The sequence below is a fragment of the Nakamurella sp. GG22 genome, from assembly GCF_052976845.2.
Map to the genome: position 1 here is coordinate 57672 of NZ_JBRIIO020000025.1, position 41156 is coordinate 98827.

The following is a 41156-nucleotide window of genomic DNA, read 5'->3' on the forward strand; positions in this document are numbered from 1 at the left end:
CCGCAGGTCGCGTACCGCGAGACCATCCGCGGCAAGGTCGAGAAGTACAGCTACGTGCACAAGAAGCAGACCGGTGGATCCGGGCAGTACGCGAAGATCCTCATCACGGTCGAGCCCTTGGACATGGAGCACTCGGAAGGTGCCACCTACGAGTTCGTCAACGCCGTCACCGGTGGCCGTATCCCGAAGGAGTACATCCCTTCGGTGGACGCCGGTGCGCAGGACGCGCTGCAGTACGGCATCCTCGCCGGCTACCCGGTTCTCGGCGTCAAGCTGACCCTGGTCGACGGTGCCTACCACGAGGTCGACTCGTCCGAAATGGCGTTCAAGATCGCGGGCTCCATCGCGATGAAGGAAGCCGCCCGGATGGCCAAGCCCGTGCTGCTCGAGCCGCTGATGAGCGTCGAGGTCGTCACGCCCGAGGACAACATGGGTGACGTCATCGGCGACCTGAACTCGCGTCGTGGACAGATCCAGTCCATGTCCGAGCGCAGCGGCGCCCGCGTCGTGACGGCCCTCGTGCCGCTGTCGGAGATGTTCGGCTACGTCGGCGACCTCCGGTCGCGGACCCAGGGCCGGGCGTCGTACTCGATGGTGTTCGACCGTTACGCCGAGGTGCCGACAAACGTGGCGAAGGAGATCATCGCCAAGCAGAACGGCGAATGATCTCCCGGCCTCGGCCGATCACGCACAACTGAATCACCGAGAGGTACGGATTGGCCGCGGGGAGCGGCCGTCCGTACCCTCCACAGTCGAGATGGTGGGGCAACACGCCTCACCGTCACGGGTCCGGGCTCGACATCGATCCCGGTCCAGATCCATCCACCAACGCCCTGACGACCGCAATCAGTACCGGAAGTCGCATGGCGCATCAGAAGAGTCCTGAGGAGGACAGCAGTGGCGAAGGCGAAGTTCGACCGGAGCAAACCGCACGTCAACATCGGCACCATCGGTCACGTCGACCATGGCAAGACGACCCTGACGGCGGCCATCACCAAGGTGCTGCACGACAAGTACCCGACCCTGAACGAGGTCTCCGCCTTCGATCAGATCGACAAGGCTCCTGAGGAGCGTCAGCGCGGCATCACCATCAACATCGCGCACGTCGAGTACCAGACCGAGAAGCGGCACTACGCGCACGTCGATGCGCCCGGTCACGCGGACTACATCAAGAACATGATCACCGGCGCGGCCCAGATGGACGGTGCGATCCTGGTCGTGGCCGCCACCGACGGCCCGATGCCGCAGACCAAGGAGCACGTGCTCCTGGCCCGCCAGGTCGGCGTGCCCTACATCCTGGTCGCCCTGAATAAGGCCGACATGGTCGACGACGAGGAGATCCTGGAGCTCGTGGAGCTCGAGGTTCGCGAGCTGCTCGCCGGCCAGGAGTTCGACGAGGACGCCCCGGTCATCCGGACGTCCGGTCTGAAGGCTCTCGAGGGTGACCCGAAGTGGGTCGAGACCGTCGTCGAGCTGATGAACGCTGTCGACGAATCCATCCCGGAGCCCGTCCGCGACACCGAGAAGCCGTTCCTGATGCCCATCGAGGACGTCTTCACGATCACCGGTCGTGGCACCGTCGTCACCGGCAAGGTGGAGCGCGGCAAGGTCAACGTCAACGAGACCGTGGAAATCGTCGGCATCAAGCCGAAGTCCTTCCAGACCACCGTCACCGGTGTCGAGATGTTCCGCAAGCTGCTCGACAGCGGCCAGGCCGGCGACAACGTCGGGCTGCTGCTGCGCGGCACCAAGCGCGAGGAGGTGGAGCGCGGCCAGGTCGTCGTCAAGCCGGGTTCGATCACCCCGCACACCGAGTTCGAGGCTCAGGTCTACATCCTGGGCAAGGACGAGGGTGGCCGGCACACGCCGTTCTTCAACAACTACCGCCCGCAGTTCTTCTTCCGTACCACCGACGTGACCGGTGTGGTGAACCTCCCCGAGGGCACCGAGATGGTCATGCCCGGTGACACCACGGAGATGACGGTCTCGCTGATCCAGCCGATCGCCATCGAAGAGGGCCTCCGCTTCGCGATCCGTGAGGGTGGCCGCACCGTCGGCGCCGGCTCGGTCACGAAGATCATCAAGTAGTCCTTTGCTCGGCGGGCCTCGGCTCGCTGATCGGCTGAAGGCCCCGCACGCGACTCCGGTCGTGGGCGGGGCCTTCTGCTGTCTGTGGGTTTCCGTTGTGGGCGATGCTCCGGCCGTGTACCTGTTGCTCCTGCTGCAGTGTGGGCAAGGCGTGGGATTGCGGAGTCAGGCCGGGGCCTTCCGGGGGCGCGGCGTCAGTTGTCCACCCCCACCCATCGATCCACAATTGCGGGATTCCCCCGACGCGACGTCCCGGCGAACGGCGATAGTGCCGCCATGACAGCTGACGGCATGCAACGTCCCCTGGTGGTTCTGCGCGCAAAGGCATTGGCCGACGGTTACACCGACGGCGAGATTCGGCGCCTGATCGCCCGCGGCAGGTGGACGAAGGCAGTGCGGGGCGCCTACTTCGTTGCTGGAGGCAACACGGAGGGCATGGGCGTACCAATGACGGCGGTGCAGCGCCACCTCGTCGCCATGCACGCTGTGCGCTCTCGATTCGCCGGCGACCAGATCTTCAGCCATGTCTCCGCGGCCGTGATCCACCAGCTGCCGGTACCGGTGACTGCGGCCGGCGCCGTGCATGTCACCAGGAACCCGCCGGCAAGAGCTCACCGTGGACCGCTGATCCACGCGCATGCCGCCGCTCTTGCCGAGGGTGACATGGTCGAGCGCAATGGCTGGCGGGTCACGTCGGTTGATCGCACGGTCGCGGACCTGACTCGGGTACTGCCGTTCGAAGACGGTGTGGTGGTCGCAGACGCAGCGCTCCACCGACAGCTCACCACGAAGGCCCAGCTGGCCGAGCAACTCAAGGTGGCGGGGCGAATGCCCGGCGGGCTGGCGGCGTCACGGGCGATCGGATTCGCCGACGGGCTGAGTGAGAGCGTCGGAGAGTCGCGGAGTCGGGTGATGATTCATCGAGCCGGTTTGCCTGAACCGGAGCTCCAGGTCGAGGTCAGGGCAGCTGACGGCAGATTCCTCGCCCGCGGCGACTTCGGCTATCGCCAGCACCGGGTGCTCGGCGAGTTCGACGGAAAGGTCGAGTACGGACCAGCTATCGCCGGCTCGGACCCGGCGGAGGCCCTGTTCCGCGAAGAGCTCCGAGAGGATGCCGTCCGCGACGCCGGTTGGGCCGTGGTGCGCTGGGTGTGGGCCGACCTCGACCATCCGGCGGCAGTGATCGAGCGCCTGCAGCGAGCGCTCCGGCGTCAGCAGCCATGAACCGCGGGTCGCGGGCGCCTGAAGCTCCGGTGCGGCAGCCGGCGCGCCGAGCTTCCCAGGAGTGCGATGCTCGGGTAACTGACGGGATGCTCGTGTTGCAGCAGGAGTGAGGCGTGGGTTTGGCGAGTGAGGCCCCCGGTCTCTGCAGAAAACGAGTCCGGAGGCAGTCCAGAGCCGGCCCGAGGCGGGTGCGCGGGCGGTCACAGGGGGCGGATTTGAAGTCACCCTCCCCGATGAGGCATACTTCTCGGGTTGCCCTTTGACGGGGTCGTGCTTTCGCGCGGCCCTGGCGAGGTCGGCGGGAAGCGGCGCGGAGATCGGAAACGATCATCGAACCGGTTCTCACCTGGGAATATCGGCAGTACTTGAACGAACTGCAGTCTCGCGCCCAACCGGGTGCGGCCGATCCACCAGCATTCGTGAGGAAATCGAAGCGGATGTGTGCGAGTGCGGGCGACACGCCCGACCGCGTGGACCGGTGAACCCAGACAGATGAACAGCGACGGCGGACCACGTCCGCCCGACAGTGAGCGCGTGCGCCTGCTGCCGAGCAGGACAGGTGCGGCCGGACGGCCGTGAGCAGGACCGCGGGGAAACCCGAGCAGGACCGGCAGGGAGACCCGCCAGCAGGAGCGGCGGGGCAACCCGCAGCCCAGGACAGCAAGCGGGAGAACCGCGACGAAGTGCGCTACGGGACCCCCGGAGCGTGCGACAAGGCGAAAGCCGCGGGAAACCGCGACAAGTGAGAAGGACGGCAAGCGTGGCGGGACAGAAGATCCGCATCCGGCTCAAGGCCTACGACCATGAGGCGATCGACGCGTCAGCGCGCAAGATCGTCGAGACGGTGACCCGTACGGGTGCCCGCGTGGTCGGCCCGGTGCCGCTGCCCACTGAGAAGAACGTGTATTGCGTCATCCGCTCGCCGCACAAGTACAAGGATTCGCGCGAGCACTTCGAGATGCGGACGCACAAGCGGTTGATCGACATCCTCGACCCGACCCCCAAGACCGTCGACGCGCTCATGCGCATCGACCTGCCGGCGTCCGTGGACGTCAACATCCAGTAAGGGCTTTCACCACCGAGCTCTGACGATCACGTCCACAGCCCGCAGGGGCCAGTCGATACCGCCCGCGAGGGCGAAATTCTTCCGCACAGGAGATGGGTACTTCCAACATGGCAAACACGATCAAGGGAATCCTGGGCCACAAGCTCGGGATGACCCAGGTCTTCGACGAGGCCAACCGGGTCGTTCCGGTCACCGTCGTCGCTGCCGGCCCGGTCGTCGTCACCGCCGTCCGCACGCCTGAGACCGATGGCTACAGCGCGGTGCAGTTCGCGTTCGGCGCGATCGATCCCCGCAAGGTGACCAAGCCGGTGGCCGGTCAGTTCGTCAAGGCGGGCGTCACGCCGCGCCGGCACATCGCCGAGCTGCGCACCGAGGACGTCAGCGGCTACACCGTCGGCCAGGAGCTCACGGCTTCCGAGGTCTTCGACGCGGGCAACCTCGTCGACGTCACCGGAACGTCGAAGGGCAAGGGCTACGCGGGCGTGATGAAGCGTCACGGCTTCAAGGGTCTCGGCGCCGGTCACGGCGTGCAGCGCAAGCACCGTTCGCCCGGTTCCATCGGCGGCTGCTCGACCCCTGGACGGGTGTTCAAGGGCATGCGGATGGCCGGCCGGATGGGCAACGACAAGGTCACCACGCAGAACCTGACCGTTCACGCCGTGGACGCCGACAAGGGTCTCGTGCTGATCCTCGGCGCCATCCCCGGCCCGAAGAACGGCGTGGTGTTCATCAAGTCCGCCGTCAAGAACCACAGCAAGGTTGGTGCCTGATGACCACGGTCCAGATCACCACCCCCGCGGGGGCAGCCGAGGGCAGCGTCGAACTGCCGGCCGACATCTTCGACGTCACCGCCAACGTGCCGTTGATGCACCAGGTCGTCGTCGCGCAGCTCGCCGCGGCGCGCCAGGGCACGCACAAGGCGAAGAACCGCGGTGAGGTGTCCGGCGGCGGCAAGAAGCCGTACCGCCAGAAGGGCACCGGCCGGGCTCGTCAGGGCTCGACCCGCGCGCCGCAGTTCAACGGCGGCGGCACCGTGCACGGCCCCGTACCGCACGGCTACGCCCAGCGGACCCCGAAGAAGATGAAGGCAGCCGCACTCCGTGGCGCCCTGTCGGACCGGGCCCGCAGCGGCAACGTGCACGTGCTCTCCACGCTCGCGATCGACGGCACGCCGTCCACCAAGACGGCGCTCACCGCCCTGCGCGCGGTGTCATCGGCGAAGAACATCCTCGTGGTGCTCAGCGCCGACGACGTGCTGGGCTGGAAGAGCCTGCGCAACGTCCCCGAGGTGCACCTGATCGCCTCCGGCCAGCTCAACACCTACGACGTGCTGGTCAGCGACGACGTGGTCTTCACCCGACAGGCGCTGGACGAGTTCGTCAGCGTCGCCGGCAAGGGTCAGACCGCGCTCGCCGTCGATGCGCCGGCAGGTCGGCACGCTACGCCGGACGCGACAGAGCAGGACAGCGAGATCTCGCTGTCGAAGAAGTCGCCCGTGCAGGACGAGGACGACACCACCGCTGCTGAAGCTGTTGCGACAGAGGAGGACTCGGCATGATCGCCGATCCGCGGGACATCATCGTGCGACCGATCGTGTCCGAGAAGAGCTACGGCCTGCTGGAGTCGGGGAGCTACACCTTCGAGGTGCACCCAGATGCCAACAAGACGCAGGTCAAGATCGCCATCGAGAAGATTTTCGACGGCGTCAAGGTCATCTCGGTGAACACGCTCAACCGGCAGGGCAAGCGCAAGCGCACCCGGGCGGGTTACGGCCAGCGCAAAGCCACCAAGCGCGCCATCGTCACGCTGTCCAAGGACAGCAAGCCGATCGACGTCTTCTCCGGCGCCTGAGCGGGGTTAGGGAAAAACCATGGGTATCCGTAAATACAAGCCGACGACCCCCGGTCGTCGCGGCTCCTCGGTGGCTGATTTCGCCGAGGTCACCCGCGACACCCCGGAGAAGTCGCTCGTCCGTCCGCTGCACTCCAAGGGCGGCCGCAACGTGCACGGGCGGGTCACCGCTCGGCACCAGGGCGGCGGTCACAAGCGTGCCTACCGGGTGATCGATTTCAAGCGGTCCGAGAAGGACGGCGTGCCGGCCGTTGTCGCGCACATCGAGTACGACCCGAACCGCACCGCGCGGATCGCGCTGCTGCACTTCGCGGACGGCGACAAGCGCTACATCATCGCGCCGAACCGGCTCTCGCAAGGTGACACCATCGAGACCGGCGCCAGCGCCGACATCAAGCCCGGCAACAACCTGCCGTTGCGCAACATCCCGGTCGGCACCGTCGTGCACGCCATCGAGCTGCGGCCCGGCGGCGGCGCGAAGATCGCCCGCTCCGCCGGATCCAAGGTCCAGCTGGTGGCCAAGGACGGCCCTTACGCGCAGCTGCGTATGCCGTCCGGCGAGATCCGGAACGTCGACGTGCGCTGCCGCGCCACCGTCGGCGAGGTGGGCAACGCCGAGCAGGCCAACATCAACTGGGGCAAGGCCGGCCGGATGCGCTGGAAGGGCAAGCGCCCGTCCGTCCGCGGTGTCGCCATGAACCCGGTCGATCACCCGCACGGTGGCGGCGAGGGCAAGACCTCCGGCGGCCGTCATCCGGTCAACCCGGGTGGCAAGCCCGAGGGCCGCACCCGCCGGCCGAACAAGGCCAGCGACGACCTGATCGTCCGTCGTCGCCGCAAGGGTGGCAAGAAGCGATGAGCCTCATGAAGAACACCGGAACGACCACCAGAGCAGGAAGGTAGGAAAGAGATGCCCCGCAGTCTCAAGAAGGGCCCGTTCATTGACGACCACCTGCTCAAGAAGGTGGACGCGGCGAACGACAAGAGTTCCAAGGCCGTGATCAAGACCTGGTCACGACGCTCGACGATCATCCCCGACATGCTCGGGCACACGATCGCCGTGCACGACGGCCGCAAGCACGTCCCGGTGTTCGTCACCGAGTCGATGGTCGGCCACAAGCTCGGCGAGTTCGCTCCGACGCGGACCTTCAAGGGCCACATCAAAGACGACCGTCGCGCGCGGCGTGGCTGAGAAGGGACGTCTACTCCATGAGTGCCAAGAAGCAGGTGGCTGAAGAGCTGCCGCGCTCCCGGGCGACGGTGCGTTATGCGCGCCTCACCCCGATGAAGGCGCGTCGCGTCGTCAACCTGATCCGTGGTCGCAACGTCGCCGACGCCGCCTCGATCCTGCAGTTCTCCCCGCAGGCCGCGAGCGAGCCGGTTGCCAAGTTGCTGGCCTCGGCTGTCGCCAACGCCGAGAACAACCAGAGTCTGGATCCGTCGACGCTCGTCGTCGACACGATCTACGTGGACGAGGGCCCCACCCTCAAGCGGTTCCAGCCGCGCGCACAGGGCCGGGCCTTCCGGATCCGCAAGCGGACGTGCCACATCACCATCGAGTTGGTCTCCGTCGATGCGAATCAGTCCAACCAGGGGCAGCGCGGCGCCAGCCGCAACGTCACTGCCACGAGTGCGAAGGGAAGGACCCGCTAGTGGGTCAGAAGATCAACCCCCATGGGTTCCGTCTCGGCATCTCCACCGACTGGAGCACCCGCTGGTACGCCGACAAGGCCTATGCGGAGTACGTGAACGAGGACGTGCAGATCCGCAAGCTGATGTCCAAGGGTCTGGACCGCGCGGGCATCTCCAAGGTCGAGATCGAGCGCACCCGCGACCGGGTCCGGGTGGACATCCACACGGCTCGTCCGGGCATCGTCATCGGCCGCCGCGGCGCCGAGGCCGACCGCATCCGCGGCCAGCTGGAGAAGCTCACCGGCAAGCAGGTCCAGCTGAACATCCTCGAGGTGCGCAACCCCGAGTCCGATGCCCAGCTGGTCGCCCAGGGTGTGGCCGAGCAGCTGTCCAACCGGGTCAGCTTCCGTCGCGCGATGCGCAAGTCCATGCAGTCGGCACAGCGTTCGCCGGCCGTCAAGGGCATCCGTATCCAGTGCTCCGGACGTCTGGGCGGCGCCGAGATGAGCCGCTCCGAGTTCTACCGCGAGGGCCGGGTGCCGCTGCACACGCTCCGCGCGGACATCGACTACGGCTTCTTCGAGGCCAAGACGACCTTCGGCCGGATCGGCGTGAAGGTCTGGATCTACAAGGGCGACAAGGTCGGCACCCTGGCCGAGCAGCGGGTGGCCGAGGCCGCCGCCGCTCAGCGTGGCGCCCGTGGCGACAGCCGCGGACGTGACGACAGGGCAGAGCGTCCGGCTCGCCGTCGCTCCGGTTCGTCGGGCACCACTCCGACGTCCACCGACGCAGGCCGTGCGGCCGTCGAGGACAACCCCGAGGCAACCGCTACGGCCCCAGAAACGACAGGGGTCTGATCGACGTGTTGATTCCCCGCAGGGTCAAGCACCGCAAGCAGCACCGGCCCAACCGGGTCGGCATGGCCAGTGGCGGAACCCAGGTCACCTTCGGTGATTTCGGCATCCAGGCGCTGGAGCCGGCCTACGTGACGAACCGGCAGATCGAGTCGGCCCGTATCGCCATCAACCGGCACATCCGGCGTGGCGGCAAGGTCTGGATCAACATCTACCCGGACCGCCCGTTGACCAAGAAGCCCGCCGAGACCCGGATGGGTTCCGGCAAGGGCTCGCCCGAGTGGTGGGTGGCCAACGTCAAGCCCGGTCGGATCCTGTTCGAGATGAGCTACCCGACCGAGGCCATTGCCCGCGAGGCACTGCGCCGCGCGATCCACAAACTGCCGATGAAGTGCCGCATCGTGACCCGGGAGGGTGGTGAATCCTGATGGCCAGCATCGAGACCGCAGCCAACCAGCTGCGCGAACTGGGCACGGACGAGCTCGTCCTGCGTCTGCGTGAGTCGAAGGAGGAGCTGTTCAACCTCCGCTTCCAGATGGCCACCGGCCAGATGGACAACAACCGCCGGCTCCGTACGGTCCGGCACGACATCGCCCGGATCTACACCGTCATGCGCGAGCGTGAGCTCGGGCTGTCGACCGGTCCCGACGAATTGGCGAATGAAGGAGGTGCCGCGTGAGCGAGCAGCCAGAAGTGACAACGACTGAAGAAAACACGGCATCCGCTTCAACTGCCGGCCCAGCGCCGGCCGTCAAGGCCCGTGGCGACCGCAAGACCCGTGAGGGCATGGTCGTCAGCGACAAGATGGAGAAGACCATCGTCGTCGAGCTCGAGGACCGGGTGAAGCACCCGCGCTACTCGAAGGTCATCCGCCGGACCACCAAGGTCAAGGCGCACGACGAGAACGGCACCGCCGGCGTCGGCGACCGGGTCCTGCTCGCAGAGACCCGTCCGCTGTCGGCCACCAAGCGGTGGCGGCTGGTGTCCGTGCTCGAGCGGGCCCAGTAACGCTGCTCCGCAACGCTGCTCCGCAACGCTGCTCCGCAACGCTGCTCCGCAACGCTGCTCCGCAACGCTGCTCCGCAGGGGCAACGGAACGGGGCTCCTTGCAGGGCAACGGAAATACCGGTGCCGGCCGCCCTCACGGGTGGTTGGTACGAGTCAAGACAGAGATAGCAATTCGCTGCTCCGCAGGGGCAATGGAAGAAATAGACAGAGTGCTTGCAGGCGGAGAACCCTCCGGCGAGCGCACATCGCAAAGGTTGGGACTGACGTGATTCAGCAGGAGTCCAGGCTCCGGGTCGCCGACAACACGGGCGCCAAGGAGATCTTGTGCATCCGTGTCCTCGGCGGCTCCTCCCGTCGGTACGCAGGCATCGGCGACATCATCGTGGCGACCGTCAAGGACGCGATTCCCGGTGCCGGTGTGAAGAAGGGCGACGTCGTCAAGGCCGTCATCGTGCGCACCGTGAAGGAGAAGCGTCGGGCTGATGGTTCGTACATCAAGTTCGACGAGAACGCAGCCGTGCTGCTCAAGGGCGACGGCGATCCGCGTGGCACCCGCATCTTCGGGCCGGTCGGCCGCGAGCTGCGCGACAAGAAGTACATGAAGATCATTTCGTTGGCGCCGGAGGTGCTGTGATGGGGCTGAAGGTGAAAAAGGGCGACACCGTCCTGGTCATCGCCGGTAAGGACAAGGGCGCGCGCGGGAAGGTCATCATGGCCTACCCGGAGCGCAATCGGGTCCTGGTCGAGGGTGTCAACCGGATCAAGAAGCACACGAAGGTCTCGACGACCCAGCGTGGTGCCAAGTCCGGCGGCATCGTCACCCAGGAAGCGCCGATCCACATCTCGAACGTGCAGGTCGTGGACGGCGACAACAAGCCGACCCGCGTCGGCAAGCGAGTCAACGAGGAAGGCCGCAACGTTCGCGTCGCGCGCCGCACCGGTAAGGACCTGTGATGACTGTCGTCATTGAGAACCCGTCGACGGAGACCACCAAGCCGCGCCTGAAGGTGCGGTACGAAGACGAGGTCCGCGCTGCCCTGCAGCAGGAGTTCGGCTTCGGCAACGTCATGCAGATCCCCGGCGTCGTCAAGGTCGTCGTCAACATGGGCGTCGGCGAGGCGGCCCGTGACGCGAAGCTGATCGAGGGTGCTGTCCGCGACCTGGCCACCATCACCGGCCAGAAGCCCGTCATCCGCAAGGCCACCAAGTCGATCGCGCAGTTCAAGCTGCGCGAGGGCATGCCGATCGGCGCGAAGGTCACCCTGCGCAACGATCGCATGTGGGAGTTCCTCGACCGGCTGCTGACCATCGCGCTGCCCCGTATCCGCGACTTCCGCGGTCTGTCGGCCAAGCAGTTCGACGGCAACGGCAACTACACCTTCGGTCTCAACGAGCAGTCGATGTTCCACGAGATCGACATCGACCGGATCGACCGGCCGCGCGGCATGGACATCACGGTCGTGACGACGGCCAAGACTGACGACGAGGGACGCGCGCTGCTCAAGCAGCTCGGCTTCCCCTTCAAGGAGAACTGAGATGGCGAAGACAGCGTTGGTCATGAAGGCCAAGCGCAAGCCGAAGTTCGGCGTTCGCGGCTACACCCGGTGTAACCGTTGCGGGCGTCCGCGCTCGGTGTACAAGAAGTTCGGCCTGTGCCGAATCTGCCTGCGCGAGATGGCGCACGCCGGCGAGCTGCCCGGCGTCACCAAGTCCTCCTGGTAGTCGCTGGCTGCCGCCACCCTGGCTCCGCCAGTAAGTAGGGACGCCTTCGGCGGCTCGAAAACGCTGGCTGGCGCCAGTAGCCCAACGGACGCCCTGCGGGCGGGTCGAAACGCATTGAACGCAGTTGGCTTCGCCCGACAAACGCTCCGCGTTCGTCGGACTGCCTTCGGCAGTGGCTCGAGAACTGAAAACAGATTTCCATCAAGAGGCGCTCCACAAGAGCTCCCAACATCGTCACAGGCGTTGGCCCTGCGCAGCAGCGTTGGCGAACCAGGCGAGAGAGGCACGACCAGACCATGACCATGACCGATCCGATCGCGGACTTCCTGACCAGGATCCGCAACGCCAACTCGGCGTACCACGACGAGGTCGTGATGCCCTTCTCCAAGCTCAAGGGCAGCATCTCCGACATCCTCGTCAAGGAGGGCTACATCGCCTCCTGGACCACCGCTGACGCCCCCGTGGGCAAGTCGCTGGTCGTCAAGCTGAAGTACGGCCCCAACCGCGAGCGTTCCATCGCCGGGGTCCGCCGGGTGTCCAAGCCCGGACTTCGGGTCTACGCGCGTTCCACCGAGCTCCCCAAGGTGCTCGGCGGGCTGGGCGTCGCCATCATCTCGACCTCGACCGGTCTGCTGACCGATCGTCAGGCCGCCAAGAAGAAGGTGGGCGGGGAAGTTCTCGCCTACGTCTGGTAGGGGAGGAGCAGACATGTCACGAATCGGACGACTGCCGATTCCCGTTCCGGCGGGTGTCGACGTCAACATCGATGGTTCCAAGGTCACCGTCAAGGGACCGAAGGGTTCGCTCTCGCACGAGGTCGTCGAGCCGATCACGGTCGCCAGGGAAGACGGCGAGCTGGTGGTCACCCGTCCCGATGACGAGCGCGACTCGCGTTCGCGGCACGGGCTGACCCGCACGTTGGTCAACAACATGGTCGTCGGCGTCACCCAGGGCTACACCAAGTCCATGGAGATCGTCGGCGTCGGATACCGCGTCGCCGCCAAGGGTTCGGACCTCGAGTTCGCCCTGGGCTTCTCGCACCCGGTGCCGGTGAAGGCCCCTCCCGGGATCACCTTCGTCGTCGAGTCGCCGATCCGCTTCCGGGTCGAGGGCATCGACAAGCAGCAGGTCGGCGAGGTCGCCGCGAACATCCGCAAGCTCCGCAAGCCTGACCCGTACAAGGGCAAGGGCGTGCGGTACGCCGGCGAGGTCGTCAGGCGCAAGGTCGGAAAGACAGGTAAGTGATGGCAACCTCCGTTTCTCACGCGCGGCGCACTGCTCGCGCCCGGCGGCACTTCCGGCTGCGGAAGAAGGTCACCGGGACGGCGACCCGTCCGCGCCTGGTGGTCACCCGGTCCGCCCGGCACATCGCGGTCCAGCTGGTCGACGACACCGTCGGTCGCACGCTGGCCTCCGCTTCGACGCTGGAGGCCGACCTTCGGGCCGCCGACGGCGACAAGAGCGCGAAGGCGCGCACGGTCGGCGAGCTCGTCGGCCGCCGCGCCACCGAACTGGGCGTGACGACCGTCGTTTTCGACCGTGGCGGGGATTCCTACCACGGCCGGGTCGCGGCCCTCGCCGATGGCGCCCGCAGCGCCGGGCTGGAGTTCTGATGAGTTCTGTTGACAGCATTTACCTGAGCATGATCGAGAGGGATATCTGATGCCCGGACCCCAACGCGGCGGCTTCGGCGGCGGCGACAGAGCGGGCGGAGCAGGCGACCGCGCTGGTGGATCAGGCGATCGCCGTGACCGTCGCGGCGGCCGTGACGGAAACCGTCGGGACGCCCCCGTAGAGCGGAACCCGCTGCTCGAGCGCATCGTCGTGACGAACCGCGTCGCGAAGGTCGTCAAGGGTGGACGCCGGTTCTCCTTCACCGCCCTGGTCGTCGTCGGTGACGGTGACGGCTCGGTCGGCGTCGGCTACGGCAAGGCCAAGGAGATTCCCGCGGCCATCGCCAAGGGCGTCGAGGAAGCCAAGAAGTACATGTTCAAGGTGCCCCGCATCGCCTCCACCATCCCGCACCCCGTGCAGGGTGAGGCGGCGGCCGGTGTAGTGCTGCTGCGTCCGGCATCACCTGGTACCGGCGTCATCGCAGGTGGCCCGGTGCGTGCCGTGCTGGAGTGCGCCGGCATCCACGACGTGCTGTCCAAGTCGCTCGGCTCGGACAACCCGATCAACATCGTGCACGCCACCATCCAGGCGCTGAAGAACCTGCAGCGCCCGGAAGAGGTTGCGGCCCGCCGTGGCCTGCCGATCGAGGACGTCGCTCCCGCCGCCATGCTGCGGGCGCGGGCCGGTCAGGGGGTCTGAGATGGCTCTCAAGGTGACCCAGGTCAAATCCACCATCGGCAACAAGCGTCCGGCACGGGAGTCGGTGCGTTCGCTCGGTCTGAAGCGGATCCACCACACCGTGGTCGTGCCGGACAACGCGACGAACCGTGGCTACATCAACCGTGCAACGCACCTGCTGTCGGTCGAAGAAGTCGCTGATGTCGCAGTCGCGGAGAGGAATTCCGAACAGTGACTATCAAAGTTCACCACCTCCGCCCGGCACCGGGCGCGAAGACGGCCAAGACCCGGGTGGGTCGCGGCGAGGCGTCCAAGGGCAAGACCGCCGGGCGCGGTACCAAGGGCACCGGCGCGCGGAAGAACGTGCGGGCCGGGTTCGAGGGCGGCCAGCTGCCGCTGCACATGCGGCTGCCGAAGCTCAAGGGCTTCAAGAACCGGTTCCGCGTCGAGTTCCAGGTCGTGAACATCGGCCAGCTGGCCGAGCTGTTCCCGGCCGGCGGGTCGGTCGGAGTCGACGAACTGGTTGCCGCCGGTGCGGTCCGCAAGGGCCAGCTGGTCAAGGTCCTCGGTGACGGGGACCTGGGCGACGTCAGCCTGCAGGTGACCGCGAACGCCTTCTCCGGGTCCGCCAAGGAGAAGCTCGCCGCCGCCGGCGGGAGCGCCACCACCGTCTGAGACGTGCACGCCGAACACAAGTCGCCGCCCGGTGCGCCCTGAGGGGTCGTACCGGGCGGTTCGGCTTTTCCGGCGGGCGTTCTGCCCGATGACGAATGCCTGTCGGGCGGGGCGCGTACGTTACAGTCGAAGGCTGCGGCCGGCGCCTCGCCGGCACTGCGATGGTGCCCGCAGAACTACACCGGGCGCCTCGGGTGCCGATCGGGACCGTCACCGCACCGCACGTTCGAACCGGATCCCGTCGAAGCCTGGCGGACCGTGTCGGCGCGGGGGAGTTCCCACGTTCAGTACGACCGTCAGGACACGGCCCAGGCCGTGCTCGGAAGACGGAAGGCCGGTCGTCGACCGGGTTTCCGCCACCGGCCCGTCCTCACCGGGGCCGGTGTAGCCAGGAGGATCATTGCTCGCCGCTTTCGCCACGGCGCTGAAGACGCCCGATCTGCGCAAGAAGATCCTCTTCACGCTCGCCATGGTCGCCATCTACCGGCTGGGTGCCACCGTGCCCTCGCCGGGTGTTTCCTACGGCGCCATCCAGGTCTGTATCGACGAGGCCGGTTCCGGCAACGACCTGTTCACCGTGCTGAACCTGTTCTCCGGTGGCGCGTTGCTGCGGCTCAGCGTCTTCGCGCTCGGCATCATGCCGTACATCACCGCGTCGATCATCGTGCAGCTGCTCACCGTGGTGATCCCGCGGTTCGAGCAGCTCAAGAAACAGGGCCAGTCCGGTCAGGCCAAACTCACCCAGTACACCCGTTACCTGACCATCGGTCTCGGTGTCCTGCAGTCGACGGCGTTCCTGGCGCTGGCCATCAACGGCCAGATGTTCCCGGGCTGCTCGACCAACGACCAGATCATCCCGGACCAGAGCGCGTTCGCGCTGATCGTGCTGGTGCTGACGATGACCGCCGGCACCGCCGCGATCATGTGGATGGGCGAGCTGATCACCGATCGCGGCATCGGCAACGGCATGTCGATCCTGATCTTCACCTCGATCGCCGCCCGGATCCCCGCCGAGGGCAAGAACATCCTGGACAACCAGGGCCCGGTCGTCTTCGGCGTCATCGTGGTGATCGCGCTGGGCATCATCGGCGCCGTGGTCTTCGTGGAGCAGGGACAGCGCCGGCTGCCGGTGCAGTACGCCAAGCGGATGATCGGCCGGAAGATGTACGGCGGCACGTCGACGTACCTGCCGTTGAAGGTCAACCAGGCGGGCGTCATCCCGGTCATCTTCGCGACCTCGCTGCTGTACCTGCCGCTGCTGCTGGTGCAGCTGGTGAGCCCGACGACGGTCAACGCCGACGGCAGCCAGGAGATCAGCGGCTGGGTCCAGTTCATCCAGCTCTATGTGGTCAGCCAGTCCAGCTGGGTGCACATCCTGCTGTACTTCGCGTTGATCATCTTCTTCACGTACTTCTATGTCGGCATCACCTTCAACCCGACCGAACGGGCTGACGAGCTGAAGAAGTACGGCGGGTTCATCCCCGGCATCCGGCCGGGTCGGCCCACCGCGGAGTACCTGCAGTACGTGCTCTCCCGGATCACCCTGCCGGGCTCGCTCTACCTCGGCATCGTGGCGATCCTGCCCAACCTGTTCCTCGAACTCACGGGTGAGGGCAACAACCAGAACTTCCCCTTCGGTGGTACCGCTGTGCTCATCATGGTCGGCGTGGGGTTGGATACGGTCAAACAGATCGAAACCCAACTGATGCAGCGCAACTACGAAGGGTTCCTCCGCTGATGAGAATTCTGATCGTGGGACCGCAGGGAGCCGGCAAGGGCACCCAGGCGGATCTGCTCGCCAAGAACCTGAACATCCCGCACATCTCGACCGGCGACATCTTCCGGGCGAACGTGACCGCGGGCACCGAGCTCGGCGTGCTGGCGAAGAAGTACATGGACGCCGGCGAGCTCGTGCCCGACGAGGTCACCAGTGCGATGGTGGCGGCCAGGCTGGCCGAGCCCGACGCCGATCCCGGTTTCCTGCTCGACGGTTTTCCGCGGACGGTTCCGCAGGCGAAGTGGCTCGGCGAGCTGCTGCACACCAACGATCACGACCTGGACGCCGTGCTGCTCATCGACGCCCCCGACGACGTGTTGCTCGAACGCATGCTGGCCCGCGGCCGGGCGGACGACACCGCCGACGCGATCAATCGTCGACTCGCGCTGTACCACTCCGAGACCACCCCGCTGCTCGAGCACTACGCCGACCTGCTGGTCGCCGTCGACGGCGTGGGCACGGTCGAAGAGGTGCAGCAGCGCGCTCTGACCGCACTCGAGCGCTGAGGCTGTTCCGCCAGCGATGAGCGACCGGGGAATCCAGCTGAAGACCAGAGGCGAGCTGCAGGCGATGCGCGCCTCCGGTCGGGTGCTCGCCACCGCCATCGCGGCCGGCCGGGCGGTCGTGGCGCCGGGCGCCACCACGCTGGACGTCAACGACGCGGTCGCTGCGGTCATCGCCGAAGCGGGCGCGACCAGCAATTTCCTGCATTACGGTGCCCACGGCTCCGACCCCGGTTTCCCGGCGACCATCTGCGCATCGGTGAACGAGGAAGTGGTGCACGGCATCCCGCGCGCCGACCGGGTACTCCGTGAGGGTGACCTGCTCTCCATCGACGCCGGCTGCATCCTCGACGGGTGGCATTCCGACTCGGCGATCTCCGTGCACGTCGGGTCCGCACCCTCGATGGAGGAGGTCGACCTGATCGCCGCGTGCGACCTCGCGATGTGGGCCGGCATCGCCGCCGCACATGCCGGCGGCCGGCTGGGCGACGTCTCCTCGGCGATCGAGGAGTCGGTGGCCACGTCCGCCCGCAACGACGGCCGGCGGTACGGGTCGGTGGCCGGCTACGGCGGGCACGGGATCGGCACTGCCATGCACATGGCCCCGTTCGTGCCCAACCAGGGCAAGCGCGGCAAGGGTCCACGGCTGGTCGGCGGCACCGCGCTGGCGATCGAGCCGATGATCACCCTCGGCAAGCCTGCGACCAGGGAACTGGCCGACGGCTGGACCGTCGTGACCAAGGACGGCGCACGGGCCGCGCACACCGAACACTCCATCGCGATCAGCGACGAGGGCATCTCCGTGTTGACGGCGGCCGATGCCGGCGCGGCCGGGCTCGCCCCGTTCGGCGTCACTCCGATCTCGCTGGACTGAGCTCTTGCTCGCCGCCGCCGCTCGGCGCGCCCCTGCCTTCCTGCTGATCACCACGCTGCTCTGCGCGCTGACGCTGTCATTGGGGTACGCGAACAAGGCACGCTGCGTCGGCCCGTCGTTCGACCAGTTCGGCCGCAGCACCCCGGACTACCAGACCAGGGTCGCCCGCGACGTCTGTTACTCCGACATCCAATTCCTCTGGATCGGCCGGGACATCGACCGGCACGTCTTCCCGTACGTCTCCGGCGGGTACAACGCTGTGCAGAAGTCGCTGTACGGAGGATCCCTCGAGTACCCGGTGCTGACCGGGATGGCGATCTGGCTGGCGGCGGTGCCGTCATCCACGGACGGCGACTTCCTGCTCTGGTCCGCGGTGCTGCTGGCCGCGGCCGGGCTGCTGGCGGCGGCCCTGCTGGCCTGGCTCGCCGGGGCCCGGTCCTGGTGGTACGCCCTCGCGCCGCCGCTGGTGCTGTACGCCTTCCACAACTGGGATCTGCTGGCGGTGGCCGCCACGGTGGTCGCGTTCTTCGTGCTGCTGCGGGCGAGCCGGCCGCTGCGGGACGGCGCCGCTCCAGAACCGATCCCACCGCCCGGCAGGTTCGCACCGCCGGGCAGGATCTCCCGGCCCGGCCCGCTCATCGCGGCGGCCGTCGCGCTGGGCATCGGCGCCGGTTTCAAGCTGTACCCGATGATGTTCGCGCTGCCGATCGCGCTCTGGCTGGGTGCGGGCGGCTGGAAACCGTCCTTCCGCAACCCCCGGCCGGTTCTCGCCCGCTGGCTGACGGCGGCCGCCTTCGCGGCAGGGACGGCGCTGGTGTTCGTGCTGGTCAACGTGCCGTTCGCGCTGGCCGGTCCGCGGGGCTGGTGGGCGTCGTTCCAGTTCCAGTGGAGCCGGCCGATCGACGTCACCACCAACACCATCTGGTTCTGGGGCGCGCGGCCGTACAGCGACTCCGACAACGAGGCCGTGCAGCACACCCTTGCGATGATCGCGACCGGGACCACGCTGGCCGCCTTGCTGCTCGCCTGTGTCCTGGCGTTCCTGCGGTACGACCGGCGTCGCGGTTACCCGTGGTTGCAGGCCTGCGCCGCGATGGTCTGCGGCTACCTGCTGTTCAACAAGGTGCACTCGCCGCAGTTCACCCTCTGGCTGCTGCCGTTCTTCGTGCTGCTGCGGATCCGGCCAGGCTGGATCTTGGCCTACTTCGTCGCCGACGCCGCCGTCGGGATCGGTTTCTTCCGCTGGCAGTACCTGATCGGCCGCGGAGCGCCGAGCTCCGCCTACGACGCCCTGTCCCCGCAGCTCGTTCTGATCGGCGTCTGGGGCCGGGCCGCACTGCTCGTCGCGCTGTTCATCGTGTTCCTCCGGTCTGACGTCGTCAGCCTGCCGCCGCGATGGCGGCGACAGGCTGACGGGACCGGGGTCGGATCCGAGGTCGGGTCGGGGATCGGATCAGATGTCGACCTTCGCCCGGCCGCGGATCTTGTTCGCCGCCACCCAGATGGCCCCGAGCACCAGCAACCCGTACAGCGACAGCGCCAGGGTGGAATCGAACAGCGTGCCGACGTCGCCCTCGCTGACCGCGAGCGCGCGCCGCAGGCTGGTCTCGGCGAGCGGCCCGAGGATCACCGCGATGAGCACCGGCGCCAGCGGCAGCCCGTACCGGCGCAGGACGAAGCCGAGCAGCCCGATCAACACCAGCATGATCAGATCGACGAGCGATGAGCTGCCGGCGTAGACGCCCAGCACCGCGAACACGGTGATCCCGGCGTAGAGGTAGGGCTTGGGGATCATCAGCAGCTTCGCCCAGATCGGGGCGAACGGCAGGTTGATGATCAGTAGCACGAACATCCCGACGAAGAGGCTCGCGATCAGTGCCCAGACCAGGTCCGAGTTGCGGGTGAACAGCAGCGGTCCGGGCTGCATGCCGTACTGCTGGAACGCGGCCAGCATGATCGCGGCGGTGGCCGACGTCGGCAGCCCCAGCGCCAGCAGCGACCCCATCGCCGACCCGGCGGTCGCGTTGGCGGCGGACTCCGGCGCGGCGAGGCCGCGGATCGCGCCCTTGCCGAACTGCGGGTCCTTGCGCCGGCGATCCAGTTTCCGCTCCAGCCCGAACGCCAGGAACGTGGGGATCTCCGCGCCGCCGGCCGGGATCGCGCCGAACGGCACGCCGAACGCGGACCCCCGCAACCAGGCCGGCAGGGCCTCGCGGAACTCGCGGCGGTTCAGGTAGGGACGCTTGTTCATCACCATGGCGGTGGCCGACGGGTCCTTGTGGATGCGAGAGGCGACGTGCAACACCTCGCCGAGGGCGAGCAGGCCGACCGTGATGACGATGATGTCGATGCCGTCGAACAGCGCGGGAACACCGAAGGTGTAGCGGGAGGCGCCGCTGATACCGTCGACGCCGACCAGTGCCAGCGCCAGTCCGATGGCCAACGCCGCAACGCCTTTCACGGCCGAGTCGGAGACCACCGCCGAGGTGGCGACGAACGCGACGACGGCGAGGGCGAAGTACTCGGTCGGGCCGAACACCGTCGCCAGTTCGGCCAGCACCGGCGCGAAGAAGACCACCAGGATGGTCGCCAGCAGGCCGCCGGTGAACGCGCCGATGGCGGCGGTGGCCAGTGCCTGCGGTCCGCGGCCGCGTTTGGCCATCCGGTGTCCCTCGAACGTCGAGGCGATCGCCGTCGAGTTACCGGGTGTGTTCATCAGGATGGCGGTCGTGGAGTCGCCGAACAGCCCGCCGTAGTAGATGCCGGCGAACATGATGAACGCGCCCACCGGGTCGAGGCTGAACGTCACCGGCAGCAGCAGTGCCACCGCCATCGCCGAGCCGAGGCCGGGCAGCACGCCGACGGCGGTGCCGAGCATGCACCCGACGAACACCCACAGCAGGTTGATCGGGGTGAGGACCTCACCGAAGCCCTGCATGAGGTTGCTGATCTGGTCCATCTCAGAGCACCCCTTCCAGGAATCCGGCCGGCAGGTTCAGGCCCAGCGCGGCGCCGAAGATCAGTTGGATCAGCGAGGACATCACCAGGGCGATGGACAGGTCGAACACCGGACGGCGTGAGCCCAGGGCGTAGCTGACGCCCCAGAACAGCACGGCGGCGGCGATGATCCAGCCGGCCGGAACCAGCAGCACGATGCACGCCACCAGGGACGCCAGCACCGTGCCCAGCGCCCGCCAGTCGCTGAAGGCCTTGGCCGGCCATGGCTCGCGACCCGGCGGGACGTCCGGCGGGATCTCGTCGACCTGGTCGCCGTCGGCGTCCAGCGCCGGGCCGTCGGCCGGCAGGAACTCCGTCGAGGCATCGACGTCGTCGTACCCGCTGCCATCGCCGTGCTCGGCCGGACGTCCGTGATCCCGCAGTTCGCGAACCGCCCTGGCATGACCACGCAGGATCTGGATGGTCGACAGCAGCGCCATCACCAGCAGCAGGCCGATCACGATCATCGGGAAGAACGTCGGCCCCGGAACCTGCACGCTGGGCGGCAGTTTCATGTTCACGGTGCCGATGATCAGGAAGATCGCGATGGCGACCAGGATGCCGGGGACGACGAGCTCGGACAGTCCTGCCCGTGAGCCGACAGCGGCGGTGCTGTCGTGGGTCGCCGCCCGATCGGCCGTACTGCCGGGTTTCTCTGAGGTGCTCATCAGGCTCCGATCCCCAATTGGTCTGCGATCTCCTGGATCCGGGTGGTCTCGGTGGCCAGGAACGCCTCGAACTCGTCACCGGCCAGGAAGGTGTCCTGCCAGCGGTTGCGGGCGATGGTGTCCTGCCAGGCCGCGCCGTCCACCATCTCGGCGACGATGTCGATGAGCGCCTGCCGCTGCTGGTCACTCAGGCCGGGCGGCGCGACGAGTCCGCGCCAGTTGGTGAGTTCGACGTCCACGCCCTGCTCACCGAGGCTGGGCACGTCGATGCCCTCGACCCGCTCCTTGGTGCCCATGGCCAGTGCCCGGACGTTGCCCGCCTCGATCTGGTCGGCGAACTCGTTGTAGCCGGAGATGCTGGCGTCGACCGTGTTGGCGAGCAGTGCATTCAGCGCCTCGCCGCCGCCGGAGAACGCCAGGTAGTTGATCTGCCGCGGGTCGATGCCTGCGTCGACGGCGACCAGGCCGGCCAGCAGGTGGTCCGTGCCGCCCTTCGATCCGCCACCGACCACCGTGCCGCCCGGGTCCGCCTTCCACGCTGCGAGGAATTCCTCGAGGTTCTGGTACGGCGAATCGCCGGGAACGACGATGACCTCGAAATCCTCGGCCAGCCGGGCGATCGGGGTGACGTCGGTGAGCGTCGCGTCACTGTCGTTGGCGATGACGCCGCCGACCATCACCGTTCCGGTCACCATCAAAGTGCCGGCCTGACCGTCCATGTCGGTCAGCTGGCCGAGCCCGATCGTGCCCGCCGCGCCCGGGATGTTGACCACCTGGACGTTGTTGACGATGCCGTCAGACTTCAGCGCCTGCTGGGCTTCCCGGGCGACCAGGTCCCAGCCCCCGCCGGGAGCGGCCGGGGCGATGACCCCGAGCCGGCTGCGGGCCGAGTCGCCGGTTCCGGTGTCGACCGCCGACCAGATGCCGGCACCGACGATCAGCACGACCACCACCGTCCAGACCGCGGTGACCCACGGCTTGCGCTGCTTGGTCCGGGCCTGCGGCGGCGGGCCGGATCTCGTGTCGGGAGATGCCGTCATTGGCTTTCCTTCTGCGTGGAGAGGAGGTCGGGTCGAGAGGAGGTCGAGGTGGTGTGCGGTCAGGGACGCGCGCGCACGGCCAGCACCGGGACGGAGGCGTTGAGCAGCACGTTCTGGGCGGTCGACCCGAAGAACAACTTCCCGACCGGCGACCGCCGGCGCAGCCCGATGACGATCATCTCGGCATCGAGTTCGGTTGCCAGGTCTACGATCTCGCCTGCCAGGTCCTCGCTGCGCACCGCCGCCCTGATGGAGACGGGCGGGTTCTCGACACCACCGTCCGAGACGTCCGGAACGGTGTGCACCTCCGCATCGCCGGTGTGGGCGGGGGCGGTCAGCACGATCAGGTCCGTGCCGCGCAACCGCGCTTCGTCGACAGCGCGGCGGACGGCCGCCTCACCTTCGGGGGTCTGCTGGTAGGCCGCGAGAATCGTCATCGGTACTCCTTCGTTTCCGGTGGGCGGGACGTTATCCGCGTCACCCGACAGCGCCGCCGTTTCCCGCGGTTCCTGTCACTTGTTGACGTTGTCCCGAGTTGTGCGCGTTGTGCTCACGGCATCCGCGGATCTAGGGTCAGCCGATGAGGCGACGGCGCCTGCGGTTCACCGGTCAGCTGCTGGTCCTCCAGCTGGCCGTGGTGGCGGCCGTCGTGCTGGTCGGATTCGGCCTGTTCGCGACCATGCTGGACCGCGGACTGCGGACTGGGTACGGCGATCGGGCGCTGGCCATTGCCCGGTCGATGGCCGCCGATGACGAGGTCCGTGCCCTGGTCGCGGGGTACTCGGCCGATCACCGGGCCGGTCCGAACAGCGCCGTCGAGCTGGAACGCGGGCCGATCCAGCGCGATGCCGAGGCCGTCCGGGAACTCACCGGCGCGTTGTTCGTCGTCGTCACCGACGACCGGGGGATCCGGTTGGCCCACCCGCAGCCGGCCGAACTGGGCCGGCCGGTGTCCACCGATCCCTCCGTCGCGCTGGCCGGCCGGGAGGAGATCGTGGAGCAGCGCGGCACTCTCGGCGAGTCCGCGCGGGCGAAGGTGCCGGTCCTCGCGCCGGGCGGTACTGACGTGGTCGGCGCGGTGAGCGTCGGCATCGGCACCGACGAGATTTCCGCCGCGTTGTGGTCGGACCTGCGGGTGGCCGCGCTGTACGCCGCCGCCGCACTCGGCCTCGGCGTGTTCGCGTCGATCCTGCTCAGCCGCCGGCTGCGCCGGTTGACCCTCGGGGTGGAGCCGGAGGAACTGGCGGCGATGGCCTCCGAACACGAGGCGGTGCTCGGCAGCATCAGCGAGGCGGTGGTCGGCGTCGACCCGCACGGCCGGATCGGGGTGGCGAACGGCGAGGCCCGCCGGCTGTTCGGCGACCGGGTGCGACCGGGTGAGATGGCCGATGCCGTCGGGCTTCCGAACGGCGTGCTGACCGTCATCCGGGAGATGTCCGAGCGTCCGCCCGCGGACCGGGTGCCCACCGACCCGTTCCTGGTGCTCGCCGGTGAGCGGGTGCTGATCTGCAGCGTCGGCGGCGTCACCAGGGACGGCCGTGATCTCGGCGTGGTGCTCTCGGCGCGCGACCGGACCGATGTCGAGGCGCTCACCCGGCAGCTGGACGCGGTGCAGACGATGGGCTCGGCGCTCCGGGCGCAGCGTCATGAGTTCGCGAACCGGCTGCATGTCGTGCACGGCCTGCTCGATCACGGCCATCTGCAGGAGGCCACCGAGTATGTCCGGTCGGTGCTGGGCGCGGGTCCGCTCGGCACCCTGCTGGAGGGATTGGAGACGGTCCGGGATCCGACCCTGCAGGCGTTCCTGGCGGCAAAGGCCGCGCACGCCCGGGAGCGTTCGGTGACGCTGCGACTGGGCCCGGAGACCTGGCTGGACCGGTCGGTGACCGACCCGGTGGCGGTGACCACCGTGGTCGGCAACCTGCTCGACAACGCGGTGGACGCGGCGGCTGAGGGCACCGCCCGCAGCGAGCGGTGGGTCGAGATCGAGTTGCTGGCCGACGCCGGGACGCTGTTCGTTACGGTCGCCGACAGCGGCGACGGGGTGCCGAAAGCGTTGCGGGAGAGTCTGTTCCAGGAGAACGTCAGCAGCCACCCGGCCGGCGAGAGCGGCGGCCGCGGACTGGGACTGGCCCTCGTGCGGCAGATCGCCAGGGTGGTGCGGGGCGACGTCTGGCTCGCCGACCCGGGCGGAGGTCAGGCCGGTGCGGTGTTCGTCGCCCGGTTGCCCGGCGCGGTGACCGGGGGGCGGGCAAATGTGGCTCCGGCGGGGGACCCGGCCGAGGTGCGGGCGGCCGGTGCCGTGCTCCCGGCGGCGCGGCCATGACCCTGCAGGTGCTCGTCGTCGACGACGACTTCCGGGTGGCCCGGCTGCATGCAGCGACGGTGGACCGGGTGGCCGGCTTCCGGGTCGCGCACGTGTCGTCCAACCTCGCCGATGCGATGCGCCGGCTGACCACCGCCGGCAGCACGATCGACCTGGCGGTGCTCGACCTGTATCTGCCCGACGGTTCGGGCCTGGAACTGATGCGCAGGGTCGACTGCGATGTGTTCGTGGTGTCGGCGGCGGCCGAATCGGCGACCGTGCGCGCCGCGTTGTCGCGGGGGGCGCTGGCGTACCTGATCAAGCCGTTCCCGGAGGAGATGCTCGCCGAGCGGTTGACCGCCTACGCCCGCTACCGGGCCGGACTCGACCGGCTGGACGTGCTCGGTCAGTCGGAGCTCGACCTGGCGCTGCGCACCCTGCACGCACCATCGGCGCACCGGCCGAAGGGCCATTCGACACTGACCGAGCAGGCGGTGGTGAAGGCCGTGCTGGGGGCGGGTGACCCGGTGTCGGCGGCGGCGGTGGCCGACCAGGTGGGGATCTCGCGGGCGACCGCGCAGCGCTACCTTTCGCTGCTGGCCGACGGCGGGACGATCGTCATGCAGCTGCGGTACGGGTCGACCGGCCGTCCGGAACACCGGTTCAGCGCGCCGGACTGACCGGCCCGCGGCGTGTGAAACGCTCGCCCGATGAACGCCGTGCTGACCGGGCTGCTGGTCGGTGCCGTGGTGATCGCGATCGGCCTGCTGGCGGTGTTCGCCGGGCGCTGGCTCCGCCGTCGGATGCTGGATCCGCCGGGGGTGCGGGCGGCCGGGCAGGCCCTGCGGACGGCGGGCCTGGCGGCGCCGCCGCTGCGCGAGGGGCTCACCGCGCATGCCAGCGCACAGGCGCTGCCGTACCTGTCGGCATTGCTGGAGACCCCCGGTGTCGCGCTCGCCGGGCCCGATGGGGTGCTGCTCGGCGTGCACGGACCGGGCGCGCACCACGCGGGTGACGTCAGCGGTGCCGTGCTGACCGCTGTCGGCACCGGGCGGCGGCAACTGGCGGGCTGCCCACCGTGCGGTCGGCCGGGCTGCCAGGTGAGCCGGGCGGTGATCGTGCCGCTGATCGCGGCGGGCCGGTCCGCCGGTGCGCTGGTCGTGCTCGCCGGTTCCGCGGTCGGTCCCTATCTGGTCCGGGCAGCGGACGAGACCGCTCGCTTCATCAGCACCCAACTCGAACTCGCCGATCTCGACGCCTCCCGGGCCGACCTCGCGCGGGCCGAGGTGCGGGCGCTGCGTGCCCAGATCTCCCCGCACTTCATCTACAACGCCCTCACCACCATTGCCGCCTTCGTCCGCAGCGACCCGGACCGGGCGCGCGAACTGCTGCTCGAGTTCGCCGACTTCACCCGGTACTCGTTCCGGCAGGCCGGCGAGTTCACCACCCTCGCCGACGAGATGGGCAACATCGAGAAATACCTGACGCTCGAGCGGGCGCGGTTCGGCGACCGGCTGCACATCCGGTGGCGGATCGCCCCCGAGGTGCTCGGCGTCCTGGTGCCGTTCCTGTCGATCCAGCCGCTGGTCGAGAATGCAGTGCGGCACGGGCTGGCTGGTCGGACCGGCGACGGCACCGTCGCGGTGACGGCGGAGGACGCCGGCCCGGACTGCCTGATCAGCGTCGAGGACGACGGCATCGGGATGGACCCGGAAGAGGTCGGCCGGAGCCGGGAGGGCGAGCCGTCGGGCAGCCACGTCGGGCTGTCCAATGTCGACGACCGGTTGCGCGCCGCGTTCGGCGAGGACTACGGCCTGATCGTCGAGACGGCGCCGAACGCCGGAACGAAGGTGATCGTCCGGCTGCCCAAGTTCGCGCCCGGTATCAGTGCCGATCGGTAGCGGTGTCGATCGGTAGCGGCATCGATCGGTGCAGTGCCCATCGGTGCAGTGCCGATCAGTGCAGGGCCGATCGGTGACAGGATCGCCGGATGCCGACCACCCGCATCGTTCCCGACCTGCAGAGCGCGGCCCCGGACCGGGCCGCCGCCTTCTATTCGAGCGTTCTCGGCCTGCGTCCCGTGATGGATCTCGGCTGGATCGTCACCATGGCCGACCCGGAGCGGCCCGACGTGCAGATCAGCCTGATGATCGGTGACGCGACGGCCGCCGTGCCGCCGGAGGTGTCGGTGCAGGTGGATGACGTCGACGCCGCCTACCGGGCGGCCGTCGGCCTCGGCGCCGAGATCGTGCACCCACTGACCGACGAACCGTGGGGCGTCCGGCGGTTCTTCGTCAGGGATCCGGACGGCCATGTGATCAACGTGTTGTCGCACCGTTGAGCGGACCCCGGGGCGGCAACCGGCGACCTACAATTCTGCGATCCCACCCCGCGGTGGCGGGGGTGTGTCCCGCCGGTGCATGGGAACGCTGCGGTGGGCGGCGAGCGGACAGGACGGTCAACGTGGCGTCGACGGAATCGGCCATCGCCGGACTCGTGGTGCTCGCGGTCGACGACGAGGCCCCGGCGCTGGACGAGATCGGGTTCCTGCTCGGCGGTGACCCGCGGGTCGGCACCGTGCTGACCGCGTCGAACGCCGCGGAGGCGCTGGCCATGCTGCAGCCGACCTCGTCGCCGACCCCGGACGCGGTGCTGCTGGACATCGCGATGCCGGGCTGGGACGGCGTCGACCTCGCGCGGGTGGTGTCCGCGTTGCCGCATCCGCCGGCTGTCGCGTTCCTCTCCGCGCACGACGACCGGGCCGTCGATGCGTACGAGATCGGTGCCGTCGACTACCTTCTCAAACCGGTGCGGCCCGCCCGGCTGGCCGAGGCGGTCACCCGGTTCTGCGCGGCCAGGGATGCGGCGGCCGAGCAGGACCGCCGGCATCAGCGGGTGGCTGCCCACGGTGATCCGGCGGGAGGCGCGGAGGCCAGGGTGGTGGAGCCCGCCGTTACGCACGTGGGGGAGCAGGACGACCAACGGGAGGACGGTGCGGTGATCGCCGTCGACCTCGCGGGCAAGACGCGGTTCGTCCCGCGGGACTCGGTGTGCTGGGCCGAGGCGCAGGGCGACTACGCCCGGCTGCACGTTGAGGGTGGCGACAGCCATCTCATCCGCACCCCGCTCGCGGTGCTGCAGGAGGAATGGGCGGCGGCGGGCTTCGTCCGGGTGCACCGCGGCTATCTCGTCGCGCTGCACCGGATCGTCGAGCTGAGGTCGGTCGACGGCGGCTACCGGGTCGGCGTCAGCGGACAGTCCGCCATCGCCGAGATCCCGGTCAGCAGAAGGCATCTGCGGATGCTGAAGCAGCGGCTTCTGGCCGGTCGGCGGCCGGGCCGGTGAGTTCGCACCAGCCCCCGCGGCGGGTCCGGGTGGTGCTCGCCGAACGGCGGCCGGCGGCGATGCCGATCCTGCGCGGCGCCGAGGTCGCGGAACAGACCGAGATCGGCAGGGAGCTGGTCAGGGGTCTGATGCGTGCGCAGTTGGCCGCCTCGCTTCGGATCGCCGGGGTGGCGCTGGTGCTCTTCGCCCCGTTGCCGCTGTTGTTCGCGGCCGTGCCGGCAGTGGCCGACGCACGGGTGCTCGGCATTCCGCTGATCTGGTGGTTGTTGGGCGTCGCGGCGTACCCGGCGCTGTATCTGCTGGCGCGGCTGCACCGGCGGCAGGCCGAGCGGATCGAACGAGACTTCACCGACCTGCTCGAGCGGGGCTGACGGCGGTGGACGGCTCGACGCTGTCGCTGATCGCGATCGCGCTGGTGGTCGTCGCGACCGGCGTGATCGGCGCGACCGGCCTGCGTTTCGCCCGCACCACCAGCGACTTCCTGGTCGCCTCCCGGTCGGTCGGGCCGAACTGGAACGCCGCCGCCATTTCCGGCGAATACCTCTCCGCCGCATCGTTTCTCGGGGTGGCCGGGCTGATCGCGGTGAACGGCCCCGACGCCCTGTGGTACCCGGTCGGGTTCACCGCCGGCTACCTCGCGCTGCAGCTGTTCGTGGCCGCGCCGCTGCGCCGCTCGGGCGCCTACACGGTGCCGGACTTCGCGCAGATCCGCTGGGGCTCGCGGCGGTTGCGGGCGGTGTCGACCGGGCTGGTCCTGGTCATCGCATGGCTGTACCTGGTGCCTCAGCTGCACGGCGCGGGACTCGTGCTGCAGGAGGTCACCGGGCTGCCCGGCTGGGTCGGCATCGCCGTTGTCGCCGTGGTCGTCACGCTGAACGTGGTCGCCGGCGGCATGCGTTCGATCACCCTGGTGCAGGCGCTGCAGTACTGGTTCAAGCTGATGGCGATCGCCGTTCCGGTGCTCGTGGTGCTGGCCGTCAACCGCACCGGCGTGCAGGAGATGTTCGCCGGCAGCTGGGCCGACGCGGGCCGTGGTCTGGGCGGGGCGCACCCGGTGGCCGGGATCTACTCCCTGATGCTGGCCACCTTCCTCGGCACCATGGGGCTGCCGCACGTGCTGGTCCGCTTCTACACCAACATCGACGGCGGCTCGGCGCGGTCGACGACGGTGCGGGTGATCGCGCTGCTCGGGGTCTTCTACCTGTTCCCGGCCGTCGCCGGGGCGCTGATCCACACCCTGATGGCGCCGCCCGCCGCAGGCCAGTCGGATTCTCTGCTGCTGGGACTGCCGGCGGCCGCGGTCGGCGGCGTGCTCGGCAATGTGCTCGGTGCGTTGCTCGCCGCCGGCGCGATAGCGGCGTTCCTGGCCACGTCGTCCGGGTTGGTGGTGGCCGCGGCCGGGGTGCTGTCCACCGACGTGCTGCGCGGGCGGGTGCGCGACTTCCGGGTCGCCGCCGTGGTGGCCGGGGTGGTGCCGCTGGTGCTGGCCCTGCCGACCACCGACCTGGACATCTCCCGGGTGGTCGGGATGGCGTTCGCGGTGGCGGCGTCGACCTTCTGCCCGTTGCTGGTGCTGGGCATCTGGTGGCGCGGACTGACCACCGCCGGCGCCATCGCGGGCCTGCTCGTCGGCGGCGGGCTCAGCCTGTTCGCGCTCGCCCTGTCGATCGTCATGCCGGGTCTGCTGCCCGATCCGTTCGACTCGCTGCTCGGCCAACCGGCCGTCGGTTCCGTTCCCGCGGCCTTCCTGACGATGATCGCGGTGTCCCTGGTGACCAGGTCGAGAATCAGCCCGACGGCCGACGCGGTGCTCGCCCAGTTGCACCTACCCGGGGCGGTCAAACGGGCGATGACACCGGCCGCCGATCGCTGACGTGCGGCGGCCGTCAGCCGCACGGGTGAATGTGGGCCCGGTCACAGCTTTGCCCGAATAGACCGCTCACCGGCACGGAAGCGCCGTTCGGCGCACCGACTCCCCGCTGCCCGATCGGGCGGTGCGATCGGCTCACCGGCTGCCTAGCGTCCTCGCATACCGTGCCCCGGTTCACCGCCGCGGCGCGCCGAAGCAGACCCGGACGAGGAGGTCCCATGGCAGATCCGCCAGCAGCACAGGGCACATCGGTGGCGAGTTCGGTGGAGTGGGAGACGGTGCAGGCGTCACCGGACTTCGCGAAGCTCCGACATGCGCTGCGTTCCTTCGTGTTCCCCACAACGGTGGGTTTCCTGGTCTGGTACTTCACCTACGTGCTGTGCGCGGCCTTCGCCCGTGACTTCATGAACATCCAGGTGTTCGGCAACATCACCGTCGGCCTGCTGTTCGGTGTCCTGCAGTTCGTCTCGACCTTCCTGATCGCGTTGTTCTACGCGCGGCACGCCGACAGCAAGTTCGACCCACTCGCCGACAAGCTGCGCGGCCAGATCGAGGGAGACGCCCGATGATCACTCTTGCCGCAGGGTCCGCGCAGGTCGCGGAGGAGGTGCAGGCCGCCGCCGAAGAGGGCTCGTCGCACCAGACGCTGACCATCACCTTGTTCGCGCTCTTCGTCGCGCTCACCCTCGGGATCACCATCTGGGCCAGCCGGCAGAACCGCACCGCTGCCGACTTCTATGCCGGTGGACGGTCTTTCACCGGCATGCAGAACGGTTTCGCGATCGGCGGCGACTACATGTCCGCCGCGTCGTTCCTGGGCATCGCGGGTCTGATCGCGCTGTACGGGTATGACGGCTTCCTCTACTCCATCGGCTTCCTCGTCGCATGGCTGGTGGCCCTGCTGCTGGTCGCGGAGCTGATGCGCAACACCGGCAAGTTCACCATGGCCGACGTCCTGAGCTTCCGGATGCGGCAGCGCCCGGTTCGTACCGCGGCGTCCATCTCCACCGTGGTCGTGTCGATCTTCTACCTGCTGGCCCAGATGGTCGGCGCCGGTGAGCTTGTCGCGCTGCTGCTCGGCATCAGCTCGCAGGCCGCGAAGAATCTCGTCATCGCCGGGGTCGGTCTGCTGATGATTGTCTACGTGGTGTTCGGCGGGATGAAGGGCACCACCTGGGTGCAGATCGTCAAGGCGGTCATGCTGATGACCGGCGCCGCCGTGATGACGATCTGGGTGCTCGCCAAGTTCGGCTTCAACCCCTCCGCGCTGCTCGGCGCGGCCGCTGATGCCTCCGGTAAGGGAGATGCCTTCCTGCAGCCCGGACTTCGGTACGGCGTGGAGAACGCGGACGCGACGAAGACCCTGCTCTCCAAGCTGGACTTCATCTCCCTCGCCCTCGCCCTGGTGCTCGGCACCGCGGGCCTGCCGCACATCCTGATCCGCTTCTACACCGTCCCGGACTCCAAGGCGGCGCGGAAGTCGGTGCTCTGGGCGATCGGGCTGATCGGCACCTTCTACCTGATGACGCTGGCCCTGGGCTTCGGTGCGGCGGCACTGGTGGGCTCCAAGGCGATATCGGAACAGAGTCCCGGCGGCAACACCGCGGCGCCACAACTGGCCGAGGCGCTGGGCGGCGTCGGTACCGGGCTCGGCGCGGTGATGCTCGCCGTTATCGCGGCGGTCGCCTTCGCCACGATCCTGGCGGTGGTCGCCGGTCTGACGCTGGCGTCGTCGTCCTCACTTGCCCACGACCTGTACTCGAACGTGATCAAGAAGGGCAAGGTCACCGACAAGCAGGAGGTGCGGGTCGGCCGGATCGCGGCGGTCTGCATCGGTGCGGTGTCCATCGCGCTGGCCATTCCGGCGCAGTCGTTGAACGTCGCGTTCCTGGTGGCGATCGCCTTCGCCATCGCGGCCTCGGCGAATCTGCCGGTGATCCTGTACTCGCTGTTCTGGAAGCGGTTCAACACCAGGGGCGCGACCTGGGGTATCTACGGCGGCCTGATCTCCGCCCTGGTGCTGCTGGCCTTCTCGCCCAACGTGTCCGGCGGCGCCGTCAACGCCACGACCGGCAAGGCGGCCAGCCTGATCAGCGATCCGGCGATCAACTTCGCCTACTTCCCGCTGGCCAATCCCGGACTCGTGTCGATCCCGCTGGGCTTCCTGTTCGCCTTCATCGGGACGATCACCAGCCGCGAGTACAACAAGGCCAAGTGGGCCGAGATGGAGGTCCGATCGCTGACCGGTGCGCACGCCGAGAAGGCGACGTCCCACTGAACTTCTGATCTTTTCCCGCTATTCGGGGGGCACATCGCCGGCTGCAGTATCAGCCGGCGATGTGCCGTATCCGGAGGCCCCAGTCCCGCATGGCGTCCAGCGCCGCGTCCCGGTCGGCGTCGTCGAACTCGGCGAGCACGGCGTAGGACACGGCACGCAACGGTCCCCGGACCAGCCCGGTGTCGGCCCGGATCCCGGTGTCGGTGCCCGTCTTGTGCGCCACCCACCAGTCCCGGTCGGCGGCTCCGTGGGCGAGTGGGTCGAGCCCGAAAGCGCCTGACGTCATTGACATGTCAGTGTCCAGGTTGAGCCAGCCGAGGACAGTCGCGCTGACCGTCGGGTCGATGATCTCGCCGCGGTGCAGCCGGCCGAACAGCTCCGCGAGCTCCTGAGCGGCGCCCGTCGACAGGGTGGTCGGATCCTGCGGACCGCGGTGGTCGCGCACCCGGTCGTACAGCGCGGTGTCGCGCAATCCCAGCGCCTCGGCCGTCGCGCCGACCGCCGGCAGCCCGATCTCGCGCAGCAGCACGTTGGTGGCCAGGTTGTCGCTGACGGCGCCCACCAGGACGGCGAGGTCGGCCACCGCGAGCGACCGGGTGTGCAGGTGTTGCCACAGACCCGAATCGGCCACCGCGTCCTCCGAGGTCCTGGTGAACAACGTGGCCGGGTCGAGCTCGCGGTGCACCAGCCGGCGGGCGACCTCGATCAGCAACAGGATCTTCCCGACAGACGCCGTCGGCCGGACGGCGTGTGGATCGAGGGTGGCGAGCTCCTCGCCGGTCTGCGCGTCGACGAGGCACGCGGACAACCGCACCGATGTGTCCAGGGGGGCGCTCACGCCGCCCATGCTCGCACCCGGGGCCTGGCCGTGAGGGAGCCGGGCCGCTCATCCGGAGCAGACGAATCGGACGAACATCACCCTGCGCGGATGACGTTTCCCGCGGTGTCGACGAGCACAGTGACGTCCAGCGGGAGCCGGATCCGGCACCGCCCGGGGCGGCACGGCCGCCGCGATTGCGAGAGCGCCTCTGCAGGAGCGCCCCCAGGGAGGACCACCATGCCACCACGGAAGAAGGTGCCCGCGGGCCGCGCCGCGCCGCGACGTGCGGACACGAACCCGGCGACCCCCACCGACGCCCGCGTCGGCCCGGCGCAACTGCAGGCCGAGTTCGTCGCCATGGTCGAGAACTTCGACGATTCCAGGCAGGAGTGGCGCCGGCTGTTCTCCGAGTTCATCGGGACGTTCATGCTGGTCCTGGTAGCGGCCGGCGGCGGGATGATGAGCCAGGCGTTCCCGGACACCATCAGCCGATCGGCGGCGGTCGTGGCACCCGGTCTCATGGTGCTGGGCATCATCCTGTTCATGGGCAAGGTCTCCGGCGCCCACCTGAATCCCGCTGTCAGCCTGGCGTTCGCGCTCCGCGGTGACTTCCCATGGGTCCGCGTTCCCGGTTACATCATCGTGCAGCTCGCCGGCGCCGTGCTGGCGTCGTGGTTCGCGCAGTCGGTGATCAACGTGTCGGCCTCGTACGGCTCCAACTACCCGGCCGCCAACTACTCCAACATGGCCGCCTTCTGGATGGAGACCGCGCTGACCTTCGGGCTCGTCAGCGTCATCCTCGGTACCGCATCCGGCGCGCAGAACGTCGGGATCATCGGCGCGATAGGGGTCGGTGCCTACATCGCCCTGGCCGGCCTGTGGGGCAGCCCGATCTCGGGGACCTCGATGAACCCGGCCCGCACGTTCGGGCCCGACATGGTCAGCCTCGACTTCAGTGCCTACTGGGTCTACGTGGCCGGGCCGCTGGCGGGCGCCGTGATCGCGGTGGGCATGGCCTTCGTGCTCCGCGGTCAGGGTGGCGGGCGGTCCGGGTCCGCGGCCGCCCAGGGCGTCCTGTTCACCGAGGTGAATCGCCCCGGCCAGTGACCCTGTAGGGCTTGTAAGGTCTGCGGAGAGAGGAGGCCGCGGCGTCGCGGCTTCCACCCGTGGCGGGAGGTCGGGCCCCGTGCAAGCCGGTTCCAGCTGGTCGCTGGCGCGCCGAATACTGGCGCTGCAGGCCGTCGTGCTGGTCATCGTGCTGGGTGCCGCACTCGCCGCCCTGCTCGTCGACACCGATGCCGAAACCGAGCGGACCACCGGTGACCGGGTGGTCGCGGTCGCCTCCGCGGTGGCTGCCGCGCCGGACGTCCGCGCCGCGCTCATAGCGACGTACCCGGCGGGGCAGGAAGTCTCGGGCCCGACCGCGGCGCTGCAGCGCTACGCCGAGGACGTCAGGTCCAGCACCGGAGCCGACTTCGTGGTCGTGATGAACCCGGACGGCATCCGCTTCACCCACCCCGACCCGACCCAGATCGGCCAGGAGTACCGCGGCAGCCGGGACGCAGCGCTGGCCGGCAGCACCGCAGTGGAGACCTACACAGGCACCCTCGGACCGTCCGTGCGGGCGATCGCGCCGGTCCTGGGCCCGGACGGCCGGGTGGTCGGCATGGTCGCCGTCGGCGTGCTCGTCGACCACGTGGACGAGGCAACCAATCGCCGGCTGTGGGTACTGGGATTCATCGCCGCCGGGGCGCTGGCGATCGGCGTCATCGGGTCGCTGCTGATCGCCTCCTGGGTACGGAAGCAGACCCTCGGCAAAGGCCCGCAGGAACTGGCGCGGCTGTTCACCTACTACGACGCCGTGCTCGCCTCGGTCCACGAGGGCATGGTGTTGCTGGACCGCGACGGGCGGATCGTCAGCGTCAACGCGGCGGGCCGGCGGCTGCTCGGGCTGACCGACGACGCGATCGGCGGCACCGCGGCGCAGGCCGGGCTGCCCTCGCAGGTCGCTGAACTGATCGACGACCTGGGTGATCTCACCGACGAACTGGCTCTGTCCGACGACCGTGTGCTGCTGATCAGCCGGCGGCAGGTGCAGGTGCAGGGGGCCGTCGTCGGCGCGGTGGTGACCCTGCGCGACCACACCGAACTGGAGTCGCTGACCGGCGAGCTGGACCGGGTCGAGGGGTTCTCCGACGCGCTCCGGGCGCAGGCGCACGAATCGGCGAACCGGCTGCACACCGTCATCTCACTGATCGAGTTGGGCGAGACGGACCACGCCCTGACCTTCGCGGTGGCCGAACTGGAGTCCGCGCAGGGCCTTGCGGACCGGGTGATGGCGGGGGTGGAGAACCCGGCCGTCGCGGCGTTGTTGCTGGCGAAGTCGGCACAGGGTGCGGAGCGCGGCATCGAGGTGGCGATCCGGCCCGGATCTTTCCTCCCGCCAGGGGTGGCCCCGGACGCCGAACTGGTGACGATCATCGGGAACCTCGTCGACAACGCCTTCGACGTGCTGGCGGGGACACCGGACAGCCCGTCCGGTCCGCGTCGGGTCGAGGTGTCCTCCGAGGTGGTGTCGTCCGAGGTGGTGTCCGCCGGGGAAATGTCGGCGAACGGGACCGTCGGCGGGACCGACTCCGAGGGTGCGGCGGCCACCGACCCGGCCGACGACGCATCGGTCGACGCGGCCGACGAGGTGCTGATCACCGTCGCCGACAACGGCCCGGGCCTGACGGCCGAGCAGGCCGCGTCCGTGTTCGTCCGGGGCTGGTCGACCAAGGTCGCCCGCGGGCCGGCCGGTGACCGCGGCCTCGGCCTTGCGCTGGTCGCCCAGGCGGTGCACCGCTGCGGCGGCCGGGTCGATGTGGAACCCGGACCCGGCGCCAGGTTCAAGGTCTGGCTGCCGCTCCGCCGGCCCGCCGAGACCAGCAGGGATGACGACCGATCCGCCGTCGGCTCCGGGCACGGAGTGCGATGATCCGGGTGCTGGTGGTGGAGGACGAGCCGATCGCGGCCCGCGCCCACAAGGCGTACGTCGAGCGGGTGTGCGGCTTCTCCGTCGCCGCGGTCGCCCACTCCCGGATGGAGGCCGAGCGCGCTCTCGGCCGGGGCGGCGTCGACCTCGTGCTGCTCGACCTGCACCTTCCCGACGGCAGCGGGCTCGAGCTGTTCCGGCGGATCAGGGCTGCGGGATCGACCGTGGACGTGATGGTGGTGTCGTCAGCGCGGGACGCCGACGTGGTCCGATCGGCAGTGGCCCAGGGCGCAGTGCAGTACGTCATCAAGCCGTTCGCGTTCGGCACGCTGCGCGATCGGTTGCTCGCCTACCAGGAGTTCCGCAACCAGGTCGGCGACACCGACGTCGACCAGGCCGCGGTCGACCGGGCGCTGGGCATGCTGCACTCGCCGGCCGGCGGCGCACTACCCAAGGGGATGACGAAGGAGACCCTGGCGATCGTGGTCGGCGCGCTGCGCGAGTTCGGCGAGGCGTCGTCGACGCAGATCGCCGAGTTCCTCGGGGTCTCCCGGATCACCGCCCGCCGCTACCTCGAGCACCTGGCCGACACCAACGTCGCCGAGCGGAGCCTGCGGTACGGGCAGGTCGGCCGGCCGGAGACCCGCTACGGGCTGCGCAAACCGGACTGACGCATTTGTTCTAGCCGTCCCCGCCCCGGACGAGGCAGTCTGCTGGCCGTCCACCAGACCCCGAGAAAGGCCCACCCGATGCCTGTCGCCACCCTCAAGATGGTCACCCTCGACAGTTCCGACGCCCGTCGCGACGCACAGTTCTGGTCCGGCGTCCTCGGCTGGGAGGTCGCGCACGAGCAGGACGAGTACGCGATGCTGACCGGCCCCGGCGGTGTCTCCCTCGGGCTGGGGACGCTGCCCGACCACGAGGCGCCGGGTTGGCCGAACGCGCACGGCAGCAAGCAGTTCCACTTCGACCTCGCGGTCGACGACCTCGACGCCGGGGTGGCCGCGTGCGTCGAACTCGGCGCGACGTTCCCTGACGATCAGCCGGGTGAGACCTGGCGGGTGCTGCTGGACCCGAGCGGTCACCCGTTCTGCCTGACGCAGGCCGCCAACTGGGGGTAGCGCCCGCCCTCGGCAGTTTGCCCTGGGGTAGGAAGTCGACGGGCTCAGGAAGTCGACCGGCTCAGGAAATCGCCTGGCTCAGGCGGGCCGGCCGCCGTCGGTGGCCGGCCCGGTCTGCGCGCCGGCATCGCTCCGTGCGTCGTCATCCCTGTCGACATCGGCCTCGGTGTCGAGCAGTTCCGCGGGACGGCCCCGGCGCTGCCGCCAGACCTGCCGGACGGTCAGGCACAGCATCAGCCAGGCGAGCCCGGTCACCCAGCCGCCGATGACGTCCGTCGCCCAGTGCACGCCCAGATACAGCCTGGACAGGCCGATCGCCAGCACGAACAGGCAGGCCACCGTGATGACGCCCGCCCGCGCCCAGTGATTGCCGATGGCGGGAACGAAGACCACCAGCAGCACACCGATGATCGCGGCGGACGCGAGGGCGTGCCCGGACGGGAACGACTCGTTGGACTCGACGACCAGCCGCAGGTTCGTCGGCGGCCGGTCCCGGCCGACGGTGGCTTTGCCGAACCGGACCAGTGCGCCGGCTCCGGCAGCGACGACCGCGACCAGCGCCGCTTCGGACCGCCGGCCGCGCCACCACAGGTACCCGACGGCCGTCAGGGCGATGATCGCCATCGAGACGGTGCTGCCCACGTTCGTGACGGCGATGGCGACGGTCGTCAGGGCAGGGGTGCGCCGGTCGATCATCCACTGCCACACCGGCGGGTCGATCGAGGCGAGGCCGTTGGCCTCCGTCGCACCGTCGGCCAGTCCGAGGACGATGCCGGCGAGCACGGCCAACAGGGCGCCGCTGGTCAGCAGGAGTTCGCCGGTACGCGGGGTCGAGCGGCGCCAGCGGACTGTCGCGACGGCGCCGAGTGCGAGCAGGACGACCGCTGCGATGGCGTACGGCAGCCAGACGTAGCCGTACTCGAAGAGCACATCCCCGTCGGCCAGTTGGGTCGTCGCACCTGGTGGCGCGCTGATGAGCGCGGAAGACACGGTGAACTCCCTCGGCCGGCGGACCCCGTCGGGTGGTGCCCGGTCAGCACACCACGGTACCGACAGCGCAGCCGCGAACCCCAGCGACGGAGCGGCACATCGGGGCCGGCGTCAGCCGGACTCAGTCGAAGAAGCTCTCCAGGAACGTCTTCTTACGCTTCTTTACTTTGCGAAGCTTTCGGTCCTCGGTGTACAGCCGCTCCGCACGTTTGCGGTCGTCCGCGGGGGAGGGGCGGCGCGGCGCGTCGTAATCCTTGATGGGTGGCGGAGGCGGGGTGCCGACCGGTTCCAGGCCCAGGTACCGGGCCTCGGCGGCCTGCAGGTGCTCGAGTTCGCCGACATCCAGGAAGATCCCCCGGCACTGCTTGCACTGGTCGACGGTGACGCCGCTGCGCTCGTAACTGCGCATCTTGCTCTGGCACTTCGGGCACGTCAGGCTCATGGTGCGACAACGGTAGCGCGCCCGGGGGCCGGTCGGTGTTTCACCCGGGATTCGCGCGAGTTGGAGCATGCGCCGGACGGGCGTAGAGTGGAACGTCGGCGCGCGAGTCGTGTCGGCTTGGTGCTGCACGCATCCTGCCGGCATCGGATGAGTGGCATCTGAGCGCGTCGGCCTCCCGCCACAAGATAGACACGGACGTTGGTACGGCGGTGCGCCGGAACAGGGTCCGCGCGGGGGGAGTGATCGACTCAGGACCGGTCGCCGGTCGGACATCACTGTTCACGCAACAGCGATGCCGGGCGCGGTGACCAGCACGGCCAACGGATCGGATAGCGGAGGACATGGGCAAGAAAGACGGGGCCATCGAGGTCGAAGGTCGCGTGGTCGAGCCGTTGCCCAACGCGATGTTTCGCGTGGAGCTGGAAAACGGGCACCGCGTGCTCGCGCACATCAGCGGCAAGATGCGGCAGCACTACATCCGCATCCTGCCCGAGGACAGGGTCGTCGTGGAGCTCTCGCCCTACGACCTGACCCGCGGTCGGATCGTCTACCGCTACAAGTAGACGCTCGCTCCGCGAGTAGGAACGGACCGCCTGACGGCGGGCCTGTTCAGCAGGACAGCAGTGAAATCCGCCCCCCACTCAGGGGCGGGACCGGGTTCGAGACCCGGGACGATCGGCCTCGATTCGCAGGACCGATAGGGAGTGCATCGCCAGATGCACGTGGTCCGCGCCGTGATCGGCGCGGTACTAGAGAAAGCAGGACAGCATGAAGGTCAAGCCCAGCGTCAAGAAGATCTGTGACAACTGCAAGGTGATTCGTCGCCACGGCCGGGTCATGGTCATCTGCAACAGCAACGCGCGGCACAAGCAGCGCCAGGGCTGATCGCCCCGGCGCCGTTGCAGTACAGCTGCAGCACCAGCAGTAAAGAACATCGCAGTACAACCATCGCGTCGCCACCCGCCACCTGCAGCCTCCGGTCGCAGCGAGCGGTACGCCCTCGGACCACGGGCCGGGGCCCCGGGACACTGACATCCAGTGCAAGGGGACGGGACGCGACCGACACCTGTGGGAACGGCAAAGGAGTACCACGCCAGATGGCGAGACTCGTTGGCGTCGACCTTCCCCGCGACAAGCGGATGGAGATCGCGCTCACCTACATCTACGGGATCGGTCGTACCCGATCCCTCGAACTGCTGAAGGCCACCGGCATCAGCCCCGATCTGCGTTCCAAGGACCTGACCGACGAGGACGTGCTCTCGCTGCGCGACGCGATCGACCAGGCCGACCTGAAGGTGGAAGGTGACCTGCGCCGCGAGGTGCAGGCCGACATCCGCCGGAAGATGGAGATCGGTTCCTACCAGGGACTGCGGCACCGCCGCCACCTCCCGGTCCGCGGTCAGCGCACCAAGACCAACGCGCGCACCCGCAAGGGACCGAAGAAGACGATCGCCGGCAAGAAGAAGGCCAGGTAAACGATGCCCCCCAAAGCCCGTACGGGTTCAGCAGCCGTCAAGAAGGTCCGCCGCAAGGAGAAGAAGAACGTCTCCCACGGCCACGCTCACATCAAGAGCACCTTCAACAACACCATCGTTTCGATCACCGACCCCACCGGTGCGGTGATCTCCTGGGCGTCCGCCGGCCATGTCGGTTTCAAGGGCTCCAGGAAGTCGACCCCGTTCGCCGCTCAGATGGCGGCCGAGAACGCCGCACGCCAGGCCATCGAGCACGGCATGCGCAAGGTCGACGTGTTCGTCAAGGGACCGGGTTCGGGTCGTGAAACCGCGATCCGTTCACTGCAGGCCGCCGGCCTCGAGGTCGGCGCAATCTCCGATGTCACCCCGCAGGCCCACAACGGAACTCGGCCGCCCAAGCGGCGCCGGGTCTGAGCGGGGAGGAAGCTAAGAAATGGCTCGCTATACCGGTCCCATGACCAAGAAGTCCCGTCGCCTGAAGACCGACCTCGTCGGTGGCGACCAGGCCTTCGAGCGCCGTCCCTTCCCGCCCGGCCAGCACGGCCGCGCGCGGACGAAGGAGAAGGAATACCTGACCCAGCTGCAGGAGAAGCAGAAGGCCCGCTTCACCTACGGCGTGATGGAGAAGCAGTTCCGCCGTTACTACGCGGAGGCCGCGTCCCGTCCCGGCAAGACCGGCGAGACGCTGCTGCAGATCCTGGAGTCCAGGCTCGACAACGTCGTCTACCGCGCGGGCCTGGCCCGTACCCGGCGGGCGGCACGCCAGCTCGTCACCCACGGACATTTCCTGGTGAACGGCACGCGGGTGGACGTCCCGTCCTACCGCGTCGAGCAGTACGACATCATCACCGTCCGCAAGCAGTCCACCGAGTCGTTCCCGTTCGAGCTCGCGCGGGCGACGTTCGGTGACCGGCCGACCCCGGCCTGGCTGAAGGTGGTCCCGGAATCCCTGACCATCCTGATCCACTCCCTGCCGGTGCGTGCGCAGATCGATTCGCAGGTCACCGAGCAGCTGATCGTGGAGTTCTACTCCAAGTAGCGCTCCCTCCGGGAGTAGGTAGGGACCGGCTTCGCCGGGCTCGAAAAACTCCGTAGGTGCGTTTGGCTTCGCCCGACCGACTTCGTCGGTCGGACTGGCTCCGCCAGTGTCACTGGCCGAGCTCGAACGCTCCCGGTGGCGCGGATCAACATCTCGCCGACGTTGATCCGCCCCGATCGGGAGGTCCGGCCGTTGGACCGGCCGGGGTAGTACCCAACAGTGACGT

52 protein-coding genes and 2 pseudogenes (1 of these 54 only partly in view) are annotated in these 41156 nt (G+C 68.8%); 47 read left to right on the forward strand and 7 right to left on the reverse strand.

Annotation, left to right across the window (positions count from 1 at the left end; translation table 11 throughout):
* From fusA to ACVBEQ_RS21760, 29 genes and pseudogenes are all read left to right on the forward strand, one after another.
* Window positions 1-666, forward strand: partial view of an elongation factor G gene (gene fusA / locus ACVBEQ_RS21620; RefSeq protein ID WP_447155468.1) — the end only. Its footprint begins 1431 nt before the window's first position; the window shows 666 of its 2097 coding nt (coding positions 1432-2097); its start codon lies beyond the left edge, outside the window; it ends in the stop codon at window positions 664-666.
* Between the two features lie 231 nt (window positions 667-897).
* Window positions 898-2088 (forward strand): elongation factor Tu, encoded by a 1191-nt coding sequence (gene tuf / locus ACVBEQ_RS21625; RefSeq protein WP_447155469.1) that lies wholly within the window; start codon window positions 898-900, stop codon window positions 2086-2088.
* Window positions 2089-2364: 276 nt separating this feature from the next.
* Window positions 2365-3312 (forward strand): hypothetical protein, encoded by a 948-nt coding sequence (locus ACVBEQ_RS21630; protein ID WP_447155470.1) that lies wholly within the window; start codon window positions 2365-2367, stop codon window positions 3310-3312.
* 575 nt (window positions 3313-3887) lie between these two features.
* Window positions 3888-4058 (forward strand): hypothetical protein, encoded by a 171-nt coding sequence (locus ACVBEQ_RS21635; protein ID WP_447155471.1) that lies wholly within the window; start codon window positions 3888-3890, stop codon window positions 4056-4058.
* A gap of 14 nt (window positions 4059-4072) precedes the next feature.
* On the forward strand, window positions 4073-4378 hold the full coding sequence (gene rpsJ, locus ACVBEQ_RS21640; RefSeq protein WP_003938093.1) for a 30S ribosomal protein S10: 306 nt from the start codon (window positions 4073-4075) through the stop codon (window positions 4376-4378).
* A 107-nt stretch (window positions 4379-4485) separates the two neighbouring features.
* On the forward strand, window positions 4486-5148 hold the full coding sequence (gene rplC, locus ACVBEQ_RS21645; protein WP_447155472.1) for a 50S ribosomal protein L3: 663 nt from the start codon (window positions 4486-4488) through the stop codon (window positions 5146-5148).
* Window positions 5148-5765, forward strand: a pseudogene (gene rplD / locus ACVBEQ_RS21650) (50S ribosomal protein L4); the annotation flags it as partial. The gene rplC and the pseudogene rplD, both read left to right, overlap by 1 nt.
* A 167-nt stretch (window positions 5766-5932) precedes the next feature.
* Complete coding sequence (gene rplW / locus ACVBEQ_RS21655) at window positions 5933-6229, forward strand: 50S ribosomal protein L23 (protein ID WP_447155473.1); 297 nt, start codon at window positions 5933-5935, stop codon at window positions 6227-6229.
* Window positions 6230-6248: 19 nt separating this feature from the next.
* Window positions 6249-7088, forward strand: a complete 840-nt coding sequence (rplB, locus tag ACVBEQ_RS21660; RefSeq protein ID WP_447155474.1) for a 50S ribosomal protein L2 — start codon at window positions 6249-6251, stop codon at window positions 7086-7088.
* Window positions 7089-7139: 51 nt separating this feature from the next.
* Complete coding sequence (gene rpsS / locus ACVBEQ_RS21665) at window positions 7140-7421, forward strand: 30S ribosomal protein S19 (protein ID WP_447155475.1); 282 nt, start codon at window positions 7140-7142, stop codon at window positions 7419-7421.
* Window positions 7422-7438: 17 nt separating this feature from the next.
* A complete protein-coding gene (gene rplV, locus ACVBEQ_RS21670) occupies window positions 7439-7882 on the forward strand; it encodes a 50S ribosomal protein L22 (RefSeq protein WP_447155476.1) in 444 nt (147 codons plus the stop codon).
* Window positions 7882-8718, forward strand: a complete 837-nt coding sequence (gene rpsC / locus ACVBEQ_RS21675) for a 30S ribosomal protein S3 (protein ID WP_447155477.1) — start codon at window positions 7882-7884, stop codon at window positions 8716-8718. The genes rplV and rpsC overlap by 1 nt, the downstream gene beginning before the upstream one ends.
* A gap of 5 nt (window positions 8719-8723) precedes the next feature.
* Window positions 8724-9143, forward strand: a complete 420-nt coding sequence (rplP, locus tag ACVBEQ_RS21680; RefSeq protein ID WP_447155478.1) for a 50S ribosomal protein L16 — start codon at window positions 8724-8726, stop codon at window positions 9141-9143.
* On the forward strand, window positions 9143-9394 hold the full coding sequence (gene rpmC / locus ACVBEQ_RS21685; RefSeq protein ID WP_447155479.1) for a 50S ribosomal protein L29: 252 nt from the start codon (window positions 9143-9145) through the stop codon (window positions 9392-9394). Before rplP ends, rpmC begins: the two co-directional genes overlap by 1 nt.
* Window positions 9391-9723 carry a 30S ribosomal protein S17 gene (gene rpsQ / locus ACVBEQ_RS21690; RefSeq protein WP_447155480.1) on the forward strand — a complete coding sequence of 111 codons (333 nt, stop codon included), beginning with the start codon at window positions 9391-9393 and terminating at the stop codon, window positions 9721-9723. Before rpmC ends, rpsQ begins: the two co-directional genes overlap by 4 nt.
* Before the next feature lie 265 nt (window positions 9724-9988).
* Entirely contained in the window at window positions 9989-10357 is a 369-nt protein-coding gene (rplN, locus tag ACVBEQ_RS21695; protein ID WP_447155481.1) for a 50S ribosomal protein L14, read from the forward strand.
* A complete protein-coding gene (gene rplX / locus ACVBEQ_RS21700; RefSeq protein ID WP_447155482.1) occupies window positions 10357-10677 on the forward strand; it encodes a 50S ribosomal protein L24 in 321 nt (106 codons plus the stop codon). The genes rplN and rplX overlap by 1 nt, the downstream gene beginning before the upstream one ends.
* Window positions 10677-11258: a 50S ribosomal protein L5 gene (gene rplE, locus ACVBEQ_RS21705; RefSeq protein WP_447155483.1), complete on the forward strand. Its 582-nt coding sequence runs from the start codon at window positions 10677-10679 to the stop codon at window positions 11256-11258. The genes rplX and rplE overlap by 1 nt, the downstream gene beginning before the upstream one ends.
* Window position 11259: 1 nt before the next feature.
* Window positions 11260-11445 carry a type Z 30S ribosomal protein S14 gene (locus ACVBEQ_RS21710; RefSeq protein ID WP_447155484.1) on the forward strand — a complete coding sequence of 62 codons (186 nt, stop codon included), beginning with the start codon at window positions 11260-11262 and terminating at the stop codon, window positions 11443-11445.
* A 296-nt stretch (window positions 11446-11741) separates the two neighbouring features.
* Window positions 11742-12140: a 30S ribosomal protein S8 gene (rpsH, locus tag ACVBEQ_RS21715; RefSeq protein WP_447155485.1), complete on the forward strand. Its 399-nt coding sequence runs from the start codon at window positions 11742-11744 to the stop codon at window positions 12138-12140.
* A gap of 13 nt (window positions 12141-12153) precedes the next feature.
* The gene (gene rplF / locus ACVBEQ_RS21720) at window positions 12154-12690 is read left to right on the forward strand and encodes a 50S ribosomal protein L6 (RefSeq protein ID WP_447155486.1); all 537 of its coding nucleotides are present in this window, start codon (window positions 12154-12156) and stop codon (window positions 12688-12690) included.
* Complete coding sequence (gene rplR, locus ACVBEQ_RS21725) at window positions 12690-13058, forward strand: 50S ribosomal protein L18 (protein WP_447155487.1); 369 nt, start codon at window positions 12690-12692, stop codon at window positions 13056-13058. Before rplF ends, rplR begins: the two co-directional genes overlap by 1 nt.
* Window positions 13059-13107: 49 nt before the next feature.
* Entirely contained in the window at window positions 13108-13758 is a 651-nt protein-coding gene (gene rpsE, locus ACVBEQ_RS21730) for a 30S ribosomal protein S5 (RefSeq protein ID WP_447155488.1), read from the forward strand.
* Window position 13759: 1 nt separating this feature from the next.
* Window positions 13760-13972 (forward strand): 50S ribosomal protein L30, encoded by a 213-nt coding sequence (rpmD, locus tag ACVBEQ_RS21735; protein ID WP_447155489.1) that lies wholly within the window; start codon window positions 13760-13762, stop codon window positions 13970-13972.
* Window positions 13969-14412: a 50S ribosomal protein L15 gene (gene rplO / locus ACVBEQ_RS21740; protein ID WP_447155490.1), complete on the forward strand. Its 444-nt coding sequence runs from the start codon at window positions 13969-13971 to the stop codon at window positions 14410-14412. The genes rpmD and rplO overlap by 4 nt, the downstream gene beginning before the upstream one ends.
* A 400-nt stretch (window positions 14413-14812) precedes the next feature.
* Window positions 14813-16150, forward strand: coding sequence for a preprotein translocase subunit SecY (gene secY / locus ACVBEQ_RS21745; protein ID WP_447155491.1), 1338 nt, complete (start codon window positions 14813-14815; stop codon window positions 16148-16150).
* Window positions 16150-16695 carry an adenylate kinase gene (locus ACVBEQ_RS21750; RefSeq protein ID WP_447155492.1) on the forward strand — a complete coding sequence of 182 codons (546 nt, stop codon included), beginning with the start codon at window positions 16150-16152 and terminating at the stop codon, window positions 16693-16695. The genes secY and ACVBEQ_RS21750 overlap by 1 nt, the downstream gene beginning before the upstream one ends.
* Before the next feature lie 16 nt (window positions 16696-16711).
* Window positions 16712-17566 (forward strand): type I methionyl aminopeptidase, encoded by an 855-nt coding sequence (gene map / locus ACVBEQ_RS21755; RefSeq protein ID WP_447155493.1) that lies wholly within the window; start codon window positions 16712-16714, stop codon window positions 17564-17566.
* Between the two features lie 310 nt (window positions 17567-17876).
* Window positions 17877-18728, forward strand: a pseudogene (locus ACVBEQ_RS21760) (hypothetical protein); the annotation flags it as partial.
* 291 nt (window positions 18729-19019) lie between these two features.
* Here the strand turns inward: ACVBEQ_RS21760 and ACVBEQ_RS21765 are convergent.
* Genes ACVBEQ_RS21765 through ACVBEQ_RS21780 form a run of 4 tightly spaced genes read right to left on the reverse strand, consistent with a single transcriptional unit; the run spans window position 19020 to window position 22708 of the window.
* The gene (locus tag ACVBEQ_RS21765) at window positions 19020-20525 is read right to left on the reverse strand and encodes a tripartite tricarboxylate transporter permease (protein ID WP_447155494.1); all 1506 of its coding nucleotides are present in this window, start codon (window positions 20523-20525) and stop codon (window positions 19020-19022) included.
* 1 nt (window position 20526) lies between these two features.
* Entirely contained in the window at window positions 20527-21231 is a 705-nt protein-coding gene (locus ACVBEQ_RS21770) for a tripartite tricarboxylate transporter TctB family protein (RefSeq protein ID WP_447155495.1), read from the reverse strand.
* The gene (locus ACVBEQ_RS21775; RefSeq protein ID WP_447155496.1) at window positions 21231-22271 is read right to left on the reverse strand and encodes a Bug family tripartite tricarboxylate transporter substrate binding protein; all 1041 of its coding nucleotides are present in this window, start codon (window positions 22269-22271) and stop codon (window positions 21231-21233) included. Before ACVBEQ_RS21775 ends, ACVBEQ_RS21770 begins: the two co-directional genes overlap by 1 nt.
* Window positions 22272-22330: 59 nt before the next feature.
* Entirely contained in the window at window positions 22331-22708 is a 378-nt protein-coding gene (locus tag ACVBEQ_RS21780) for a universal stress protein (RefSeq protein WP_447155497.1), read from the reverse strand.
* 143 nt (window positions 22709-22851) lie between these two features.
* On the opposite strand from ACVBEQ_RS21780, the gene ACVBEQ_RS21785 reads away from it, so the two are divergent.
* The 9 genes from ACVBEQ_RS21785 to ACVBEQ_RS21825 all read left to right on the forward strand — a co-directional run bounded on the left by ACVBEQ_RS21785 (window position 22852) and on the right by ACVBEQ_RS21825 (window position 32069).
* A complete protein-coding gene (locus tag ACVBEQ_RS21785) occupies window positions 22852-24597 on the forward strand; it encodes a sensor histidine kinase (protein ID WP_447155498.1) in 1746 nt (581 codons plus the stop codon).
* On the forward strand, window positions 24594-25256 hold the full coding sequence (locus ACVBEQ_RS21790; protein WP_447155499.1) for a response regulator: 663 nt from the start codon (window positions 24594-24596) through the stop codon (window positions 25254-25256). Before ACVBEQ_RS21785 ends, ACVBEQ_RS21790 begins: the two co-directional genes overlap by 4 nt.
* Before the next feature lie 30 nt (window positions 25257-25286).
* A complete protein-coding gene (locus tag ACVBEQ_RS21795) occupies window positions 25287-26477 on the forward strand; it encodes a sensor histidine kinase (protein ID WP_447155500.1) in 1191 nt (396 codons plus the stop codon).
* Between the two features lie 89 nt (window positions 26478-26566).
* Window positions 26567-26917, forward strand: a complete 351-nt coding sequence (locus ACVBEQ_RS21800; RefSeq protein ID WP_447155501.1) for a VOC family protein — start codon at window positions 26567-26569, stop codon at window positions 26915-26917.
* 122 nt (window positions 26918-27039) lie between these two features.
* Window positions 27040-27921 carry a LytR/AlgR family response regulator transcription factor gene (locus ACVBEQ_RS21805; protein WP_447155502.1) on the forward strand — a complete coding sequence of 294 codons (882 nt, stop codon included), beginning with the start codon at window positions 27040-27042 and terminating at the stop codon, window positions 27919-27921.
* Window positions 27918-28292 carry a hypothetical protein gene (locus ACVBEQ_RS21810; protein WP_447155503.1) on the forward strand — a complete coding sequence of 125 codons (375 nt, stop codon included), beginning with the start codon at window positions 27918-27920 and terminating at the stop codon, window positions 28290-28292. The genes ACVBEQ_RS21805 and ACVBEQ_RS21810 overlap by 4 nt, the downstream gene beginning before the upstream one ends.
* A 5-nt stretch (window positions 28293-28297) precedes the next feature.
* Complete coding sequence (locus ACVBEQ_RS21815) at window positions 28298-29794, forward strand: sodium/solute symporter (RefSeq protein ID WP_447155504.1); 1497 nt, start codon at window positions 28298-28300, stop codon at window positions 29792-29794.
* A 215-nt stretch (window positions 29795-30009) separates the two neighbouring features.
* Window positions 30010-30360: a DUF485 domain-containing protein gene (locus tag ACVBEQ_RS21820; protein WP_447155505.1), complete on the forward strand. Its 351-nt coding sequence runs from the start codon at window positions 30010-30012 to the stop codon at window positions 30358-30360.
* Complete coding sequence (locus ACVBEQ_RS21825; RefSeq protein ID WP_447155506.1) at window positions 30357-32069, forward strand: solute symporter family protein; 1713 nt, start codon at window positions 30357-30359, stop codon at window positions 32067-32069. The genes ACVBEQ_RS21820 and ACVBEQ_RS21825 overlap by 4 nt, the downstream gene beginning before the upstream one ends.
* A gap of 49 nt (window positions 32070-32118) precedes the next feature.
* On the opposite strand, the gene ACVBEQ_RS21830 is transcribed toward ACVBEQ_RS21825, so the two are convergent.
* Complete coding sequence (locus tag ACVBEQ_RS21830) at window positions 32119-32907, reverse strand: serine hydrolase (protein WP_447155507.1); 789 nt, start codon at window positions 32905-32907, stop codon at window positions 32119-32121.
* A 219-nt stretch (window positions 32908-33126) separates the two neighbouring features.
* Between ACVBEQ_RS21830 and ACVBEQ_RS21835 the strand changes: the two genes are divergently transcribed.
* From ACVBEQ_RS21835 to ACVBEQ_RS21850, 4 genes are all read left to right on the forward strand, one after another.
* The gene (locus ACVBEQ_RS21835) at window positions 33127-33996 is read left to right on the forward strand and encodes an MIP/aquaporin family protein (RefSeq protein ID WP_447155508.1); all 870 of its coding nucleotides are present in this window, start codon (window positions 33127-33129) and stop codon (window positions 33994-33996) included.
* A gap of 79 nt (window positions 33997-34075) precedes the next feature.
* Complete coding sequence (locus tag ACVBEQ_RS21840) at window positions 34076-35866, forward strand: sensor histidine kinase (RefSeq protein ID WP_447155509.1); 1791 nt, start codon at window positions 34076-34078, stop codon at window positions 35864-35866.
* Window positions 35863-36534, forward strand: coding sequence for a response regulator (locus tag ACVBEQ_RS21845; protein WP_447155510.1), 672 nt, complete (start codon window positions 35863-35865; stop codon window positions 36532-36534). Before ACVBEQ_RS21840 ends, ACVBEQ_RS21845 begins: the two co-directional genes overlap by 4 nt.
* A 78-nt stretch (window positions 36535-36612) precedes the next feature.
* Window positions 36613-36984, forward strand: coding sequence for a VOC family protein (locus tag ACVBEQ_RS21850; RefSeq protein WP_447155511.1), 372 nt, complete (start codon window positions 36613-36615; stop codon window positions 36982-36984).
* Window positions 36985-37062: 78 nt separating this feature from the next.
* On the opposite strand, the gene ACVBEQ_RS21855 is transcribed toward ACVBEQ_RS21850, so the two are convergent.
* Complete coding sequence (locus tag ACVBEQ_RS21855) at window positions 37063-37974, reverse strand: phosphatase PAP2 family protein (protein WP_447155512.1); 912 nt, start codon at window positions 37972-37974, stop codon at window positions 37063-37065.
* Between the two features lie 121 nt (window positions 37975-38095).
* A complete protein-coding gene (locus ACVBEQ_RS21860) occupies window positions 38096-38416 on the reverse strand; it encodes a TFIIB-type zinc ribbon-containing protein (protein WP_447155513.1) in 321 nt (106 codons plus the stop codon).
* A gap of 341 nt (window positions 38417-38757) precedes the next feature.
* Here ACVBEQ_RS21860 and infA point away from each other — a divergent pair, with 341 nt between their 5' ends.
* From infA to rpsD, 5 genes are all read left to right on the forward strand, one after another.
* The gene (gene infA, locus ACVBEQ_RS21865) at window positions 38758-38979 is read left to right on the forward strand and encodes a translation initiation factor IF-1 (protein WP_015746488.1); all 222 of its coding nucleotides are present in this window, start codon (window positions 38758-38760) and stop codon (window positions 38977-38979) included.
* 205 nt (window positions 38980-39184) lie between these two features.
* Entirely contained in the window at window positions 39185-39301 is a 117-nt protein-coding gene (rpmJ, locus tag ACVBEQ_RS21870) for a 50S ribosomal protein L36 (RefSeq protein ID WP_447155514.1), read from the forward strand.
* A gap of 212 nt (window positions 39302-39513) precedes the next feature.
* Window positions 39514-39891 (forward strand): 30S ribosomal protein S13, encoded by a 378-nt coding sequence (gene rpsM, locus ACVBEQ_RS21875; protein ID WP_447155515.1) that lies wholly within the window; start codon window positions 39514-39516, stop codon window positions 39889-39891.
* A 3-nt stretch (window positions 39892-39894) separates the two neighbouring features.
* Window positions 39895-40305, forward strand: a complete 411-nt coding sequence (rpsK, locus tag ACVBEQ_RS21880; RefSeq protein ID WP_447155516.1) for a 30S ribosomal protein S11 — start codon at window positions 39895-39897, stop codon at window positions 40303-40305.
* Window positions 40306-40324: 19 nt separating this feature from the next.
* Window positions 40325-40930 carry a 30S ribosomal protein S4 gene (gene rpsD, locus ACVBEQ_RS21885; RefSeq protein WP_447155517.1) on the forward strand — a complete coding sequence of 202 codons (606 nt, stop codon included), beginning with the start codon at window positions 40325-40327 and terminating at the stop codon, window positions 40928-40930.
* Window positions 40931-41156 lie beyond the last annotated feature (226 nt).

Excerpts from the sequence above, each read along its gene's own strand:
- rpsE (WP_447155488.1), top strand. The coding sequence starts at position 13,108 with ATGCCCGGACCCCAACGCGGCGGCTTCGGCGGCGGCGACAGAGCGGGC.
- ACVBEQ_RS21775 (WP_447155496.1), bottom strand. The coding sequence starts at position 22,271 with ATGACGGCATCTCCCGACACGAGATCCGGCCCGCCGCCGCAGGCCCGG.
- ACVBEQ_RS21710 (WP_447155484.1), top strand. The coding sequence starts at position 11,260 with ATGGCGAAGACAGCGTTGGTCATGAAGGCCAAGCGCAAGCCGAAGTTC.
- ACVBEQ_RS21795 (WP_447155500.1), top strand. The coding sequence starts at position 25,287 with ATGAACGCCGTGCTGACCGGGCTGCTGGTCGGTGCCGTGGTGATCGCG.
- ACVBEQ_RS21750 (WP_447155492.1), top strand. The coding sequence starts at position 16,150 with ATGAGAATTCTGATCGTGGGACCGCAGGGAGCCGGCAAGGGCACCCAG.
- rplE (WP_447155483.1), top strand. The coding sequence starts at position 10,677 with ATGACTGTCGTCATTGAGAACCCGTCGACGGAGACCACCAAGCCGCGC.
- map (WP_447155493.1), top strand. The coding sequence starts at position 16,712 with ATGAGCGACCGGGGAATCCAGCTGAAGACCAGAGGCGAGCTGCAGGCG.
- rpsK (WP_447155516.1), top strand. The coding sequence starts at position 39,895 with ATGCCCCCCAAAGCCCGTACGGGTTCAGCAGCCGTCAAGAAGGTCCGC.
- rplF (WP_447155486.1), top strand. The coding sequence starts at position 12,154 with ATGTCACGAATCGGACGACTGCCGATTCCCGTTCCGGCGGGTGTCGAC.
- ACVBEQ_RS21780 (WP_447155497.1), bottom strand. The coding sequence starts at position 22,708 with ATGACGATTCTCGCGGCCTACCAGCAGACCCCCGAAGGTGAGGCGGCC.
- ACVBEQ_RS21770 (WP_447155495.1), bottom strand. The coding sequence starts at position 21,231 with ATGAGCACCTCAGAGAAACCCGGCAGTACGGCCGATCGGGCGGCGACC.
- rplW (WP_447155473.1), top strand. The coding sequence starts at position 5,933 with ATGATCGCCGATCCGCGGGACATCATCGTGCGACCGATCGTGTCCGAG.
- rplB (WP_447155474.1), top strand. The coding sequence starts at position 6,249 with ATGGGTATCCGTAAATACAAGCCGACGACCCCCGGTCGTCGCGGCTCC.
- rpmJ (WP_447155514.1), top strand. The coding sequence starts at position 39,185 with ATGAAGGTCAAGCCCAGCGTCAAGAAGATCTGTGACAACTGCAAGGTG.
- ACVBEQ_RS21630 (WP_447155470.1), top strand. The coding sequence starts at position 2,365 with ATGACAGCTGACGGCATGCAACGTCCCCTGGTGGTTCTGCGCGCAAAG.
- ACVBEQ_RS21785 (WP_447155498.1), top strand. The coding sequence starts at position 22,852 with ATGAGGCGACGGCGCCTGCGGTTCACCGGTCAGCTGCTGGTCCTCCAG.
- rpsH (WP_447155485.1), top strand. The coding sequence starts at position 11,742 with ATGACCATGACCGATCCGATCGCGGACTTCCTGACCAGGATCCGCAAC.
- infA (WP_015746488.1), top strand. The coding sequence starts at position 38,758 with ATGGGCAAGAAAGACGGGGCCATCGAGGTCGAAGGTCGCGTGGTCGAG.
- rplX (WP_447155482.1), top strand. The coding sequence starts at position 10,357 with ATGGGGCTGAAGGTGAAAAAGGGCGACACCGTCCTGGTCATCGCCGGT.
- ACVBEQ_RS21850 (WP_447155511.1), top strand. The coding sequence starts at position 36,613 with ATGCCTGTCGCCACCCTCAAGATGGTCACCCTCGACAGTTCCGACGCC.
- ACVBEQ_RS21800 (WP_447155501.1), top strand. The coding sequence starts at position 26,567 with ATGCCGACCACCCGCATCGTTCCCGACCTGCAGAGCGCGGCCCCGGAC.
- rplV (WP_447155476.1), top strand. The coding sequence starts at position 7,439 with ATGAGTGCCAAGAAGCAGGTGGCTGAAGAGCTGCCGCGCTCCCGGGCG.
- ACVBEQ_RS21825 (WP_447155506.1), top strand. The coding sequence starts at position 30,357 with ATGATCACTCTTGCCGCAGGGTCCGCGCAGGTCGCGGAGGAGGTGCAG.
- rplC (WP_447155472.1), top strand. The coding sequence starts at position 4,486 with ATGGCAAACACGATCAAGGGAATCCTGGGCCACAAGCTCGGGATGACC.
- ACVBEQ_RS21765 (WP_447155494.1), bottom strand. The coding sequence starts at position 20,525 with ATGGACCAGATCAGCAACCTCATGCAGGGCTTCGGTGAGGTCCTCACC.
- rpmC (WP_447155479.1), top strand. The coding sequence starts at position 9,143 with ATGGCCAGCATCGAGACCGCAGCCAACCAGCTGCGCGAACTGGGCACG.
- ACVBEQ_RS21845 (WP_447155510.1), top strand. The coding sequence starts at position 35,863 with ATGATCCGGGTGCTGGTGGTGGAGGACGAGCCGATCGCGGCCCGCGCC.
- ACVBEQ_RS21835 (WP_447155508.1), top strand. The coding sequence starts at position 33,127 with ATGCCACCACGGAAGAAGGTGCCCGCGGGCCGCGCCGCGCCGCGACGT.
- rplR (WP_447155487.1), top strand. The coding sequence starts at position 12,690 with ATGGCAACCTCCGTTTCTCACGCGCGGCGCACTGCTCGCGCCCGGCGG.
- rpsM (WP_447155515.1), top strand. The coding sequence starts at position 39,514 with ATGGCGAGACTCGTTGGCGTCGACCTTCCCCGCGACAAGCGGATGGAG.
- ACVBEQ_RS21790 (WP_447155499.1), top strand. The coding sequence starts at position 24,594 with ATGACCCTGCAGGTGCTCGTCGTCGACGACGACTTCCGGGTGGCCCGG.
- ACVBEQ_RS21860 (WP_447155513.1), bottom strand. The coding sequence starts at position 38,416 with ATGAGCCTGACGTGCCCGAAGTGCCAGAGCAAGATGCGCAGTTACGAG.
- rpmD (WP_447155489.1), top strand. The coding sequence starts at position 13,760 with ATGGCTCTCAAGGTGACCCAGGTCAAATCCACCATCGGCAACAAGCGT.
- rpsD (WP_447155517.1), top strand. The coding sequence starts at position 40,325 with ATGGCTCGCTATACCGGTCCCATGACCAAGAAGTCCCGTCGCCTGAAG.
- rpsS (WP_447155475.1), top strand. The coding sequence starts at position 7,140 with ATGCCCCGCAGTCTCAAGAAGGGCCCGTTCATTGACGACCACCTGCTC.
- ACVBEQ_RS21820 (WP_447155505.1), top strand. The coding sequence starts at position 30,010 with ATGGCAGATCCGCCAGCAGCACAGGGCACATCGGTGGCGAGTTCGGTG.